Annotated in this window: 52 protein-coding genes (1 of these 52 only partly in view); 39 read left to right on the forward strand and 13 right to left on the reverse strand. The window is 45.1% G+C overall.

From position 1 onward, the window contains the following. The 3 genes from A8708_RS21330 to A8708_RS21340 all read left to right on the forward strand — a co-directional run. Window positions 1-445: the 3' portion of an alpha/beta hydrolase family protein gene (locus A8708_RS21330; RefSeq protein ID WP_068667156.1), read on the forward strand. 386 nt of this gene lie to the left of the window's left edge; only the last 445 of its 831 coding nucleotides appear in the window; the start codon falls outside the window, past its left edge; the stop codon is at window positions 443-445. A 19-nt stretch (window positions 446-464) separates the two neighbouring features. Then, entirely contained in the window at window positions 465-683 is a 219-nt protein-coding gene (locus tag A8708_RS21335; RefSeq protein ID WP_068667158.1) for a YezD family protein, read from the forward strand. 142 nt (window positions 684-825) lie between these two features. Then, complete coding sequence (locus A8708_RS21340; RefSeq protein WP_068667160.1) at window positions 826-1,776, forward strand: alpha/beta fold hydrolase; 951 nt, start codon at window positions 826-828, stop codon at window positions 1,774-1,776. Between the two features lie 92 nt (window positions 1,777-1,868). Here the strand turns inward: A8708_RS21340 and A8708_RS21345 are convergent, their stop codons facing one another. Then, complete coding sequence (locus tag A8708_RS21345) at window positions 1,869-2,294, reverse strand: ester cyclase (protein ID WP_068667162.1); 426 nt, start codon at window positions 2,292-2,294, stop codon at window positions 1,869-1,871. A 156-nt stretch (window positions 2,295-2,450) separates the two neighbouring features. Here A8708_RS21345 and A8708_RS21350 point away from each other — a divergent pair, with 156 nt between their 5' ends. The 4 genes from A8708_RS21350 to A8708_RS21365 all read left to right on the forward strand — a co-directional run bounded on the left by A8708_RS21350 (window position 2,451) and on the right by A8708_RS21365 (window position 6,339). Continuing rightward, window positions 2,451-3,470, forward strand: a complete 1,020-nt coding sequence (locus A8708_RS21350) for a helix-turn-helix transcriptional regulator (RefSeq protein ID WP_068667164.1) — start codon at window positions 2,451-2,453, stop codon at window positions 3,468-3,470. Window positions 3,471-3,600: 130 nt separating this feature from the next. Next, window positions 3,601-4,395: an SDR family NAD(P)-dependent oxidoreductase gene (locus A8708_RS21355; RefSeq protein ID WP_068667166.1), complete on the forward strand. Its 795-nt coding sequence runs from the start codon at window positions 3,601-3,603 to the stop codon at window positions 4,393-4,395. A gap of 62 nt (window positions 4,396-4,457) precedes the next feature. Next, on the forward strand, window positions 4,458-5,603 hold the full coding sequence (locus A8708_RS21360) for a winged helix DNA-binding domain-containing protein (protein WP_239696787.1): 1,146 nt from the start codon (window positions 4,458-4,460) through the stop codon (window positions 5,601-5,603). 166 nt (window positions 5,604-5,769) lie between these two features. Next, complete coding sequence (locus A8708_RS21365) at window positions 5,770-6,339, forward strand: hypothetical protein (RefSeq protein WP_239696788.1); 570 nt, start codon at window positions 5,770-5,772, stop codon at window positions 6,337-6,339. A 53-nt stretch (window positions 6,340-6,392) separates the two neighbouring features. On the opposite strand, the gene A8708_RS21370 is transcribed toward A8708_RS21365, so the two are convergent. From A8708_RS21370 to A8708_RS21380, 3 genes are all read right to left on the reverse strand, one after another. Continuing rightward, window positions 6,393-7,376, reverse strand: coding sequence for an electron transfer flavoprotein subunit alpha/FixB family protein (locus A8708_RS21370; RefSeq protein ID WP_068667170.1), 984 nt, complete (start codon window positions 7,374-7,376; stop codon window positions 6,393-6,395). A 30-nt stretch (window positions 7,377-7,406) separates the two neighbouring features. Next, on the reverse strand, window positions 7,407-8,171 hold the full coding sequence (locus A8708_RS21375) for an electron transfer flavoprotein subunit beta/FixA family protein (RefSeq protein WP_068667171.1): 765 nt from the start codon (window positions 8,169-8,171) through the stop codon (window positions 7,407-7,409). A 61-nt stretch (window positions 8,172-8,232) separates the two neighbouring features. Then, window positions 8,233-8,820 (reverse strand): TetR/AcrR family transcriptional regulator, encoded by a 588-nt coding sequence (locus tag A8708_RS21380; RefSeq protein WP_275667925.1) that lies wholly within the window; start codon window positions 8,818-8,820, stop codon window positions 8,233-8,235. A 262-nt stretch (window positions 8,821-9,082) separates the two neighbouring features. Here A8708_RS21380 and A8708_RS21385 point away from each other — a divergent pair, with 262 nt between their 5' ends. From A8708_RS21385 to A8708_RS21415, 7 genes are all read left to right on the forward strand, one after another. After that, window positions 9,083-11,125 carry a (Fe-S)-binding protein gene (locus A8708_RS21385; RefSeq protein ID WP_068667175.1) on the forward strand — a complete coding sequence of 681 codons (2,043 nt, stop codon included), beginning with the start codon at window positions 9,083-9,085 and terminating at the stop codon, window positions 11,123-11,125. A gap of 47 nt (window positions 11,126-11,172) precedes the next feature. Next, entirely contained in the window at window positions 11,173-13,566 is a 2,394-nt protein-coding gene (locus A8708_RS21390; RefSeq protein WP_068667177.1) for a 3-hydroxyacyl-CoA dehydrogenase/enoyl-CoA hydratase family protein, read from the forward strand. A 107-nt stretch (window positions 13,567-13,673) separates the two neighbouring features. Beyond that, the gene (locus A8708_RS21395; RefSeq protein WP_068667179.1) at window positions 13,674-14,861 is read left to right on the forward strand and encodes an acetyl-CoA C-acyltransferase; all 1,188 of its coding nucleotides are present in this window, start codon (window positions 13,674-13,676) and stop codon (window positions 14,859-14,861) included. Between the two features lie 66 nt (window positions 14,862-14,927). After that, window positions 14,928-16,700, forward strand: coding sequence for an acyl-CoA dehydrogenase family protein (locus A8708_RS21400; RefSeq protein WP_068667181.1), 1,773 nt, complete (start codon window positions 14,928-14,930; stop codon window positions 16,698-16,700). Window positions 16,701-16,737: 37 nt separating this feature from the next. Next, window positions 16,738-18,408, forward strand: a complete 1,671-nt coding sequence (locus A8708_RS21405) for a long-chain-fatty-acid--CoA ligase (RefSeq protein ID WP_068667183.1) — start codon at window positions 16,738-16,740, stop codon at window positions 18,406-18,408. 52 nt (window positions 18,409-18,460) lie between these two features. Then, window positions 18,461-18,877: a PaaI family thioesterase gene (locus tag A8708_RS21410; RefSeq protein ID WP_068667185.1), complete on the forward strand. Its 417-nt coding sequence runs from the start codon at window positions 18,461-18,463 to the stop codon at window positions 18,875-18,877. Window positions 18,878-19,115: 238 nt separating this feature from the next. Then, entirely contained in the window at window positions 19,116-20,717 is a 1,602-nt protein-coding gene (locus tag A8708_RS21415; RefSeq protein ID WP_068667187.1) for a PucR family transcriptional regulator, read from the forward strand. A 210-nt stretch (window positions 20,718-20,927) separates the two neighbouring features. On the opposite strand, the gene A8708_RS36210 is transcribed toward A8708_RS21415, so the two are convergent. Beyond that, window positions 20,928-21,137 carry a hypothetical protein gene (locus tag A8708_RS36210; protein ID WP_068667189.1) on the reverse strand — a complete coding sequence of 70 codons (210 nt, stop codon included), beginning with the start codon at window positions 21,135-21,137 and terminating at the stop codon, window positions 20,928-20,930. A 253-nt stretch (window positions 21,138-21,390) separates the two neighbouring features. Here A8708_RS36210 and ytxJ point away from each other — a divergent pair, with 253 nt between their 5' ends. Both ytxJ and A8708_RS21430 read left to right on the forward strand, forming a co-directional pair. After that, window positions 21,391-21,732 (forward strand): bacillithiol system redox-active protein YtxJ, encoded by a 342-nt coding sequence (gene ytxJ, locus A8708_RS21425; RefSeq protein WP_068667191.1) that lies wholly within the window; start codon window positions 21,391-21,393, stop codon window positions 21,730-21,732. 175 nt (window positions 21,733-21,907) lie between these two features. Then, window positions 21,908-22,789, forward strand: coding sequence for a DMT family transporter (locus tag A8708_RS21430; RefSeq protein ID WP_068667193.1), 882 nt, complete (start codon window positions 21,908-21,910; stop codon window positions 22,787-22,789). A 227-nt stretch (window positions 22,790-23,016) separates the two neighbouring features. Here A8708_RS21430 and A8708_RS21435 read toward each other — a convergent pair whose 3' ends face one another. Beyond that, window positions 23,017-24,180: a M20 family metallopeptidase gene (locus A8708_RS21435; RefSeq protein WP_068667195.1), complete on the reverse strand. Its 1,164-nt coding sequence runs from the start codon at window positions 24,178-24,180 to the stop codon at window positions 23,017-23,019. A 132-nt stretch (window positions 24,181-24,312) separates the two neighbouring features. On the opposite strand from A8708_RS21435, the gene A8708_RS21440 reads away from it, so the two are divergent. The 4 genes from A8708_RS21440 (at window position 24,313) to A8708_RS21455 (ending at window position 27,298) form a co-directional block, all read left to right on the forward strand. Next, window positions 24,313-24,621, forward strand: a complete 309-nt coding sequence (locus A8708_RS21440) for a hypothetical protein (RefSeq protein WP_068667197.1) — start codon at window positions 24,313-24,315, stop codon at window positions 24,619-24,621. A gap of 69 nt (window positions 24,622-24,690) precedes the next feature. Beyond that, window positions 24,691-25,344 (forward strand): GDSL-type esterase/lipase family protein, encoded by a 654-nt coding sequence (locus A8708_RS21445; protein WP_068667199.1) that lies wholly within the window; start codon window positions 24,691-24,693, stop codon window positions 25,342-25,344. A 134-nt stretch (window positions 25,345-25,478) separates the two neighbouring features. Next, window positions 25,479-26,249: an SDR family NAD(P)-dependent oxidoreductase gene (locus tag A8708_RS21450; RefSeq protein WP_068667201.1), complete on the forward strand. Its 771-nt coding sequence runs from the start codon at window positions 25,479-25,481 to the stop codon at window positions 26,247-26,249. 206 nt (window positions 26,250-26,455) lie between these two features. Further along, complete coding sequence (locus A8708_RS21455) at window positions 26,456-27,298, forward strand: DegV family protein (RefSeq protein WP_068667203.1); 843 nt, start codon at window positions 26,456-26,458, stop codon at window positions 27,296-27,298. Between the two features lie 65 nt (window positions 27,299-27,363). Here the strand turns inward: A8708_RS21455 and A8708_RS21460 are convergent, their stop codons facing one another. Further along, the gene (locus tag A8708_RS21460) at window positions 27,364-29,526 is read right to left on the reverse strand and encodes a HelD family protein (RefSeq protein WP_068667205.1); all 2,163 of its coding nucleotides are present in this window, start codon (window positions 29,524-29,526) and stop codon (window positions 27,364-27,366) included. 185 nt (window positions 29,527-29,711) lie between these two features. Between A8708_RS21460 and A8708_RS21465 the strand changes: the two genes are divergently transcribed. From A8708_RS21465 to A8708_RS21490, 6 genes are all read left to right on the forward strand, one after another. Then, window positions 29,712-30,191 carry a glutathione peroxidase gene (locus A8708_RS21465; RefSeq protein WP_068667207.1) on the forward strand — a complete coding sequence of 160 codons (480 nt, stop codon included), beginning with the start codon at window positions 29,712-29,714 and terminating at the stop codon, window positions 30,189-30,191. 23 nt (window positions 30,192-30,214) lie between these two features. Beyond that, window positions 30,215-30,883, forward strand: a complete 669-nt coding sequence (locus A8708_RS21470; protein ID WP_068667209.1) for a PIG-L deacetylase family protein — start codon at window positions 30,215-30,217, stop codon at window positions 30,881-30,883. 326 nt (window positions 30,884-31,209) lie between these two features. Beyond that, on the forward strand, window positions 31,210-31,536 hold the full coding sequence (locus A8708_RS21475) for a DUF1904 family protein (RefSeq protein ID WP_068667211.1): 327 nt from the start codon (window positions 31,210-31,212) through the stop codon (window positions 31,534-31,536). A gap of 209 nt (window positions 31,537-31,745) precedes the next feature. After that, window positions 31,746-32,831: a tetratricopeptide repeat-containing glycosyltransferase family 2 protein gene (locus A8708_RS21480; protein ID WP_068667213.1), complete on the forward strand. Its 1,086-nt coding sequence runs from the start codon at window positions 31,746-31,748 to the stop codon at window positions 32,829-32,831. 158 nt (window positions 32,832-32,989) lie between these two features. After that, complete coding sequence (locus tag A8708_RS21485) at window positions 32,990-35,245, forward strand: type IA DNA topoisomerase (RefSeq protein WP_068667215.1); 2,256 nt, start codon at window positions 32,990-32,992, stop codon at window positions 35,243-35,245. Further along, complete coding sequence (locus A8708_RS21490; protein ID WP_068667217.1) at window positions 35,214-35,960, forward strand: uracil-DNA glycosylase; 747 nt, start codon at window positions 35,214-35,216, stop codon at window positions 35,958-35,960. Before A8708_RS21485 ends, A8708_RS21490 begins: the two co-directional genes overlap by 32 nt. Window positions 35,961-36,049: 89 nt before the next feature. Here the strand turns inward: A8708_RS21490 and A8708_RS21495 are convergent, their stop codons facing one another. Then, window positions 36,050-36,982, reverse strand: coding sequence for a zinc dependent phospholipase C family protein (locus tag A8708_RS21495; protein ID WP_068667219.1), 933 nt, complete (start codon window positions 36,980-36,982; stop codon window positions 36,050-36,052). 191 nt (window positions 36,983-37,173) lie between these two features. Between A8708_RS21495 and A8708_RS21500 the strand changes: the two genes are divergently transcribed. Continuing rightward, window positions 37,174-39,348, forward strand: coding sequence for a PAS domain S-box protein (locus A8708_RS21500; protein ID WP_068667221.1), 2,175 nt, complete (start codon window positions 37,174-37,176; stop codon window positions 39,346-39,348). A gap of 74 nt (window positions 39,349-39,422) precedes the next feature. Here the strand turns inward: A8708_RS21500 and A8708_RS21505 are convergent, their stop codons facing one another. Next, window positions 39,423-39,653: a hypothetical protein gene (locus A8708_RS21505; protein WP_068667222.1), complete on the reverse strand. Its 231-nt coding sequence runs from the start codon at window positions 39,651-39,653 to the stop codon at window positions 39,423-39,425. Between the two features lie 341 nt (window positions 39,654-39,994). On the opposite strand from A8708_RS21505, the gene A8708_RS21510 reads away from it, so the two are divergent. The 4 genes from A8708_RS21510 (at window position 39,995) to A8708_RS21520 (ending at window position 42,180) form a co-directional block, all read left to right on the forward strand. Continuing rightward, window positions 39,995-40,651, forward strand: coding sequence for a deoxynucleoside kinase (locus A8708_RS21510; protein WP_068667224.1), 657 nt, complete (start codon window positions 39,995-39,997; stop codon window positions 40,649-40,651). Window positions 40,652-40,805: 154 nt separating this feature from the next. Further along, window positions 40,806-40,928: a hypothetical protein gene (locus A8708_RS36885; protein ID WP_275667922.1), complete on the forward strand. Its 123-nt coding sequence runs from the start codon at window positions 40,806-40,808 to the stop codon at window positions 40,926-40,928. A gap of 135 nt (window positions 40,929-41,063) precedes the next feature. Continuing rightward, window positions 41,064-41,756 carry a copper homeostasis protein CutC gene (locus tag A8708_RS21515; RefSeq protein WP_068667226.1) on the forward strand — a complete coding sequence of 231 codons (693 nt, stop codon included), beginning with the start codon at window positions 41,064-41,066 and terminating at the stop codon, window positions 41,754-41,756. Between the two features lie 115 nt (window positions 41,757-41,871). Beyond that, window positions 41,872-42,180 carry a DUF4870 domain-containing protein gene (locus A8708_RS21520; RefSeq protein WP_068667228.1) on the forward strand — a complete coding sequence of 103 codons (309 nt, stop codon included), beginning with the start codon at window positions 41,872-41,874 and terminating at the stop codon, window positions 42,178-42,180. Between the two features lie 165 nt (window positions 42,181-42,345). Here the strand turns inward: A8708_RS21520 and A8708_RS21525 are convergent, their stop codons facing one another. Further along, a complete protein-coding gene (locus A8708_RS21525; RefSeq protein WP_068667230.1) occupies window positions 42,346-43,104 on the reverse strand; it encodes an MBL fold metallo-hydrolase in 759 nt (252 codons plus the stop codon). 256 nt (window positions 43,105-43,360) lie between these two features. Here A8708_RS21525 and A8708_RS21530 point away from each other — a divergent pair, with 256 nt between their 5' ends. The 6 genes from A8708_RS21530 (at window position 43,361) to A8708_RS21555 (ending at window position 49,470) form a co-directional block, all read left to right on the forward strand. Beyond that, window positions 43,361-43,621: a hypothetical protein gene (locus A8708_RS21530; protein WP_068667232.1), complete on the forward strand. Its 261-nt coding sequence runs from the start codon at window positions 43,361-43,363 to the stop codon at window positions 43,619-43,621. Window positions 43,622-43,850: 229 nt separating this feature from the next. Continuing rightward, window positions 43,851-44,831 carry a ubiquinol oxidase subunit II gene (gene cyoA, locus A8708_RS21535; protein ID WP_068667234.1) on the forward strand — a complete coding sequence of 327 codons (981 nt, stop codon included), beginning with the start codon at window positions 43,851-43,853 and terminating at the stop codon, window positions 44,829-44,831. A 40-nt stretch (window positions 44,832-44,871) separates the two neighbouring features. Then, window positions 44,872-46,842, forward strand: coding sequence for a cbb3-type cytochrome c oxidase subunit I (locus A8708_RS21540; protein ID WP_068667236.1), 1,971 nt, complete (start codon window positions 44,872-44,874; stop codon window positions 46,840-46,842). Continuing rightward, the gene (gene cyoC, locus A8708_RS21545; RefSeq protein WP_068667238.1) at window positions 46,842-47,456 is read left to right on the forward strand and encodes a cytochrome o ubiquinol oxidase subunit III; all 615 of its coding nucleotides are present in this window, start codon (window positions 46,842-46,844) and stop codon (window positions 47,454-47,456) included. The genes A8708_RS21540 and cyoC overlap by 1 nt, the downstream gene beginning before the upstream one ends. Next, complete coding sequence (gene cyoD, locus A8708_RS21550) at window positions 47,457-47,786, forward strand: cytochrome o ubiquinol oxidase subunit IV (protein ID WP_068667240.1); 330 nt, start codon at window positions 47,457-47,459, stop codon at window positions 47,784-47,786. 202 nt (window positions 47,787-47,988) lie between these two features. Then, window positions 47,989-49,470 carry a L,D-transpeptidase family protein gene (locus tag A8708_RS21555; protein ID WP_068667242.1) on the forward strand — a complete coding sequence of 494 codons (1,482 nt, stop codon included), beginning with the start codon at window positions 47,989-47,991 and terminating at the stop codon, window positions 49,468-49,470. A gap of 78 nt (window positions 49,471-49,548) precedes the next feature. Here the strand turns inward: A8708_RS21555 and A8708_RS21560 are convergent, their stop codons facing one another. Continuing rightward, the gene (locus tag A8708_RS21560; RefSeq protein ID WP_068667244.1) at window positions 49,549-50,664 is read right to left on the reverse strand and encodes an aminopeptidase; all 1,116 of its coding nucleotides are present in this window, start codon (window positions 50,662-50,664) and stop codon (window positions 49,549-49,551) included. Window positions 50,665-50,833: 169 nt separating this feature from the next. Here A8708_RS21560 and A8708_RS21565 point away from each other — a divergent pair, with 169 nt between their 5' ends. After that, window positions 50,834-51,376, forward strand: a complete 543-nt coding sequence (locus A8708_RS21565) for a hypothetical protein (protein WP_068667246.1) — start codon at window positions 50,834-50,836, stop codon at window positions 51,374-51,376. Further along, complete coding sequence (locus tag A8708_RS21570; RefSeq protein ID WP_068667248.1) at window positions 51,366-52,523, forward strand: MFS transporter; 1,158 nt, start codon at window positions 51,366-51,368, stop codon at window positions 52,521-52,523. The genes A8708_RS21565 and A8708_RS21570 overlap by 11 nt, the downstream gene beginning before the upstream one ends. Before the next feature lie 49 nt (window positions 52,524-52,572). Here the strand turns inward: A8708_RS21570 and udk are convergent, their stop codons facing one another. Then, window positions 52,573-53,208 (reverse strand): uridine kinase, encoded by a 636-nt coding sequence (udk, locus tag A8708_RS21575; protein ID WP_068667250.1) that lies wholly within the window; start codon window positions 53,206-53,208, stop codon window positions 52,573-52,575. A 405-nt stretch (window positions 53,209-53,613) separates the two neighbouring features. Next, a partial coding sequence (locus tag A8708_RS35905) for a hypothetical protein (RefSeq protein WP_204787609.1) occupies window positions 53,614-53,840 on the reverse strand: 227 nt, incomplete at its 5' end.

The raw sequence follows: 53,840 nt of genomic DNA on the forward strand, positions 1-53,840 counted from the left end.
GGCAGCTAAGGATCATCGTGTGAAAACGCTTGTCCTGTGGTCGGCTGTTGCCCATCCCCACAATGATATTATGCGAATCGTCGGCAAAAACGAATATGAGAAACTGCCGCTGGGTGGTACGATTGATCATCATGGCTATAAACTAACAAGTCGATTCTTCGATTCTTTATCACAGCATCAACCGTTTGAACAATTACGTAAATTTACTGGCGATGTATTTGTTCTTCATGGAACAGCAGACGAAACCATTCCTGTCGATTATGCGCCGTTATATCAGAAGATGTTCTGGCTGCGCAAAGAAGGTCAATGTGACCTGGAGCTCGTTTTTCAAGCAAATCATACGTACTCTACAACACCATCAACGACTGAATTGCTTGAGAAAACGGGAGATTGGCTGAACTATACGTATAAACGAAACAAAGAGTGGAATGATTGGACAATTTAATTGACATGGAGGCATGACGATGGCGAAACCACTGGAATTAGACGAAATATGGGTAGAGCGAATTAAGCAAATTTTAGATGGACTTGAATATGGTTCTGTGCAAATTGTGGTTCATGATGGCAAGATTACGCAGATTGATAAAACAGAAAGAAAAAGATTCGAAACAACGGCTGCGCCGCAAGCGCAAGCCACCTTACAAGCTGTGAAATCGACAACCAAACAAAAAAGTAAAGCTTAGTCAAATAGTTACTTGAAAAGTAAATGGTTCACTTATTGCACTCATAAATCGGCTCTCATTCCAATTGGAATGGGGGCTGTTTTCATTCGTCAGAAGACGTATACTAAGGAGGAGTCGATGCGAGATTTGGAAGGAGAATCTTATGCGTAAAGGTCACTTTATTCGGGAAGATGCGCAGGGAATCAAACACTTTGTGTACGAGTGGCTTCCTTCGGAAGATGTGGAATTCAAAGGGATTGTGCAGATCGCGCACGGGATGGCAGAAACAGCCGCCAGATATGAGCGATTAGCGGATGTTTTGACCAAGAACGGGTATGCAGTCTTTGCCAATGATCACTTGGGCCATGGTCAAACTGCGGGTTCATTGGAGGCGATAGGTAAGTTTGGGAAGAATAGCTTCCATGCCATGGCGGATGCAATGGGGCAACTGACGTCACAGATTCGTACGCGTTATGAAGTGTCAAACCTGCCGTTATTTGTATTAGGACATAGCATGGGCTCATTTTTAACGCAGTATTATATGGGAACTTATATGGAACGGTACCCAACACATGTTCAAGGAATTCTGTTATCTGGTTCGAATGGCAAAGAAGGTCCGGCACTTCATGTAGGTATTGGGATTGCGACGTTGGAAGCCGCTATTCGAGGGGATCATTATCGGAGTGTGTTGTTAACAGCACTTTCTTTCGGATCGTTTAATACGAAGTTCAAGCCGAATCGAACACCCTTTGATTGGTTGAGTCGAGATGAACGTGAGGTAGATGCTTATATTAGTGATCCGTATTGCGGCGTGATATTTACATCGGGATATTTTAGGGATTTCTTCAAAGGGTTAATGGAGATACATACACCACATCATCTGGCTCTCATTCACAAAGAGGTTCCCATCTATATTTTCTCAGGTGAGGATGATCCTGTTGGTGGGCAAGGAAAGGGAGTCCGCCGTTTAATTCAGACGTATGAGAAGTTAGGGATACATGATATCAGTTATAAACTATATCCAGGTGGCAGGCACGAGATGTTAAATGAAATTAACCGTGATGAGGTAATGGGAGACATTGTCGCAAGGTTAGATAGTTGGATTGCGAAGTGAAATAAGCCGTTCCTTCATTAGCCTGATGGCTTGTGGGGAATGGCTTTTTTGGCGCGAATGTTGGAAGTGCCGATGTGTAAGTTCGCTAGTTGCTACTTAGCGTTTCGTTCAAGCTGTGCACGAATACCCTCACGATCAATTTGGATCCAATATTCGACGATTTTGCCTTGATGAACCCGATAAACGGCGCTAGCGATTTCAATAACGAGTTTCCCAGTAGGTGGAAAGCCATCAACTTCTCCAACATGTATGCCAGTTTGTTTCCAGCGCACATAAACTCGATCATCCTGAGCGAGGAGTTCCTGAATTTCTATTTGGAAATTGCCGTATGTATCAAGCATTTCTCGCACATGATCAGCGTAATTAATCGGCGTCCGATGGACGGATGTTTCGTTTTCAGCTGTCATTTGATGAGCTAGAACTGTTTCGGCCATATAGTCATGTGCTGCATCTGGCTGTTGGCCAGAACGGACGAGGTTGAAGAATTGATGCACAACTTCTCTTGGTGAAGGTGTCATAGGGGTCGCTCCTTAAATGGATGAATGAGTGATTGGTAGATTAGTATATGGGATTGCGAGTTGAAGTGCAAGCGGCAGATGGGGAGGGTATGGGTCAAGCGATTTCCAAAGGTAGTGTGTTACACTAATATAAATAGATGAAGGAGGCTCCCATGGATGAAGGATCTTACTTCAGACCGAATTAAATTCCCATTAGGATTCTGGTCAGGATTACATCTCTTGGGGATTTCGTCCCACGAATTAGTCCGCCAAGCGCGGTTGCCGCTCACTATCATTACGGAACAAGGAGTGACAACTAGCCAATATTTTGCAATCTGGCAGGCATACGCCGAACTCATTGGTGACATTGCCCATGGCATTATTAAGTTGGTGACGGTCTTTGAAACAGCCAAATACCCACCGTCTGTCTTAGCAACCTACCACGCCCGTGACTATCGTGACGCATTGAACCGAATGGTTCGTTATAAGCAAATGTGTCCGCCTGAGAGCTTACACATCACTGAGGAGGGCGAGAACTGTATAATTGAACTGAATTGGCTGACGACTGAGCAACCTGGTCCGGCCATGTTGGTTGGGATCACACTGGCATACCTGCTCGAACTCGGACGACGGGGCACCGGAAAGCCTTTACAGGCAAAATACGTCGAATTTTCAGAGCCCATGGGTGATGTAAAGTTACTTGAAGCCTACTTTGGCTGCAACGTAGCGGTTGGTGCGGGAAGTAACCGTTTGACCCTGTATCGAAGAGATTTGGAGCGCCCCTTTGTGTCGTACAACGAAGAATTGCTGGAGATGTTGACGCCTGTGCTGGACCGCTCTTTGGATGAACAGCAGCGGAGACGATCGCTAAGTGAGATGGTCAAATGGATATTGAAACGCAGCCTTACAGGGGGACGCCCCGATATGCATACTGTTGCGAAAGAATTAGGCATGAGCGACCGCACTTTGCAGCGCCAGCTGAGCGATGAAAGTACGAGCTTTCAGCAGTTGTTGACGCAAGTTAGACATGAACAGGCCAGGGAGTACTTAGCAGATCCTTCATTCGATATAAAAGAAGTGGCTTTCATGATCGGATATGAAGACCAGAATTCATTCTACCGCGCTTTCCGCAATTGGGAAGATGATACGCCTTCGAATTGGCGCGCTGCTAACGTGACGTGTGCAACTGAGGATTAATTATATTGTTTTAATAATTGGCATGTTAGGCAAGAACTTTGGCGTAATAGGCTAGTTACGGAACCATCCAGACCAAGTATTATTATCACTATCCGCTCTCAAGATTACTTTATTAAAGGAGACAAACACAATGGATATGGGATTATACAACAAAACAGCTTTAGTTACAGGATCTACGAAGGGAATAGGTAAAGCGATTGCGATAGAACTTGCCAAGGAAGGTGTTCATGTCCTCATCAATGGACGGAACTTCGAAGAAGTAGAGCGTATTGTTCAAGAAATCAAGTCGGATTTCCCAGCTACCTCACCTCAAAATGCAACTGCTGATATTGTGAATTCGAGGCAAAGAGAGGCTCTATTTGCGAAATTCCCCGACATTGATATTCTAGTGAACAATATGGGGATTTATGAAATGATGCAATATGAGGACATCGACGATGAAATATGGGAAAAGTATTTCCGAACCAATGTTCTAGCTGCAAATGGCTTATCTAAATTTTACTTGCCTAAAATGTTGAAGAATAATTATGGGCGCATTATCTTTATCGCGAGTGAAGAAGCCTTGATGCCTTCTGGGCAAATGCCACAATATTGTATGACCAAGTCAATGCTATTATCACTGTCCAAAAGCTTATCTAAAGTAACAAGAGGCACAGAAGTTACTGTCAATTCGATCATGCCAGGACCAACACTCTCCGAAAATGTACAAGAGATAATCGAAGGCATGTACCCTGATGAAGAGATAACATTTTCAGAGAAAGAGAAGAGAATGATGTCTACCATGTTGCCTCAATCTGAAATTCAACGATTTATTAAACCAATTGAAATTGGTAGATTAGCTACATTCCTATGCAGCCCTTACGCTTCAGCTTTTAAAGGTTCTCCGATCCGTATGGATGGTGGGATGGTGCCTACAATTTTCTAAGGAATCGAATCAAGAAAACGGATTTTACTTGGGATGATCCATCATCAAGGGGAGGTGTATGCGTGAATATAAATAAGAAGAAGGCAGTTGGGAGCGAAGCAAACCGAGAATCGGTATCAGTTCTTGGAAGGCGTGCTTTGAACAGAGCCTTACTCGAGAGACAATTGCTGCTGAGACGAGTTCATTTGCCAGCGCTAGCGGTGATTGAGCATTTGGTTGGCATGCAGGCCCAAGCTCCGAATCCTCCCTATTATGGTTTATGGGCGCGACTTGAAGGTTTTCAACAGGAAGAACTGAGCCTGCTCATTTCAGAGAGGAAGGCGGTGCGTATTGCGATGATGCGCTCGACGATTCACTTGGTATCAGCTCGGGATTGCTTGGAATTGCGACCGCTAGTACAATCTGTTCTTGAGCGGGGGTATACCGGTACTTACAGCAAGAGTCTAGCTGGTTTAGATGAGAATAGGATTGCTTCTGTAGGCCGTGCGCTAGTAGAAGAGGAGCCGTTAACATTTAGCGAACTCGGCAAACGGCTAAGTGAAGAGTGGCCAGATCGGGATCCGGATGCCCTCTCAGCTGCAATTCGGACATGGGTCCCCCTTGTCCAAGTGCCTCCACGCGGTCTATGGGGACAGAGTGGCCAAGCTTTGCATACATCGGCTGAGCGCTGGCTGAGCTCGCCTCTCGCATCCGAACCGAATCTTGAACGTATGATTCACCGCTATTTGTCAGCATTCGGGCCAGCTTCAATTAAGGATATGCAGGCATGGTCAGGTTTAACTAGGTTGCGTGAGGTCATGGAGAAGCTGCGCCCTCATCTAATTTGTTTCCGAGACGAGCAGGGGATTGAATTGTTCGATTTCCCAGATGCTCCGCGGCCAGATCCTGCAATGGCGTCATCTCCGCGATTTTTGGGTGAGTTTGATAATATCCTATTGTCACATGCGGATCGCTCACGGATTATTGATGATGCTTATCGCAATCGGGTCTTTACGAAGAACGGTATTATTCGATCCGTGATCCTCGTAGACGGTTTCGTTTGCGGCATATGGCAAATCAAACGTGGGAGCGGAACAGCAATACTTAGTATCGAACCTTTCAGGCAACTATCTTCTGAGGAACGAGACGAGCTAGCACTGGAAGGGGCTAAACTACTGACATTTGCAGCGGTAGACGAGCACACCCATGAGATCCAGTTCTTAAGCTAGGCGCCATATCCAATGAGTTCAACAACTAGCTCAAACTACTAAAACACCCCATTGAATCCTTTTCTGTCGGAAATATTTTACATTATTCTTGAAACATTTGAGGGCTCGGGGTCGTTTAAGAGTTGTTGATATAGATATGTTGTTGAGGTTATAAGGGGGCGTTATGGTGAGAAGAGTCCTGAGTTTGATTCTAATGGTTGTGTTAGGTTGTAGTTTCATAACGATTTTCCATGCTGCCAATGCCTATGCTTGCTCTTGTGCTATGCCTCAAACTGTGGAAGCTCAGTTTAATCGTTCGGAAGCCGTTTTCGCTGGCCGAGTCCTCGATGTGAATGAGCAAAGAAATGTAAATGGGAGTATGACGAAAGCTGCACGATTCGAAGTAAGCCGTATATGGAAAGGCGCCTCCCAATCTCAGTTTATTATTCACACGGGAAGTGGTGGTGGGGATTGTGGCTTTAATTTTGAAAAGGGTAAAGAATACTTGGTTTATGCTGGCCGTTCTTCCATGTATGGAGACAAAGAGTTACTAGTCACAATTATTTGTGATCGAACAGCTGCATTGGATCAAGCGCATGAGGACCTGGCTGTATTAGGTGAGGGGAATGTGCCAACCAAGAAAGTTCAACTGGAAGGTGAACTGTCACGAATGCAGCCTGTTGCCTTGGTTGCGATAGTTGGTTTCGTTCTGGTAGGGACGTCCATTGTTTTTATTCGGCGAAAATGGAGGAAATGATAAAGCGCAGCCCCCTTCGCGCGAAGGGGGCTGTTTGCCGTGTAAGACTGCAGTTATGCCAGCAGTTTCTTAAATTCCGCGGTCAGCAGCGGCACGACTTCGAACAGATCGCCGACAATACCGTAATCGGCGACTTTGAAGATCGGCGCCTCCGCATCCTTGTTGATGGCGATGATGACGCGCGAGGAGCTCATCCCCGCCAGATGTTGAATGGCGCCGCTAATGCCGCACGCGATGTAAATTTCCGGCGTCACGACCTTGCCGGTCTGGCCGATCTGCATCGCGTACTCGCAGTACCCCGCGTCGCAGGCTCCGCGGGATGCTCCAACAGCGCCGCCTAAGACGGCAGCCAGCTCTTCGAGCGGCTGGAACCCGTCGGCGCTGCGCACGCCCCGTCCGCCGGAGACGACGATCTTGGCTTCTGCCAAGTCGATGGCGCCGGACGTTTTCTTCACGACCTCCCGGATGATGCTGCGCAGGGAGGGAGTGGGATAGGCAACATCGATGAGCTGGGCTTGACGCGAAGCGTCAGGCTCTGCGGCTGCGATGTTGTTCGGTCTTATCGTGACGACCCATGGCGAAGCCGGGTCGGTAAACGCTTTCTTCTCGACCGCTTTGCCCGCGTATAGCGGTCGGGTGAACAAGACGTTATCGCCACTGTGTTCAATGGCGGTAACGTCAGAGATTTGGCCGGCTGCGAGCGAAGCGGCAGCCAGAGGAGCAAGATCTCGGCCTACTGCGGTGTGGCCGAAATACAGAGCATGTGGCCCAGCGACTGAGGTCACGGCCAACAAGGCACTTAGATACGCTTCTGAACTGTAGCTCTCTAACTGAGGATCCTCCACCACATAGATGGTGTCTGCACCATAAGCAGCGAGTTCGGCAGCTAACGCTTTCGTACCAGCACCACCGAGCAGAACAGCGGCAAGTGTATCGCCATCTCCAGCGGATAGCTGCGCCGAACGTAAAGCTTCAAAAGAAACTTGGCGAAGCTTGCCACTGCGAGCTTCTGCAACTACAAGAAATTGTTTAGCCATCGATATAGCCTCCCTAGTCACTTTGTGGTGTTAGATCACTTTGGATTCGTTGCGCAGTGCTTGAACGAGTTCAGTAACTTGGTGCGTGAGCTCGCCTTTGAGAATGCGGCCAGCTTGACGCTCGGGCGGAAGGGATAAAGCGAGTCGTGTTGTTTTAGCAAGAATGGCATCTGCACCAGAAATATCATCCAAGGTTAAGTGTTGAAAAGGTTTTTTCTTAGCTTTCATAATCCCAGGAAGTGAGGGATATCTAGGTTCATTTAAGCCTTGTTGTGCTGTAAACAAAGCAGGGAGCGGTACCTCGATGATTTCAATATCGCCTTCGGCATCACGATGGACAAGTGCTTGCTCTCCTGTTATTTCGAGCAGAGTAATCGAAGCGACATGGGGCAATCCAAGTAGGTTTGCTAGCCGAATGGCTACTTGACCTGCACCATTGTCAACGGAAAAGTTGCCGCCTAGCAGAAGGTCCACAGATTGGCTGCGCAAGTAAGCGGCTAAGATTTCAGCAATTTCAAATTCGTCCCCGAGGATTCGGTCATCCGTAATCAAAACAGCTTCGTCAGCACCCATCGCAAGTGCAGTTCGAAGCGCTTCTGCCGTGCGATCCCGTCCAATCGAGAGCAGCGTCACTTTACCGCCATGCGCATCTCGCAGTTGAATAGCTTGTTCTACCGCATACTCGTCGTACGGATTGATGACGAACTTCGCACCATCCTCTTGAACGACACCATCCTGCAAGACGATTTTCTCCTCCGTATCGAACGTTTGCTTCAATAATACAAAAATGTCCATAGTGGGGCTCCCTCCTGAATATACATGAAATAGAGACCTTACTTGCCTACTTCTAGAATAATTACGACCCCATGCCTTTAATGAAAAAATCAAGCGTAGGACCAACTTGTGCCGTTAATGAATACTTTTGACCAGAAATCAGCCATGAGGTGACGACTTCATCCATGCCTCCAAAAATAAGGAGTCTCACCAGTTTCACATCCAGGTCGGCACGGAAGCTGCCGTCATTCTTTCCTTTTTCTAATATATTTTCAATGAGGATAATATATCTCTTTAAGGCAAGACCAATCTCTTTGCGCAGTTCCAAATCACTTTGACGAAGCTCGATTTGCGTGAGATAAGCCATATGAATGTTATTTTCCAACTCGCTAAAATGGATCTCGCAGATTTTGCGCAACGCATCCTTCGGGCTAGTGCTTTCACGTACAGCTGCATTAAATTTCTCGACAAGCTCGCCTAATTTCTCCTGGAACAGACTAGTTAAGATATCCTCCTTCTTCTTGAAGTAAAGATAAATCGTGCCATCCGCGACGCCTGCTTCCTTAGCAATGCGTGAAACTTGGGACTTATGAAATCCGTTTTCGGCAAATACCTTCATTGCTCCTTCGAGAATTGCATAATACTTGTCTGGTTTTTTGCTACTTGTCAGGGAGATCACCTCGGTGTTAGAATACAAATATCGGTGAATGAATGCTCATTCATTATTGTAAATTCATCATAAAATACGCAGTACGCCTTGTCAACGACTTATTCCGCTTAACTAAGCAGTAGGGAGGTTTGTCGGCTTACTCATCACATGAAAGCAGGTTTCTACTCTTATTCGAAAAGGGATGAATGAAATGTGCTTTTTTGTGATCAGTGAATGTAAGCGTTAACAAAATGATATTCAATACAATAAAAGGAGGTCTTCCATGACTGGTATGCTGATTCAGTTTCTCCTTTTTCTGGCGGTTACGGGTTTGGCGTTCTACGGGTTCGGCCGGGTTGTGTATCACCGATATTTATATATTCAGTTGGGAAAATCGGTGGATTTGAAGAAGGAAGCTAGTTTAAGGCTCAAGGGGTTTATGGTTCAGGTGTTTGGCCAGACGAAGTTATTGAAGGATAAAAAAAGCGGCATTATGCATATCGTGATTTTTTATGGCTTCATAATTCTACAGCTAGGTGCTTTGGACCTTATTTTAAAAGGATTAATTGACCAAGGGTTACCTGTCCCTGGCTATGACTATTTCACCCTTATTCAGGAAGTGACAGTAGGTTTGATCGTGTTAGCCATGGGGTATGCGACCTATCGACGCTATATCGAGAAGCTTAAACGACTTAAGCGAGGCTGGAAGCCAAGTATAGTTGTGTTTTTTATTATGTTTTTGATGTTGTCGGTCGTTATTAGTGGTGGTTTTGAACGTATTCGTGAGGGGTTGCCAGTTTCAGGATTTGCTCCGCTAACATCAGGTTGGGCGGCTATGTTTGAAGGGATGTCGACTTCGACGGCTACGATTGGATTTTATGCTGGCTGGTGGATGCATCTATTGATCCTGCTCTCTTTCCTAATTTATGTGCCGCAGTCCAAGCATTTTCACATTATTACCGCTCCTATCAACATCTTGTTGCGACGTACGGAGCCGACAGGTAAGCTGGCATCCTTGAATTTGGAGGATGAAGATGCAGAGACATTCGGTGTTGGCAAGATCGAGGATTTTACGCAAAAGCAGATGCTGGATTTCTACTCCTGTGTGGAATGCGGTCGATGTACGAGTGTGTGCCCCGCAAATACGACCGGCAAGCTGCTGTCGCCGATGCATCTCATTACGAAGCTGCGCGATCATTTGACAGAGAAGGGTGCTGCGATTACATCGAAGTCGCCTTGGGTACCTGCCATGGTATTCGCCCCGGAATCACACGGGAACGCACTCCAAGTGGAACTCATCGGAGGCGTCATTACGGAAGAAGAGTTGTGGGCTTGTACAACCTGTCGAAACTGTGAAGATCAATGTCCAGTAGCGAATGAGCATGTGGACAAAATCATTGATATGCGCAGGCACTTAGTGCTAACGCAAGGCAGTATGCCGCATGACGGGCAGCGTGCGCTTCAGAACATTGAAAGACAAGGGAATCCTTGGGGGATTTCCCGCAATGATCGGGTGAAATGGGTCAAGGAGGTTGACCCGGAAGACGAACTTCAAGTGCGAACTGTAAAGGAAAATCCAACCTTTGAGTACTTGTTTTTCTTAGGCTCGATGGGTGCTTACGACAATCGCAGCCGCAAAATCACACAGGCATTCGTGAAATTAATGAAGGAGGCTGGTATCTCTTTTGCCATATTAGGTAATGAGGAGAAAAATTCAGGTGACACGCCACGAAGGATGGGGAATGAATTCTTGTTCCAACAGCTGTGTGCGGACAATATTGCTACTTTTCATAAGTACAAAGTCACCAAGATCGTCACGACATGCCCGCATACGTACCACACATTTAAGAATGAGTATCCGGAATTTGGCTTAACCGCTGAGGTCTTTCATCATACGGAACTTCTGGATCTATGGGTAAAAGAAGGACGTCTTACTCCGCAATATGAAGTCAATGAGCGCATCACGTACCATGATTCTTGTTACTTAGGTCGTTACAACGACGTGTATGAAGAGCCTCGAAACGTGTTGCGGGCGATTCCTGGCGTGGAACTTGTGGAACAGGCGCGTTCTCGTGAGAACAGCATGTGCTGTGGAGCGGGCGGAGGCATGATGTGGATGGAGGAAACGGCGGGTACTCGTGTGAATGTAGCGCGTACGGAGCAGCTGTTAAGTGTCAAGCCAACGGTAATCTCCTCGGCGTGTCCGTATTGTTTGACGATGGTGGAGGATGGTACGAAGTTGAAAGAGGTAGAGGAGCAGGTTAAAGCGAGAGATATTGCAGAAATACTGGCACAATCGGTGTTTGGTCTAACGAAACTTAAGTAGTGCTTTCGAAGCCAGTTTTCTAACGAAAACTTTAAGGAGATGATCTCATGACAACTATTCGTACGGCAGCGGTAATCGGTTCGGGTGTAATGGGTTCCGGTATTGCTGCGCATTTGGCCAATGTAGGTATTCCTGTCTTGTTGCTTGATCGTGTGCCTGAACAGTTAACGCCACAAGAGGAAGGAGCAGGCTTAACGCTCGATCATCCCAAAGTAAGGAATCGATTTGCGGTAAGTGCCTTGGAGAAGCTCGGAAAGACCAACCCGGCTCCCTTGTATAGCGAAACTTTTGCCTCTCGCATCACGCCAGGGAATATCGAAGATGATTTGGCGAAGCTGAGCGGGGTGGATTGGATCGTCGAAGTCATTATCGAAAATTTGCAGGCGAAACAAGAGCTAATTGCTCGGATTGAAGGCGTGTGGAAACCAGGAACGATTGTCTCATCGAATACGTCAGGGATTTCCATAAATGCCATGGTTGAGAACGCTGGTGCGGAATTCAAGAAACACTTCTTAGGGACTCATTTCTTTAATCCACCGCGTTATATGAAATTATTGGAAATTATTCCGAATGCGGAGACGGATTCGGCCATTATCGCGAGTATGCGTGTTTTTTGTGAGAAAAAGCTAGGTAAAGGCGTAGTTCAAGCGAAAGATACACCTAATTTTATTAGTAATCGAATTGGTACTTATGGATTGCTAGTAACTTTAAGAGAGATGTTGGCGAAAGGCTATACGGTTGAAGAAGTAGATGCGGTAACAGGTCCTGCGATGGGGCGGCCGAAAAGTGCGACATTCCGTACGTTAGATCTTGTTGGGCTCGATACTTTCGTACATGTGGCGAACAATGTGTTTGATCTTGTGACGGATTCGATTGAGAAGGATATCTTTGATACACCCCAGCTTTTAAAAGAAATGGTAGCCAAAGGCTGGATTGGTGAGAAGCAGGGTCAAGGCTTCTATAAGAAAGTGAAAACAGCGGAGGGCAAGGAAATTCAAGCATTGAACTTGGAAACCATGACATACTCGGCGGCCCGGAAAGTGAGCTCAGCTTCCTTAGAAGCGGCCAAACAGGCCAAGGGGACAGTCCAGAAGTTGAAGGCATTACTTGGAGCGAAGGATCGGTATTCGGAATTGGCGTGGAACATTTTGAAGCCTGTTCTGCTATATGCAGCAGAGAAGCGGGATGAAATTGCGGAATCAATCGTGGACATTGATAATGCGCTTAAGTGGGGTTTTAACTGGGAGTTGGGACCTTTTGAGACGTGGGATGCGATTGGGTTGAAACGTTCGGTGGAACGTATGGAGGCGGAAGGCAGTGCCGTACCTGAATGGGTAAAAGACTGGATGGATGCGGGACATGACAGTTTCTACGAGCGGAAAGACGGTCGTACTTTCGCAATCTTGAACAGGGAGCTTCGTGAGGTGGCGTCGCGGCCGGAAATTATTTCCTTAGCAGCACTCAAAGGGCAGAACAAGGTCATTCGTTCAAATAGCGGAGCAAATTTAATCGATATCGGCGATGATGTTGCTTGCCTGGAGTTCCAGTCTCCCAACAATGCGATTGGTGCCGATATTCTCAGGATGATTGGGCAGAGTGTGGATGAAGTGCGAGCCAACTATCGCGGACTTGTGGTCGCCAATGAGGGTAAAAACTTCTGTGTTGGCGCTAATCTTATGCTCCTGTTGATGGAAGCACAGGACGGCGAATGGGATGAAGTGGATGGCATCATTCGGTTATTCCAGAACGCGATGTTGAAGCTGAAAAGACTGGATAAACCGGTCGTCGCTGCTCCTCATAAAATGACGCTCGGTGGTGGCGTAGAGGCTTGTATGCCTGCGGATCAAACGATTTTCTCGGCGGAGACGTATTACGGCCTTGTCGAAACGGGGGTAGGACTAATTCCTGCCGGTGGCGGATGCAAAGAGTTAGCCTTGCTGGCGAGTCAGCAAGTGAGAGACCCCGAGGTTGATATGCAGCCGTGGATGAATGCGGCCTTCGAGACGGTGGCTATGGCGAAGGTGTCAACGAGCGGGTATGATACGAAACGTCTCGGTTATATGAGAGCGGGAGATTCCGTCGTGGTGAATCCAGATCATCGGATTTACGAAGCGAAGCAAGCTGTGCTTCGGATGGATGCAGCAGGCTATACACCGCCTGCGATTGAGAAAATCCGTGTCGTAGGCGAGAACGGGAAGGCCGTTATGCAGGTTGGGGCTTACTCGATGCTGAAAGGTGGTTACATTAGTGCGCATGACCAACTAATTGCGAATAAACTTGCGCATGTGTTAGCAGGGGGGAATGTACCTGCCGGAACGATGGTGACGGAGCAGTATATGCTGGATCTGGAGCGCGAGGCGTTCTTGAGTCTATGTGGTGAGATGAAGACGCAGCAGCGGATGCAGTTTATGCTCTCGAAGGGCAAAGCTTTGAGGAACTAGGGGTTCGTGCGCGCGATGTGCAACGTAGAATCCTTCTTGTAGCAGAAAGAGAACGAGAATGCAAATTGTGGGTAGGGTACCCAACTAAACCTAATGAGGTGAGTTCGATGAAGGAAGCCGTCATTGTATCCATTACGCGCACCGCCGTAGGGCGAGCGAAAAAAGGAAGTTTCGCGCAAACGCGCGCGGAAGATCTAGGTAAAGCTGTACTCGAAGAAGCTGTACGGCGAGTGCCAGGGCTCGACAAAGGTGATGTCGAGGACATTATCATCGGCTGCGCCATGCCCGAAGGCGAGCAAGGGCTGAACTTCGCCCGCACCATGTCCCTGTATGCGGGCTTTCCCGTGACGGTGCCAGCCATCACGGTCAATCGCTTCTGTTCCTCCGGCTTGCAAGCCATCGCATATGCGGCGGAGCGCATCATGCTCGGCCACGCCGAGGTGGTCATCGCCGGAGGCGTTGAGAGCATGAGCCACGTCCCGATGACGGGCTTCAAGCTCTCGCCGCATCCGCGGCTGGTAGAGACGATGCCCGAGGTGTACATGGGCATGGGGCATACAGCCGAAGCCGTCGCTGCGCGCTTCGGCATCTCGCGCGAAGCGCAGGATGGCTTCGCGACGCGCAGCCATCAGAAGGCGGCGGCGGCCATCGCAGCCGGCCGCTTCACGGATGAGATCGTGCCGGTGAGCACGAGCGTGAAGGGCGTTGACGAACGAGGCAAAGCCTTCGTTCGCTCGTATGTTGTCGCCACGGATGAGGGCGTACGCCCCGATACATCCGTGGAAGGGCTGAGCAAGCTGAAGCCTGCGTTCAGCTTGGGGGGCTCTGTGACGGCGGGCAACGCGTCACAGACGTCGGACGGCGCATCGGCGGCCGTGCTGATGAGCCGCGAGCGCGCCGAAGCGCTCGGGCTGAAGCCGATGGCGACGTTCCTGTCTTTCGCACTTTCCGGCGTGGAGCCGGAAATCATGGGCGTAGGCCCTGTCAAAGCGATCCCGAAAGCGCTGAAGATGGCTGGTATTTCCCAAGATCAAGTCGATCTCTTTGAGATTAATGAGGCATTCGCTTCACAGTGTGTGCATATTGTTCGGGAATTGGGCATTGACGAGGAGAAAGTCAATGTTAATGGGGGAGCGATTGCCCTGGGGCATCCACTTGGCTGCACAGGCGCAAAGCTTTCAACCAGTTTGATATATGAGTTGCAGCGCCGAGGTGGCGGATACGGAGTCGTGTCCATGTGCATTGGCGGCGGAATGGGAGCGGCTGGCGTGTTTCAAGTGCATCCAGCCAATTAATCCTCACATTATCATCGTTCTTTCATGTTCCTATTCATCATTCCAAATCATAAGGAGAGTTGACTCATGACGAACAAAATCGTTGGCGGAAGCTTCGTTATATCGGATCTGGATTATCATTCTATTGTAACGCCTGAGGATTTCACTGAAGAGCATCGCATGATTGCGGAAACAACTCGTGACTACGTGAATGGGGAAGTTATGCCAAATGATGAGCATTTGGAGAAGCTGGACTATGACTTGACGGTGAAACTCATGAGAAGCGCTGGTGATCTTGGTTTATTAGGCGCTGATGTGCCCGAGATCTATGGCGGTCTCGGTTTAGATAAGGTGAGTTCTACGATTATCAGCGAAAATTTAGCGCGCGCTTCCTCTTTTGCCCTATCCATAGGGGCGCACGTCGGGATCGGAACGCTGCCCATTGTGTTCTTCGGAACGCCGGAACAGAAGAGGAAATATTTGCCAGACCTTGCTACTGGTGCCAAGATAGCTGCCTACTGTCTAACGGAACCAACTTCGGGTTCTGATGCCCTTGGTGCCAAAACAACGGCGCGCCTAACTGAAGACGGGAAGCACTACCTTTTAAACGGCTCCAAGCTATATATCACTAACGCTGGATTTGCAGATATTTTCATCGTGTATGCGAAGATTAACGGTACAGACTTCACTGCATTTATCGTGGAAAAAGGCGATCCTGGCTTTACGATGGGACCCGAAGAAAAGAAGATGGGGATCAAAGGCTCATCAACGCGTCCGCTATTTTTTGAAGACGTCAAAGTGCCTGTAGAAAACCTGCTCGGGGAAATTGGAAAAGGTCACCTCATCGCCTTTAATATTTTGAACATTGGACGCTATAAATTAGCTGTTGGTTGTTTAGGAGCATCCAAGGAAACGATTGAACTGGCAGTGAAATATGCGAATACGCGTCAACAATTCCAAACGCCGATTTCAAGGTTCCCGCTAATTGGTAAGAAGCTAGCTGAAATGAACATTCAGACGTATATTCTAGAGAGCATGGTATACCGGACGACAGGCTTATTCGATACGATTCTTAAGGATATTGACCATTCCAGTCCTGATGCAGGCAAAATATCGGCAAAAGGCATATCGGAATACGCGCTCGAATGCTCCATTAATAAGGTATTTGCATCAGAAGTTCTTGATTTTGTTGCGGATGAGGGGCTGCAAATTCACGGTGGTTATGGCTTTATTCAAGAATATAAAGTAGAGCGGATCTATCGCGACTCGCGGATTAATCGTATTTTCGAAGGGACGAATGAAATTAACCGCTTGCTCATTCCAGGTACATTAGTGAAGAAAGCGATGAAAGGTGAACTTCCTTTGCTCCAAAAGGCACAAGAGTTGCAAGGTGAATTGCTCTCCTACATGCCAGGTCAAACGTTCGATGGTACGTTAGAGGAAGAAGCGCATCTTGTGCGCATGGCGAAGAAAGTGTTCCTTATGGTTGGCGGGCTTGCCGTGCAGAAATATGGGATGGCGCTAGAGAAGAATCAAGAGGTGTTGAGTCTTCTTGCGGATATCATGATTCAGATTTTTGCTGGAGAAAGCGGGTTGTTGCGGACGCAAAAACTTATTGATAAACAGGGCGAAATCAAGGCCCAAAACGCCATTCAGCTCACGACGGTATTTATTCATGAAGCTTTTGACAAAATTGAGGCATATGCGAAAGAAGCGCTCAGTACGATGGAAGAAGGAGATGTGCTTCGGACTCAGCTTTCCATACTCAAGAAATTGTCCAGACGCAGCAGTATTAATACAGTGGGGTTGAAGCGCGACATCGCCGCACGTGTCATTCAGGATGAGAAATTCATCGGATGAGTCTTGGGAGACAAGAACCTGAAGGGGATGGTTTTGTATGAGGGAGTCAAAGCCTTGGCTGCGTCATTATCCATCGGAAGTGGCGCCGACTTACGAGTACCCGAAACATAATCTAGCACGTCTGTTGGTTGATTCAGCACATCAATTTCCCGAACGGCCTGCCTTGTATTTCTTGGGTAAAAAGCTATCGTATCGCGAATTGCTTCATGCGTCATATCAGTTTGCTCACGTGTTATTGGATCTTGGCGTACGTCCAGGGGAACGAGTATCGATTATGCTGCCTAATTGTCCTTCGGCTATCATTGCGTATTTCGGCACATTGATGATGGGCGGTATAGTCGTCATGACGAATCCGCTGTATGTGGAACGAGAGCTGATTCATCAGCTAACGGATTCAGAAGCGGGTGTCATCATTACGCTGGATCTATTATTTGATCGGGTACAGAAAGCGAAGTCACGGACAGATTTGCGTCATGTCATTGTGACCTCAATTAAGGATTATTTACCATTTCCTAAGAATCTGTTATATCCGATTAAAATGAAAAAGGATGGTGCCAAGCTCGATGTTACCTACGGGGATGGCGTATATCCTTTCAAGAAATTACTGCGTGCAGCTTCGGCTGCACCGATCTGTGTGGATGTTAACGCAGATGACGATATTGCCTTGCTTCAATACACGGGTGGAACGACGGGTTTATCCAAAGGTGTGATGTTAACGCATACGAATCTAATTGCAAATACGTATCAAACGAGTCATTGGTGTTATCAGGTTCAGCCAGGTGGAGATCGTTTCTTAGGCGCCATTCCATGTTTCCATGTGTTCGGTCTGACGGTACTTTTGAATCAAGCCATGTATCGAGCAGGGATGCTAATCCTGATTCCAAAGTTCGATATTGATATGATTCTCGATACGATTCATAAGCTAAAGCCTACCATTTTTCCAGGTGCACCTACGATGTATGTAGCGTTAATTAATCATAAACGGGTGAAGGAAGTCGACATTTCTTCGATCAATGTTTGTGTAAGCGGTTCAGCGCCGCTGCCTTTGGAGGTGCAAGAACGATTTGAAGAATTGACCGGAGGCAGATTAATAGAAGGGTACGGGTTGACGGAAGCTTCTCCTGTTACACATGCGAATCCGATTTGGGGTTTTCGTAAAATTATGTCCATCGGTGTTCCTTTCCCGGATACAGTAACGAAAGTCGTCGATTCTGACTCTGGCGAAGAAATGCCAATTGGTGAAATCGGTGAAATTATTATTAAAGGCCCTCAAATCATGAAGGGTTACTGGAAGCGAGAAGAAGAAACGGCGAAGACGATCAAAGATGGTTGGTTGTATACCGGTGATATGGGACGTATGGATGAGGATGGTTTCTTTTCTATTGTTGACCGGAAAAAGGATCTCATTATTGCAGGTGGTTTTAATATTTATCCCCGCGATATTGAGGAAGTTCTCTATGAGCATCCAGCCATACTTGAAGCAGCCGTAGCTGGTGTCCCAGATGAGTATCGTGGGGAAACGGTGAAAGCCTTTATCGTGCTAAGAGAAGGGATGAAGCTCTCGGAAAAGGATTTAGATGTCTGGTGCAGGGAACGACTTGCGGCCTATAAAGTTCCGCGCAAAGTTGAATTTAGGCAGTCATTACCGAAAACCATGATTGGAAAAGTTCTGAGGCGGCAATTACTAGAGGAAGAATTAAAACAGTAATGGGTTTCTCATCATGCGTAAGGGCAACCCTTACATAGAAGGAGGGAGTCCAATGGATGATGGAAATGATCGTATGATTCGTAAATTGCAACAACTCGCAGCAGCAGCGGAGCCCACCTTCTGGGGCTTTCTGGGTTGTGAATTTGTTGCGTTGAAGGATGGTGTTATCACCATTGCTTTAGAGGCAAAGTCCCACCATTTGAACCCTATCGGTATGGTTCATGGCGGAGTCACATCGTCATTGTTAGATACGGCCATGGGCATCATTGCGATGATCGCTAGACCGGAAGAGAAAGTGGTTACGACGAATTTAAATGTGCATTTTGTTTCTCCCCTGTATGCAGGGAGGCTGCTAGTGACTGCGGAACTTGTTCATCAATCACGTAAAATGATTACAGCGCAAGGCCGAGTTGAGGATCGTGAAGGGAACTTAGGAACGATGGGTACGGGAACGTTTCGTGTGATTTAGACGAAAGATTGGCAAGAAAGGACTTTCATAACCAGAAAGGACCTTCATAACCACAATAGGTGTGGTCGTGAAGGTCCTTTTGATTAATTATATGTTATATAATATAACATATAATTAACATTGTTCAATAAATATTCATTTTATTAATATACATGTTATGTTTACTTACATAAATCCATTGACTGATGGCATTCGCTCATCCTATAATCGATAAAAAGGCATACAGGGGGGAAGCACGATGCATCTTACCATTCGTGAAGCGTTGGCGATTTATCCATTGACGGAAGCAAAGCTGGTAGCTGGCAAGCAAGGAGAATCCCGCATTGTTAAATCTGTTAATGTTATGGACGCACCAGATATTGCTGATTGGACCAAATCAGGTGAAATGCTGTTCACTACTGCTTTTGCGATGAAAGACAGCCCGCAAGAAACTGTGAACCTCCTGCGCAAATTAAATGACCGTGGTGCCGCGGGATTAGGGATTAAGCTTGGGAGATTTTGGACGGAGTTGCCGCAAATTGTGATGGATGAAGCGGATCGCTTACATTTTCCAATTATTGAAATGCCGTTTCAGTTTACGTTTTCGGATGGCATGAATGCGTTATTTAACGCGGAATACCGTCGAAATACAGAACTGTTGCAAACGGTACTAGAGAAGCAAAAGAAGTTAATGCAGTTTGGTCTACAGCCAAACAATATGCTTGCTATGTTTCAACTCGTCAGTGAGATTCTGGGGTACCCGATGGCGGTCGTTGGAGCAAGAGGTCAAGTTTTATATCATACAAGTAACTGGTCGTTAGATCAGCTTGCACAGAATTGGCCGAGTAAACGGAAAGCTGGATGGGCGTACGCAGGGAAAGATCGAGCGTATCGCGTAGGTTTACAACAACAAGATGATGAACCGATAGGGCATTTGTTCCTTAAACCGGATGTTATGCTGCTAACAACGATAGAAGAAGGGTTATTCCAACAAGCTGCTGATATTTTGACCTTTCATATGAGTTATACGTTTAGGTCTCATGTCGAAGCTTCGGCTGAACGAGATCTACAGAATAATCTAATTCGCTATTTGGATAAAGGTACGTCTCTTGAAGCGTTTTTGGAACAAGCAGAATCCAGGGGATTGTTCTTCTTTACTGGTGCTTACCAATGTGTTGTTGGGAAATACAAGAAGGAGTCATTGGTTCCAGAAGCTACGCAGGGGAAGCTCAAAGACTTAAAGCAATACATGGAGTCTCATTCAAAAACCAGTAACTTACAAGGCCATCATTTTGTGCTAAAGGATCACATGTTCTCCATTTACTCCACGACGCAGGCGGATGGCTTCCCTGAAGAAGAATTGTCCCAATGGTTAAGTAAATATGAGGAAGATGCGGGTCATTCTGCTGAACGAGATGGTATGGTGTTCTACACTTCATCGCTGAAGGTGAAACCGACTGCGCTTCGCGAAGCATACTTGGAATGTGGTGAAACGGCGAGAATGGCTGAGAAACTTTGTTTGCCTGATCGCGTTCTACATTATGAAACGATTGAATTCGCCCATCTCTTTCAGCATTTATCGTCATCGATTATGGAGGATTACTGTGCCAAGATCCTCCGCCCTCTCTTAGAGAAGGATCCAGAGTATTCTCAGGAGATGATCCGCACACTTGAAGTTTTCATTCGCAACGATGGTCAAGTCAGCGAGGCTGCTAAGCAATTATTCATTCATCGGAATACGGTTACGTACCGTTTAGAGAAAATTAGTGATCTTCTGCAAGTTGATTTCAAAAAAGTAAATGATCTCTTGAAACTGAAGGCGGTATTCTTGTTCCGTCAATTTCTACAAGTAAGATCGTAAGGAACATAACCCAAGGCTGCCTGTTGGCGCTGAGGGTTATTTGTTTTTTCTAAGCCGTGTTAATACGAGTTGTGGGTTGCAATAGTGAAAATTCCAAGAGAGTGTTTGGTTCGTTCAGCACTTGTCGTCGTGAAATAACTGTATTTTCTGTTGTTAAATTTGCTATATTTCCTGTTGAAATCAAAATAACTGTGTTTTATGTAGTTAATTTCATAGATTTATGTCAAAATGGACGATTCTGATGCGATTAACTACATTTTTTCCATCTAATATGATTATAGTGAGGTTTTTCTTGTAAATAGATGTATATTTTCCAGTTATTACTTCTGATGCGAGCCCACCACTGCCACATATGCAACCAACTTCATCAACACCATAGCACCATAGCACCAATAACCCATCAACTTCATCATTCTCCATCCACCAGCCCGATCGACTACATTAACTCCATTACCCCCACGAATCCCACGAACCCGATCACACCCCGTTCATCACCAAAATAAATTTCTCCACTAAAGGTCTATTAGTTATTCATCTAGATTCCGCTAGTAGCTGGCTGTAATATTTGTCGACATAGATGTTTAAGGGGGAGTTCAAGGTTGCTCATTAGTTGCATAAGCGTATTGGTTACCTTATAATTTTGAAGAGAACGTAGAGAAAGGAGATGTGAAACATGTCTGCATGGAAAGAGTTAACGACGTTAACTGAATGGCAGGAAGTGCTTGATCGTTCTAGCGAAAAGCCTGCTGTCGTTCTCAAACACAGTACAACTTGTCCAGTAAGTGCTAGCGCACTTGATGAATACGAACAATACTTGGCTGGTACACACAACGAGGCTGTTGATTATTTCTTGGTGAAAGTGATTGAATCTCGTCCTGTGTCCAATCAAATTGCAGAGGATCTGGGTATCAAACATGCGTCCCCGCAAATTCTTTATTTCAAAAATAAAGAGTCCATCTGGAATACTTCGCACTGGTCAGTGACGAACAAACATATGTCCGCAGTATTGGACTAATTCTTTTACACATTAAGCCCTCCTTTTTATCTACGTGATGTAGGTGATACGGAGGGCTTTTCATGCTGTGCATTAAATGAACGATGGTCAAAAAAAGATTGGCAAGCCAAACATCCTCCTATATACTTATGGACGACAACATGACTGAAACGTTCAAGTAAGGAGTTACAAATTCATGAATGCAATGAATAAAACCAAAATCCCTATCCCGATCTATCTAGTAATTGGCATTATTGCGATATCTTTCTCTTCGATATTTGTCAAATGGTCCGATGCATCTCCCTCCATCATTGCGATGTACCGCTTATTTATGACGAATGTATTAATGCTGCCATTTCTTTGGAGCTATCGCAACGAATTTAAAAGGATTAAGGTGAAGGATTGGCTGCGCACCGCAATATCGGGTATTGCGCTCGGTCTGCACTTTTTATTCTGGATGGATTCACTGCGATATACGACGGTTGCTAGTTCAACTGCGATATTGACGCTGGAGCCGATTTTTGTGCTCGTTGGCGCGTTCCTACTCTACGGTGTTCGGACAAGTCGGACCGCATTGATTGCGATGTGTATCGCGATTGTCGGAGCTATTTGCATCGGATGGGGCGATTTTCAATTTTCCGGAGTGGCGCTTAAGGGGGATGTCTTGTCATTCGTGGGGACGATCGCGGTAGCGTTTCATATGTTATTAGGCAAAAGTTTGCGGGAGCGCATTTCCGCTTATGTATACAGCTTTCTCGTTTTCTTATTCGCAGGGTTGACCCTTGCAGTAACGAATGTCTATTCTGGCGAATCGTTTGTTGGTTATCCCTTGAAAGAGTGGGGTATCTTTTTCCTGCTAGCCTTTGTTTCCACAATTTTCGGTCATTACGTATTTAACTGGCTGCTAAAATATATGAAAGCATCATCCGTATCGATGACCGTGCTTGGAGAACCGCTGGGTGCGTCAATATTGGCGTATTTCTTGCTTGGCGAAACGATTACGACGATGCAACTTTTAGCAGGAGGTCTTCTATTGATTGGCGTAGCCTTATTCTTACGCAGTAATGAGAAACCTTAGTGCTGAGGCATGTTCGCAATAATAGTGGTATGAAAACAGCCTGTTTGCTACTATGGCAGCGAATTCTGGAGAATAACGTTAAGGCATTTAAGGCATAGCGCTATTTCGAACTAAATGGCCGTTATTTGCTCATTTTGATCGAAATAGCGCTATTTCATCATGCTATTTTTTCGTGGAACCTACATGCGGAGCTTATTTGCATAGTCGTTTGAATAACGGAAGAACGATCATTTGGCAGCGGCAAATTCCTCTTTGATGGCAGCTAATAGTTCTGGTTTGGATAGTACTTCATAAGCGGTATAGGCTAGCGCCTTGGCTGTGAAAAGCATGCTGTCTAGGGCAGGTTCTGTCATGGCAAGATCACGGAATTCCTTGGTATGGAGCAAATACCGCTCACTGACGACTTTCACGAAAGGGTGGATGGTGGGACAATGTATCGAAACATTGCCAAGATCCAGGGAACCATGATCTTTGCCGATTTCGATTTCCTTCGGCTGGATGCCCAGCTCGAACAATTGATCAGTGAACACGTTAGACAAAACTTCATTCGTACGAAGCTCGTCGTAGGAGTACTCATAGTTTGATGTCTTGAGCGTACAGCCGGTTTGGCGTGCAGCGCCTTCTGCGCAGTGAAGAACTTTCTGAACAAGCTCATTCGTGTACGTGCGAGTAGCGGAACGAACATAAAATCTAGCAACCGCATAATCCGGAATAATATTCGGAGCTTTCCCGCCTTCGCTGATGATACCGTGAATACGGGCATCCGACTTGAGTTGTTGGCGTAATGCATTAATGCTGTTAAATAGCTGCAAGACTGCATCTAGCGCATTGATGCCTTCATATGGTTGAGCCGCGGCATGTGCAGAACGACCGAAGAACTCGTATTCGATTGCATCCATTGCGAGCGATTCGCCTGATTTTTCAAACGTATAATAAGGGTGGGCCATGAGTGCGATATCGACATCGTGAAAAAGCCCTGCAGCGGCCATCGGTACCTTGGCACCTTTCGTTTCCTCGGCTGGCGTACCATAGACGCGTATGCTGCCGCCAGTTTCGGCTAAGACAGATTTGAGGCCGATTGCAGCCCCAATACTCATCATGCAGATGAGATGATGGCCGCAGGCATGACCGAGCTCGGGGAGTGCATCGTATTCAGCCATATAAGCAACGACAGGACCTGGTCGACCTGAGTCATACGTTGCGATGAATGCCGTAGGAATATCCAGAACACCGCGTTCGATTGTGAAGCCATGGTAGGCTAATTCTTCTGTTAAACGAGCAAACGCAAGGAATTCTTCATGACCAAGCTCAGGGTTAGCCCCGATAAAGCGAGATATGTCTTTAAATCTTGCGGCATTGCTTTCTATGGTTTGAGCGATTGTAGGTTTCATGGGTAAGGTTAGCTCCTTTGTTGAATGGTTCTTAACTCCATTGTAGTATATAGAAGCAAGAACTACCAAATGCAAAGACCTAGGATGACAAGTTGGAACAAACTTGAAGGGGATAAATTGGAGGGATCGACAATGATGAAATATGGGGCGGAACATGAAGAACACCGATTTGGGTTGTGCTTTCTTGAAGCGGAAAGCCGAGGACAATGGCAGGATGTATATTTGGGCATACAGCTAGAAGATGGGGATGTGCTTCCAGAAGGATTATTAGATCCATCTATTCTCGTGATTTGCAACGGGGAAGGTGAAATTGTACAGATTGTCCTGCACGATGAAGGCTGCGATAGTGAGTTCCAATTCACCTATGCGGAGAAGGAACAGATTGAGAAGTATGTGAATCAACATGTAAGCGCAAAAAAAACGACGAATGAACCCCTATAGGTATCCCTTCCCAAACTGGGCGGTGGCGCATATAGTAATATACGTCACGCTTTAGGGGAGAGGATAGCGATGGAAAAAAGAATTCAATATTTGGCATTTGGTGATTCTTTAACCGTTGGTTATGGTGCTGAGGAAGGTCAAGGCTTCGTTTCGCTGTATCGACAAAGGTTGGAATGTTTGCTGAACGTGCCTGTTTCCTTACGTCAGGCAGGTACCAATGGTGCCACGACTGCGCAATTACTGGAGACTATCGAATCTGACCCGCAGCTTCAGAAAGATGTTCAAGAAGCAACTCTCATCACCATTACAGCTGGCGGAAACGATCTCATTCAAGCGGCGATTCCTTTCTTTTATGATGGCGATAATACGGTGCTCAAGACGGCCTTACAAACGTATGAATCTAACTATCGTAAACTTATCGCTCAAATTGAAAGGCTGCGGCAAGGTATACAAACGCCATATTTACTGGCTTTAATTGGTTTATATAACCCATTACCTCAGATTCCAGATGCTGCTTACTGGGTTCAGCGCTTCAATTTATTTCTGCGAAAATTAGAGCAGCCGCATATTCGAATCGTGCAAGTGTACGACGCATTCGTTGGTCAAGCGCCGCTATTTTTGTCTGAGGATGCCATTCATCCCAATGATCGAGGTTATGAGCGGGTGGCTAACCAACTAGAGGTAGCTGTCTCTTTGCAGCAGTTGCAACAGCTATTCATGTGACAATGAAACTATCGCATATGACCAAAAGTGGAAATGAAATGACAGGCGCTGCCAGCCAGCACGAATAAGTGCCAGATGGCATGATTTTTCGGAATGCGCCTCCATACATAACATAGAGATTGGACGATGAAACGATGTACTTACCTTCATTTCAACTAAATAATAAAGTGGCCCTAGTGACTGGGGCCGGAAGAGGTATTGGACGAGCGCTCGCAATTGGCTTAGCTGAAGCGGGAGCAGATGTCGCGATTTTTGCTCGAACAGCTTCAGATTTGGAAGTTGTTGCGGGTGAAATTCGAGCATTGGGTAGACAAGCCTATCCGTTTACGGTCGATGTAACGAATCGTGAGCAAATTGAGGCCGCGGTATCGTCTATCATCAATGTAACAGGGCGCATAGATATTCTCATTAATAATGCTGGCATGAACATCCGTAGTCAGGCTTTGGCCGTCACAGATGAGGAATGGGACACCATCATGCAGACGAACTTGAAATCTGCTTTCTTGTGCTCGCAAATCGTTGGTCGTCACATGCAGCAAAGGGAGTATGGACGAATCATCAATATTGCTTCAGTGGCTGGACAAGTAGCGCTTCGCACGGGTGTTGTATATGCTGCAACTAAAGCCGCGATGATCCAAATGACGAAGGTGCTTGCCCTTGAATGGGGGAAATATGGCATTTTGGTAAATGGCATCGGTCCCTGGTATTTCAAAACGCCATTGACTGAAGGGATCCTAAGTCAACCAGATTATTTGGCTGAAATCCTAGCCCGCACACCACTTCGTCGTGTAGGTGAGCTAGAGGAACTCGTTGGGCCAGCTGTATTCCTAGCATCGGATGCAGCGAACTATATTACAGGTCAAACGCTGTTTGTAGATGGGGGAATGACAATTTACGGATTCTAGTAAATAATGACAATTCTTAGATATGTGGGGATTTCTCGAAACCAATCAACTGGTTTTCACGTACTAGAAGGGAAGTTGGCGAAAGAAGTATTAAAATGTCGAAACACGTCATGGAATCAAACGAGTTCTAGGTTGATTCGAGCCGTTTCGGACCACATAAGCTAAATATTGTTTTCGCCCAATAAATAAGAAATGAGTGGACAGCCATGACGACAATCAAGATTATCACGGACAGCAGCTGCGACCTTCCAAGAAGCACTGTAGAGGCAATAGGAGTAGGGATTGTTCCCTTATCTGTTCAATTTGGCGAGGAATGCATGCCAGTAGACATGGAGCTTGCTGACTTCTATGCTAGGATGAAGCGGGAGAGTGCGTTGCCGAAAACCTCTAGCCCGTCACCTGGACACTTCTTGCGTGCGTATCAGAAGGGTGGGCCGGATCAAGATATTCTTGTATTGTGTTTATCATCGGCATTAAGCTCAACGTATCATCATGCTGTCATGGCAAAAGAAATGCTGCTGGAGAATGGTTTTACTGGCCGTATTGAAGTCATTGATTCCAAGACAACTTCACTTGGTTTAGGCGTACTTGTATATCGAGCAGCACAGCTGGCGGAGAGCGGCATGTCTTATGAAACGTTAACAGCCACGCTCCAACAAGCAGTTACGAGCTCGGGAACTTTCTTTTTCTTAGATACTTTGGATAATGTCATTAAAGGCGGAAGACTCGATCGCGTTCGCGGTGCAGTGGCATCTGTCCTGAATATAAAACTTCTCATGAAAGCAAGTGAAGAAGGTGCCATTGAGGTTGTTGAGAAAATTCGCGGCTCACAGCAGGCTTTGAAGCGATTATTATCCTTTCTTGGTGACAAGGAACATGATTACGAGAAGGATGTGATTGCCATCGCGCATAGCAATTGTGAAGCAAGGGCGCGCGCATTCATGGCGGAATTACTGGAAAAGCATCCTTTCCGCAATGTTCTATTCGCTAATATGGGCACCGTGATTGGCACCTATGCGGGTGAAGGCGGCGTATTAGTCGCTTACTAAGCTGAAAAAAGACACCTGTCTCCCGATCCTTGCAAGTGATCGGTGGGCAGGTGTCTTTTACATATTTATTGCGGAAACTCCGTCGTCGTGATCTCAGATTGATCCACAGCTACAAGTGGTGATATGTCTCCCGTCACGAGCAACCATAGCTCATGCAAAGCACGTGTACAACCAACATAGAGGAGCTTCGCATCCATAAGGGTTGTTTCGTAATGCTCCGCTGTCACGTCCATCAGAATAACGGCATCGAATTCTAAGCCCTTGGTCAAATAAACAGGCAGCACGGATATGCCGCCGCGATATACACGTTGCTTGGAAGTGATCAGATTCGTTTCGATGCCAGCAAGAGTCAAGGCTTCATGCAGTTCTAGAGCTTGCTTCTCGGTTCTAGCGACCACGGCAATTGTGCTGGAGGTGCCTGCTAGTAAGCTCGCAATAGCCTTCTGCACCAATGGAAGCCGCTCTTTAAGCGAAGACTGCAGCACACGAACTTTATTTCCGCTCCGGAAAACCGGTACAGCAAGCAAAGGATGACTGACACCACGCTGGAGTACCGAATTGGCAAACTGGATGATTTCCATGGTGGAACGATAGCTTCGTTCCAACTCGAAATACCCTGTTTCCTCTTCTTGGAATAGACTGGAAAATTCCTTCCAGTCATGAATTCCTTGATACGCATGAATTCCTTGCGATAAATCACCCAAAATTGTAAAGGAGCTATTGCGTGTGTAGGTATCCAAAACCGCCACTTGGAATGGCGAGAAATCCTGCGCCTCATCAATGACGACATGATCGAATAGGTGATCTGATGAAATGCCATGAAGTCGTGTATGAATGTAGAGGAGAGGAGCTAAATCCTCAAGCCCAACTTCTTTCTTTTTGAAAAGCTTAGCTGATGCTGTCACGATGGACTCTGGTAGGTATTGGAGCAGGTCTATAGGTATGCTGTCCGGACGACCTTTGTCGGTGAAGAGCATCTTGTAGAAGGTAAACGCCGTATATTCAGGCCAACTCGTCAAGTAAGTCCGCAATTTCTGAGCAGTTTTCTTCTTCAACTCTTTCTTCAAGCTCTGTTCCCAGACCTTATCAAGCTGAATTTCCATCCATCGCTTGATTCTCGCAACAACACGATGGCGACGTTTAATCAGTGGATAATGCTTATTCTCAACGAAGAACCATTCGCGAATGGTGGCAATGGGGAGCTTGACGCCGTCCCAAGGTGAGAAGTCCGCTGTAGGAACGTAAGTGGCTTCTAAACGATTCAGACAGTCATCAAGGTAACTTTGGAAAGCGATAGCTCCTTTGAAGCGTCCTGGCGCATAGTCATCGATGGGAGGTCGCTTGCTGCCGAGGGCAAACCATCGTTGAAGCGTGACTTCTTGATCTGCGATTTGCACTTCATGATCTAACATATCTAGTACCCAGTCCGTGAATGTACTCTGCTGAATATTACCGACACCGAGCTCAGGCAACACACCAGAGATATAGTCCAAGAACATTGAGTTGGGTGCAAAAATAATCATGCGTTCCGCGCGAACTTGTTCGCGGTATTGATAGAGAAGGAATGCGAGGCGGTGCAGAGCTACGGTTGTTTTACCGCTTCCTGCAACCCCTTGAATAATAAGTGCGGTATTCTTCGCTGCACGGATAATCCGATCTTGCTCCGCTTGAATCGTGGAGACGATATCGCGCAGCTTATTATCTTTATTTTCGCCTAAACGGTATAGCAAGAACTCATCGCCGACAGAGAGAGAGTCTTCATTCCGGTCATAAGTGTCGACAACACGCTGAAGAATTTGTTTGCGCACTACGAGGTTTCGCTTCAAATAGACTAAGCCGTCAATTACACCATCGGGTGACTCATAGGATGCTGCGTCCAAGCCGCCTGTAAATGAATAGAATAGACTTGCTACGGGGGCGCGCCAATCTATGACGAGAAGTCGTCCTGTTCGCTCGTCTTCAACGCCAGCTTTACCAATGTAAAGAGGTGATGGCGAACCGGTGCCAGTTTCTTCGAAATCCAGTCGGCCGAAATAGGGCTCATCACTGGCTTTGGCTAAATTGTGTCTGCCGTTCTCGCGCAAAACTTCAAGTGCTTGTTCCGTTAAATCAGGACCGTAATAAACAGGAGTTGCTCGTAAGCGTTCCAGTTGTTTATCAATTTCCGTATTTGTCCGTTGGAGCCTTTGAAGTTCTTCTTGATAGGCACTTTGAGTCTTTGTGTCCAAGATCAGTTACCTCCTAAGATCAGTTGTTGTCTATACGAATTGTAATAAACAGGTAAACACTATAACACACCTTACGGGAGATAGAAAGCAATTCTGGAAAATCATCAGCGATCATTTGGGCTTCTGTGGAAAGGAATGGTATACTCAGGAAGTATGCAAATTAATTAATGGAGGCGAAGGGATTCATGTCTATTTATGATATCGCAGTAACAACGATTTCAGGCGAAACACAAACACTTTCAGCATATAAAGGGAAGGTGCTCCTTATTGTGAATGTGGCAAGTGCTTGTGGCCTTACGCCGCATTATAAGGGGCTTCAAGCGCTTTATGATCAATACCAAGATCGAGGTTTGGTCGTACTTGGTTTTCCTTGTAATCAATTCGCTGGTCAAGAACCGGGTACGAATGAAGAGATCCAAGCATTTTGCGAGCTTAACTACCAAGTGACCTTCCCGTTATTTGACAAGATTGATGTGAAAGGCGAACATGCGCATCCGTTGTACACTTATTTGTTAAGTCATACACCTGAGCCGTATGCGACTAACGACATTGAATGGAATTTCGTGAAATTCTTAGTTGACGCAAGCGGTAATGTGGTTAAACAATATAGTGCACGTACGGAACCAGCGGACATTAGTGCCGATATTGAGGCTATATTAGCATAAATGAAAGATGAGGTGGACGCGCAATGGGGTCCCACAACGGGTTTATTTATGCCCATCCCGATGATGAAACATTCTTAAGCGGATGCCTCATTCGCCGTCTAGCTGACCAAGGAGAAGACAACGTCTTACTTCTTGCTACTCGTGGCGATGCTGGGAGACAAGGGTTAGAGCGAGCGAAGAATCGGCAAGAATTAGCGGAACTTCGCGAACAAGAGATGCTTGCAGCAGCAGATATCCTAGGGATTTCAGCGATTGAGCACTTGGGTTGGCCTGACGGTCAGTTGGATGAAGTTGATTTTGAGACACTCGTGCAACAGATAATTACGTTTATTCAACGTCACGAAGTGGAGAATGTCTACACCTTTGCAGAGGATGGCGGTAATGGACATCGTGATCATATCGCAATCTCCAAGGCGACTACTGCGGCTGTGCACAGCGGAGCATGTCTAAGCGTAAAGAAACTGTATTATGCCTTTTCTCCGCTGCTGCGTGCTCAAGGACTTCAACCCTCAATACTAGTGGACACCGAGAAATTATGGCCGGTTAAAGCTGCTGCACTTAAAGCTCATCACACCCAGCATGTCACGATTGGGAGACACTTTGGCAACTTGGTGGATTTCCCAGAGGAGAGACGTTGGGAAGCTTTTGTCCTCGGTTGGCAGGATCGAAATGATGAATTGGCAACATGGTGAATAAATATGTGAGAAGGACCCCCATAAACAGGATATTCATTACGAATGACATGAAAGAGCAGGTCATTCAACGTTTCTAGGGGAGTGTAAGGATGTCACTTTGCAATTGTGATAAATGTGGGCGCGTTTTCCTTACGAGATGGGAAACAAGATGTACAAGCTGTTCGCAGCTTGTTTTGAAAGATTCGAATAAAGTAAAGGATTTTGTTCGGAGTCATCCGCGCGCGACGCTGATTGAAGTTTACCATCAAACAGGGGTCTCCTTGCAAACGATAAAAGAACTAATGAGGGCGTAACCGCACCAGCAAGTAAAGGAGCTTTCGAGTATGCCTCATATGATAATAAGGGGAATTAGCGTTCCTCAAATTCAATCTATTAGTACAGTAATGATATCTGAATTAGCTGATGTTTGCTCTTGTGGAACCGACAATTTCATGTTGGAGTGTCTGCCAACTGTTTCCATAAGCCAAGGTGAAATATGTGACACCTATCCATTTATTGAGGTAGGCTGGTTTGAGCGAGGACAGGAAATTCGTGATGCCTATGCAGATGTCGTGACGAGACATATTTTATCACTCGGGGTTCCTGAGGTAGAAATTGCTTTCAAGGTATATCGGGAAGATAGTTACTATTGGAATGGGAAGTTGATTTAATAACCAATTGATAATCCCCTATGCATTCCATAATTCATGTAAACCTCTTATTCCACTTCAACGGTGGGGTAAGAGGTTTTTTTGTGTCGTAGATATCCGCTGGGCATAGGCTGGTTTACTGAACATTTTAGAGACTGAGGACATAAAATTGAATAAGGATGAAAGAGCCAGGTAATGCGAGATCACTATCATGAAGGGGAGGCTATAAGATGATTTCTATCAGTCTCTGTATGATTGTTAAAAATGAAGAGCAGTCACTTGGACGATGTCTTCACTCGGTTCGAGAAGTAGCAGATGAAATCGTTATCGTGGATACGGGTTCAACCGATCGCACGAAGGAAATTGCGGCTTCGTTTGGCGCGAAAATTTATGATTTTACATGGATCGATAATTTTGGTGCAGCACGTAATTTTTCTTTCTCGAAAGCCACGCAAAGCTACATCTTGTGGTTGGATGCGGACGATGTATTTGAAGAAGTGGATCGCTTGAAGTTGATTCAATTAAAAGCAACACTAGACCCCACTGTTGACAGTGTCACAATGAACTATCATTTGAGTTTTAATGAAGCTGGGCAAGTGACGGCAAGCCTGAGACGAAATCGTTTGGTTCGCAGAGACAGAGGTTTTCAATGGGAAGGTCCTGTGCATGAGGTATTGATTGTTGGCGGCCATATTTTCGCTGCAGATATAGCAGTCACGCATAAGAAGGATAAAGAATATACCGATCGCAACCTGCGCATCTACCGTAAACGGGAAGCTGACAACGAAGATTTCTCTCCGCGCGATCTTTACTATTTTGCCAATGAGTTAAGGGATCATGGACTTCACTACGAAGCGATTGTCTATTATGAGCGATTCCTGAATACGAAGAAGGGTTGGATTGAGGATGTGTATTCCACCTGTCTGAAACTGGGAGATTGTTATGGGGCATTGAAAGATAAAGAAATGCAAATTCGCTCCTATTTCAGGGCGTTAAATTATGATAAGCCTCGCGCGGAAATGTGTTGCCGGGTAGGTGCTTATTTTTTGGATAACAATGCGATACCTATCGCTATTTATTGGTATGAAACAGCGACTAATTTGGGGATGCCGCAAGGTTTGATGGGGAATGTAGATCACGCGGCATGGACATGGCTGCCACATCTGCAATTATGCCTGTGTTACGATCGATTAGGCGATAAAGTGAAGGCTAACCTGCATAATGAAAAAGCATTTGAATATCATCCGACCCATCCGAGTATGATCTATAATCGTTCCTATTTTGCAAAAGTACTGCCGAAGGAAAGCGAAAAATAAAATGCAATGTTAGATAGCCCGCTTTGGGCTTTTTTTGTGCCAAAAGACATAATTCACGCAATCGATATTGCAGGCGATTATAAAGTGGGATACACTAAATCGACAGAATCTGATTTCCAGTATGACTTCGGGAATCTTATGATAGGAGCGATTTGCGGTTGAAGACATTAATTATTGCGGAAAAACCCGATATGGGGCGAAACATAGCTGCCGCAATAGAACCTAAAGCCAAAAATATGCGGTCTCATCTTGAAGGTGAGCAGTATATCATCACATGGGCTATCGGACATTTGATAGAGCTGGCCGAACCGGATCAGTATGACGAAAAATATAAAAAGTGGAATATTAATCATCTTCCGATTATTCCTTCCGAATTTAAGTTAATTCCTAACCCGCGTACGTATGATCAACTCAAGGTGATTGCGGAGTTAGCTAAGAAATGCAATCAACTGGTTAATGCTTGCGATGCGGGGCGAGAAGGCCAGCATATTTTCTCCCTTATTCAAAGGCATCTGGGGCTCAATCAGCCTGTTAAACGGCTTTGGATATCTGACTTAACGTCGGAAACGATTCGCAATGGGTTCGCAACGTTAAAGGATGGCGCTGAATACGAGAACTTGACGCGCGCCGCACGCTCCCGGAGTGAAGCGGATTGGCTGATCGGCATGAACGGTTCACGTGCGTTTACAACCAAGCATAATGTGTTGCTGTCTGTCGGCCGCGTTCAAACGCCGGTGCTTGCTCTGATTTATGATCGCCAAAAGCAGATTGAGGCGTTTTCCTCACTGAAATTCTATGAGCTGGAAGGCCACTTCGCACAAGGCGAAACATCTTACCGAGGCATGTGGCAGGGAGAGCGTTTCACCGATGGCGAGAAGGCTTCTGCGCTTGCTGCTAAGGTGAAAGGGAAGCCGGCACGAATTCAGTCATATGAGGTGAAAGAAACCAAAGAATTCCCATTTAAATTATATGATTTGACACTGCTGCAACGTGAAGCGAATGGGAAGTATGCATTCTCCGCTAAGAAAACCTTAGATACAGCCCAAGCTTTGTATGAGAAGCACAAGGTTATTTCGTACCCTAGAACGAATTCCAATTATGTGACGGAGCAAAATATTCCGGACATGCATAAGGCGCTAAATGCTTTGCAAGGCACGGCGTATCATGACCTTGTACAAGGCGCGAATCGCAATCTTGTTCATATTAATAACAAATGGATTTGTAATCCAACCAAGGTTGAGGATCACCATGCCATTTTGCCTACGAATAAGAAGGCTTCAGGATTAAGTCCGGATGAGCAGAAATTGTATGATCTCATTGTCAGACGTTTTCTTTCCCAATTCTACCCGCCTGCTGCCTACAAGGTACATACGGTCATGACGGAAGTGGAACAAGAGCTATTCAAAACAACCGTCAAGGAATTGTTGTCGCTAGGCTGGAAGGTTATTTACGCTGATCAGAAGAAAGAAAAAGCGAAGGCGACCAAAGGGAAAGAGAAGGAAGATACTGATGAAGACGAAGAGGTCGAAGTCAACGAGCCGTTCTCCGTCGATTCGAATGGGAATGTGGTGTGTACGGATGCGATCGTGAAGGAGAAAGACACCCAGCCGCCCAAGCATTTCAATGAAGGTACCTTACTGAAGGCCATGGAGAGTGCAGGAAAGCAGATTGAGGATGAAGAACTCCGCGATGCGATGAAAGACTCCGGTCTTGGTACACCTGCGACACGAGCAGCAACGATTGAGCGTTTGAAGAAAGTCGGCTATATCGACATGCAAGGTAAGAAAATTTTGTTGACTCAGAAGGGCAGAATGGTTGTTGAATTAATTCGCGGAGCGGGTATCGAGCTGTTGACGTCACCCGAGATGACAGGGCAATGGGAGCGTAGATTGAACGAAATTTCTCGCGGTACGGCATCGGATGACCAATTTATGCACAATGTCAAACGGTTTGCGACGCTGATTGTCGATAAAGTACGTAAGCAAGCTAGAGCTTCGAAAACGGATTTCGAAGGGGAGAATGCACCAGAACCAAGCGGTAAACGCGGCGCATCTGCAGCCAAGTCATCGTCACGTGGAGACAGTGCACCGAAAGCTCCTGCCAAAAAGCGGACACCTGCTGTGAAGCCATCGGGGGATGGAGCCAGCTCATTCATCGCGATGTGTCCAAGACCCGGTTGCGGCGGCTCGCTTTTTATGGGGCGTAAAGGATACGGCTGCTCGCATTATAAGGAAGGCTGCGCCTTCGTTATTTGGAAGGAAAGCTTCGGTCGAAGTTTAACGGATACACAAGTCCAAGCGCTTGTTCAAAAAGGGAAAACGTCGAAGCTGAAGCTAGTTTTACCGGATGGCACAGAAACTGACGGGAAGATTGTGTTGAAAGATGTTGCTACAGGAGCGCTCGGAACGGAATGAACATTTGGGGGAACGAGAATTGAAACCTTTGACGAATGATTGGTTGACGGTTTTGGCTGAGCAGTTCCAAGCGCCTTACTATAAGGAGCTTGAAGAGTTTTTGCAGGCGGAGTATTCCAAGTATACGATCTATCCACCAGAGGATGACGTATTCTGCGCATTGGAATGGACATCCTTTGAGGATACGCAAGTTGTTATACTTGGACAAGATCCATATCATGGAGAGGGACAAGCCCATGGACTTAGTTTCTCTGTGAAACCTGGGGTTGCTATTCCTCCTTCGCTTAGGAACATGTACAAAGAATTAGCGTCGGATCTGGGCTGTGATATGCCTAATCATGGTTATTTGAAAGTTTGGGCAGAACAAGGTGTTCTGTTGTTAAACACGGTATTAACCGTTCGTGATGCAGAGCCTAACTCGCATAAGGGGATGGGCTGGGAAAGATTCACGGATGGGATTATCCAAGCGCTAAGCGCTAGAGAAAAGCCTGTTATTTTCTTACTGTGGGGAAGCCATGCACAAGCCAAGCGATCACTGATTAACGCATCACGACATGTAATCATCACATCGGCTCATCCAAGTCCGTTGTCGGCGTATCGAGGATTCTTTGGCAGTAAGCCTTTTTCTACTGTCAACGCTCAATTAAATCGACTTGGAATGACAGAAATCGACTGGATGATCCCTAATATGAGAGAAAACGAAAACCATGAATGACAACATTCATGGTTTTTTTCATTTTATAGACCGAAACTTGTGTTAGGAACCGAATAGTATATAAAATATGTAAAGATTTTCTGACCGTTCTACAAAATAGGTTGCACATAGGTAATTGGTAAGTTAAGCTCGCAATTCTTACCCGTTTCGTAGGAGCGATTGCCGAGAACTTCGCGCAGAATCTCATAGTCCCCATCGGTACCTCTCTGTAGGACTTGAATAGCAGCTTTGAGTACATGCAGGGAATCTTCCATCGCAGTCTCCAACAACTCCCATGCACTGTAGGTGTAAATGTCATTGAGATCTGTTGGACAATTCCATGCTGTTTTGTTTTCATTCAAATAATCGCGTGGAGTGGGATGCTTCGTGTACACGAACGGCGATATTTGACCAATTGTCAATATTCGTTTGATGCCTTGCGGATCATGGAATAAGCGTTGAGCACGGATCATGTCATTGTAGGCGTCATCCCAATCGGAGTCCTTCATTTGCGATGCGATGCTAGGGTAATGGATTGCGGTTGCAGCCGTGAGTGCAGAAACTATGCCCATGGGAAACTTGTCGCCTACATAAATTTCTTTCCATACCGGTGTACGCCACGTTTGGATATCTCGCGCATGCCTAGCGTAAAGGGTATCCATAATAATTTCGAATCGTTGATGGTCCCATTTCTTGAAACCGGATTTATAAAATACATAGGGATGTAAATTTCGATCTAAGACATGGTGTGTTAGAAATCCTAGAACATAGAGAACGGCAGGATTATAGAGACCGCGGCCTTGTACCTGTCGAACTAGATCAAGTAAAAAGGGTCCGCAGGCTTCTTTGTGCATGAGACTTCCAAGTTCATTTAACTTTTTTTCTTTTTTCCAAGGAAGAAAGTTATGGTAAAAAAGAAAATCGGGTCCTTGGCAACCAAGTGAAAATATGTGTCGCTGCTGTTTATCGTTAAGAACCGAATTGTGGCCCAGTTGATTCATTACTTTTTGTCCGAAAATTAAATGTGTCCAAATATTTGGCAAGGGAGCATCCTCCTACAGCTTGTGATGAAAAATAATGAACGTTTCCATTCTAACATATAGACGGAAGGCTAGGGCATATTTCGTGAACAATTTCAATCCGAAAGGCTTTATATGCAGGATTGATAGTGAGGTTGTCGAATCTAACCAACGGTGAGAATCACCGTCAAAAGCATGTACAGTGGGGGAAAAATATGAATAATCAATCGGAAATGGAGCCGTCGTTCGATGCGATGTTGGACTTCACAACAATGGGAATGGCTCTGATTTCGCTTGAGGGTCATTGGTTAAAGGTGAATCGCAGCTTGTGCGATATACTTGGCTATTCAGAGCGAGAACTTCTTACAACGCATGTAGAGATGTTCGTAGAACCTACTCAAGTGAGATACATCAATCGTAGCATGAAGGATTTACTTCATAGTGAGATACCTACTTATCAAGAACAAATCAGTATCCTACATAAAGATTTATCTTTACGATCTGTTGACTGGCGAATGTCAGTCATTCGAGATGCAGACAACTTACCTGTGACATTCCTTGTTCAAATCAATGTTGTCTCTCAACAGTCAGATATAGAACGGAAATTGGCGGAAAGCGAGCAGCGCTATAAGTCTTTGATTGAACATAATCCCGCCGGAATTCTGACTTGCGATATTCATGGACGCATTCAAGGCGTCAATCCAGCAATGGCAAGGATTCTTGGTTACTCGGAAGATGAATTAATTTCTCAATATATCCATCATATCTTTCTGCAAAATAACGTGAAATTTGATAGGGCTGCTGGTATTTTGATGCAAAATGATAATTATATGTTGGAATTCCAGCAAGAGAATGGTGAACGCATTGATTTAGGTGTCAAAAATGTACCAATCATTGTTAATGATACATTGGATGGCGTGTATTTAATTGCAAAGGATATTACACAATTTAATCGTGACCGGGAATCATTGCGAATCGCACAACAAGATCTTCATGACACCGTACGTAGACAACAAGGAATGACGTTGAAGTTTAGAAAAATAAATGCGAATTTCATTCATACGTTGTGTGATGGTGAGCTGCTTTATCGTTTGGGTTTTAAACCGACACATATTATTGGAAATACACTTCATGATATTTGGCCCACTATCTTGGCCAATTCTATTGAAGCGCATTATCATCGTGCATGGCTTGGCGAAGAAAATGTGATGTTTGAAACGACTTTCCGGGGGATTACTTATCTTACTTCTTTACGGCCAATTAAGGAAAACGAACGGATGGTGGAAGTTATCGGTTCGTGTGTCGATATTACGGAACGTAAGAGGATGGAGACTGAACTCAGAGAAACGAAGGAGCTTCTGGAATCTATCATAAATAACACGACGGATGCCATCTGTGTGTGCGATTTAAATGCGAGGGTAATCTCTATTAATGCTGCTCATGAACATATTTTTGGCTGGAGTCAGGAGGAATTGATTGGGCATCAATTGCCGATTTATCCGGATAACTTGGAATATGAGCGCAAAGAGTTGTATGACAAGTTAAAATCCGGGAAGCAGATATCGGGGATGGAGTCGGTTCGTCTGCGGAAAGATGGTCAACTCATCCATGTGAGCATAACGAAAACGCCAATTCGAAGTGAAAAAGGGGACATTTTTGGATTTGCAGAAATCACAAGGGATATTACGGAACGTAAGCAAACGGAGGAGCTTCTCCGAAAATCAGACAAATTGTCTGTTGCTGGACAGCTCGCGGCTGGACTTGCACATGAAATCAGGAACCCGCTTACGTCGCTTCGGGGTTTCTTACAACTACTTCAACACGATTTGAGGGATAAGAGGCATTATTTTGACATCATGTTATCGGAGCTGGATCGCATCAATTTCATTGTAAGTGAATTCCTTGTGATTGCGAAACCGGAAGCCATCGTGTATAAAAAAAGCGATCTCGTGATGATCCTGCAATCGGTTATTGCTCTTCTGGATACACAAGCGGTACTCTGTAATGTGGAGCTTATATTGGAATTCCAATCGGATATTCCTGAAATTACGTGTTCGGAAATGCACTTAAAGCAACTATTCATTAATTTGATCAAAAACGCGATGGAGGCGATACCGAAGGACGGTCAAATCAAATTGCTTGTTTCCTTACATGGCGAAGATCAGATTAGGGTTCGGACACAAGATAACGGATGTGGAATACCGGAGGAACGATTGAAACAGCTGGGGGAACCCTTTTATACAACGAAGGAGAAGGGAACAGGCTTAGGTTTAATGATGTGTTTCAAGATTGTAGAAGCGCACAAAGGAACGATGTACATTCAGAGTCAAGTGGGTTATGGGACGACAATTGATGTGTTCTTGCCAAGGTACACAGAAGAGCCTAATTGATTGTTTGCTATGTTCACATGAGAACATGAAAAACCGCCGTCGGATTGAACCGAATAACGGCGGTTTTCTTATGTCTAGAATGCAATACTAAATTCCGAAGTTTCTCTTGAGTACCAAGTGGCCTTTGTGGTGTTATTCTCGTTGTAAACTTGTACATAATCTGGCGTGTATTTGACGATAATCCCTGTAGTTTCTTGGTAATAAACACCTAGTTGATCAAGTGACCATACGTAGACAGGCGTTTTCGTTAGGGCAGCAGTAAATAGTTCTGAATCTGTATCTAGTAGCTTAGTTCCGTAAATCATCGATACACCTCTGTCATATGGATAGTAGTTGTAAGGCACTTATTAATAGGGACAGTACGGCAAACGAAATCATCACACAGTATTTATAATTTTTTTGTAGAGATTTTATTTACTGAAAAGGCTTGTTACTTTGAGGATTTCCTAAAATATGTAGAATATAAGCTGTTGATGCCATTAATTTCACAATTGTAATGAATAAGGGGATTATTTAGGAAGAAGATGATGGACGAAAAAGGTAAAAAAAAGAGGGTTCCCTAGCGTTTGAATTCCTTGTATAATAGGTAAGCTTTGCTGAATTGACAGTAGGTAAATTATGATTGGGTAGAAGGAGAAAGGGGTCAATGGCAGTGATTGTGGTTGGGGGAATGATCGGTCTTGGTAAGACATCTGTATCCACTTTACTTGGACAAGAACTAAATTCGAATGTTTTCTATGAAAGTGTCGATGATAATCCGATATTGCCGTTATTTTACACAGCATCACCGGAAGAAATTGAAAAGCATCGGTATCCGTTTTTACTGCAATTACACTTTTTGAATACGCGTTTTAAGGCCATTAAACAGGCATTAGTACATAATCGAAATGTACTGGACAGAAGCATTTATGAGGATTGGTATTTTGCTAAGGTGAACCGCGAGTTAGGGCGTATTTCACAATTGGAATTTGATGTTTATGAAGGCTTGGCGGATAATATGATGTCAGAGTTGGCAGAGTTGCCTAAGAAGGCGCCTGATCTCATGGTCTATTTGAAGGCTTCCTTCGAAACTGTGATGCACCGCATCGGGCTGCGTGGCCGCAGCTTTGAACAAGACCAATCGTTGGTCGATTATTATCGCAAGCTATGGTCTGGATACGATGACTGGGTGATGAATCATTATCATGCGTCTGAAGTTCTCATTGTTGATATGGATCAGATAGATGTCGTTAATCGCGCTGCAGATGCCGAACAATTGGTTCAAGAAGTTCGTGCCAAGTTATCTGAATTGGCCATCATATAAAAGAACTAAGCGAAATTTGTCGAAATGTCGAAAAGACCCCCTCAAACATGAGGGGGTCTTTCGAATGATATAGAACAAAATGAATTCAACGTTGTAATCCTAGAAAGCGAAGGTGATGATATTGTTGTTTATCGTATGTTACAAAGGCAAGCCTATGAGTGTACCTCTGCCGAAATTAGCAGCAACCGAGAAAATGTTGAAGCTTAGTCGTTCATTTGCCAATCTTGAGCTCGTCGAAGTGCATCAACAACAATGGCAGACGGCTTCGAATATTTAGGATTCACACAGCGTTATCACAACTCCTTCATCGAAAAGATGAAGGAGTTTTTGTGTTGTCCACTTTGTGTTAGAGTGGGAATGGGAATGGGAATGGGAATGGGTATCATTTATGAAAGTGGAGGTAGTTCGAGATATGATATTAGAGGTTATCGCAACTACGCTGCAAGACGCTATACGAGCTGAAGCGGGTGGTGCAGACCGGATTGAACTTGTTGCAGATTTGCAACAAGGGGGGTTAACACCGGATGTGGAGCTTCTTAAACGAATCAGAGCTTCCGTCCAAATACCAGTGCATGTGATGATTCGTCCACATGCACGATCATTTCACATGTCTGAAGCTGACATCGCCACAATGTTGGGATCGATCCAAAGCATGGAGCGAGCAGGTGCAAGTGCACTTGTATTGGGCGTGTTGACACCTGACCAGCGGATTGAGCGCCATCATCTTAATATGCTGTTGGCGGCTACATCTTTGCCTGTGACTTTTCATCGGGCCTTCGATGAAATACAGGAACAAGAGCAAGCATTATCCATGCTGCTGTCATATAAACAAATTCACTCAGTGCTCACTTCTGGTGGAGCTTCAAGTGCACTTCATGCAGTAGAGCAGATACGGCGGCTAACGAACTTTACCCGCGGCACTCACGTAAACATCTTGCCAGGTGGTGGTCTTACACTGGACAGTTTAGTTTCATTTGTCCAAGCTACGGAGGTGCAAAGTGTCCACCTGGGTACTGCTGTTAGAGAACATGGGAATGTGAGCGGAGCTGTGGAGGAAGCAAAGGTAAGACAAGCGAGAAGCTCCTTAGATGACTGGAAGGTATAGCAGGAACGAGAGGTTGATCAAAAATAATTTAAGATTTGTCCAAAAGACTGATGAATAGCTGATGGAAATTGAATATAATGGAAGAGTAAAACTCTGAGAAGATGAGGTGCTATCTATGTATGATTCCACAGATATTCAAAGTAACAAGGGAATGGCCATTCTCGGGTATATTCTGTTTTTCATCCCGTTAATTGCGGCGAAGGAATCCAAATATGCCTGGTACCATGCCAATCAAGGACTTACTTTGTTCTTGGCATGGGTCATTGTGAATGTCGTCCTCGGCATTATTCCATTCATTGGTTGGATTCTTCAGCCGATTGCGAACTTGGCTTTGGTGGTTTTGGCTGTGCTAGGCATTGTTGCAGCAGCGCAAGGTCAAGTGAAGCCTCTTCCGATTATCGGCGGCTATACGCTTCTGAAGTAGTAAGTACATAAGCAAAAAACAAGGCTGACTCCCTATAGATCATCTACGGGGAGTCAGCCTTGTTTCAAAATATCAGAATTTATAAGTTTTACTTACTAATTATGCTGAATTTCTAGATAAACGCTCTTGTCCTACCAAGGACGGCGTAGCCGTTTGTTTTGTTTCCTAAGGTTCTATCGTTTGGATGATTTCAGCGATTCGTTGGTTGACATTATCTGTGAGTAAGCCACCGTGGTAACAAAGAACTCTCTCGATATCATACTGTAAGAATTTACGCAATGATTGCAAGGCCAAGGGATAATCAGCACAATAAGCAGGTATAGGTCCTTGAAGCTGTCCTTCAGAGACAACCATAGAATCCGCGGCGATTAATGTTTTACTTGATGTATGATAAAGACTCATATGCCCAGGGGTATGTCCAGGTGTAAGGATGACAACGATTCCACCACATCTGTCGATGACCTGACCATCTTCTAATATTGTGTTAACCGGTGCTTTCGGCGGGTTCTCTAGGTTGCGTCGAAACGCGTCTCGCCACTCAGGTGTCGTGTCTGCAGGTAAATTGGCAACTGCGCGTTCAATAGAAGCAGGAGTTACTTTTATTAACATTTTATCGCCTTGAATATATGGCTTTTCGAGTTCAGATGCGAATACTTCTAGGGGACGTGAAGAGTCTTGAAGTAATGAAGGAAGTCCTCCGATATGGTCGATGTCCTGATGTGTAAGGATAACGGAATCCAATGTTGTTGCATCGATGCCTAAGGTATCAATTGATTTATGTAAGAGTGGAAGTGTTCCAGGGTAGCCAGTATCAATAAGTAGAGCTCCTTGCTCATCAACGAATAGTGCGGGATAAATGACATTGGTTCGACCCATAAGCTGAACGGATAATTCAACACCGTAAAGTCCTTCTGAAATTTGCATGCGAAACCCTCCAATTTGGAATGATAAGTGTGAAAAGACATAGAATGATCATAACTATTGGCTTGTATTAAGTCAATAAAATATTTAATCATATCACACTTTCGTATAAAAGTCAATATATGTGCTTATTCTGGTTGTGCCTTATATATTTTTGTCCAATTTTTGATCATCGTGTGAATAAAATATGAACAAAATCTGATTTTTGTGTTATACTAGTTTTAAAGCACTTACATTTAAGTCAGGAGTTGTGATGATAATGTCAAACAGAGCCGTGTCCGTAAATACCGTTGAGCGTGTTGAACGAGATGTGATGCCGTTAGTGAAATTGATGACTTTTGCTGCGTGGGCGTTACTTGCTATAGGTTTGGTTCTTAGCTTAGTTAGTTTAGAAAGCTTCAGTGACCGCAATACAACTTTAATGGTGGGTATTGGGTTTATGGTAGGTAGTGTCCACATTTATGTGATTCGTACAGCTATTCATTTGGTTCATTCTCGCAATGTTTCCAAAGGTGAATGAGAACGAGAGTTCGAAGGAATACTATGCAGGCCTTTCAAGTTAATACTTGGAAGGCTTTTTCCTGTTCATATTTTTCCAGTAGAGTCAACAAACGTTCTGTGACATTTGTTTTACATTACTTCGTCAAACCGTTGACGTATTTGTTAAGTTGACTTTGCGATGGTGAACTTTCATGAACAAGATGATATGGTGATAACAGGTAGGATTTGTTGATTGGGAGGTTAAATGGATGAAGAAGAGAAAGCTTGTACAAGCAGGAATGCTCTTCATGATGGTCGCCATCATCTTAGTACTTTCTGGCTGCAGCCAAGCTATGGTGTTGGATCCTAAAGGGCCCGTGGGTGCTGAGCAGAGAGATTTAATTGTGATTGCAACAATCTTGTGCGGGGTAATCCTCGTTCCGGTACTTGTTCTCACAGGTTGGATTGTATGGCGATATCGCGATAGCAAGACCAATAAGGCATCGTATAAACCAAATTGGTCTCACAGTACCTCACTAGAAGTTATATGGTGGGCTGTACCGATCATCATTATTGTTACATTGGCTGTGATTACGTTGAAGTACACGTATGCTTTGGAGCCGTCAAAACCATTGAAGTCGGATAAAGAACCGATAACCATTCAAGTAACATCACTTGATTGGAAATGGCTGTTTACCTATCCTGAGCAAGGAATTGCGACTGTAAATTACTTGCAAATTCCAGAAGATACACCTATTAAGTTTGAGCTCACTTCCGATGCGCCAATGAACTCATTTTGGATACCGCAATTAGGTGGGCAAATTTATACAATGTCAGGCATGGCAATGACGCTTTATTTGCAAGCTGACGAGATTGGGCATTACTTTGGTACAGGAGCGAATTTCAGTGGTGAACATTTCGCTGACATGACGTTTGACGTGAATGCAACTTCACGGGAAGATTTTGATTCTTTTATTGCGAAGACGAAGAAAGTTCCTACGAAATTGACCAAAGAAGGCTACGAAGAATTAGCGATGCCAGGTAAATCTGGTGTGAAATATTTCTCGGAAGTTCCCGAAGGACTATTTGAACAAGTGGTAAACAAATATACGAATGGTCAATCCGTTCATAATGGCCACGGTGCTGGTCATGAGAGCAAGGAAACCAAGGAAACGAAGGAAACAACAAAGAAAGAAAGCTCTATGAATGGTACACAAATGGATCATAGTCAGATGAATATGTCGAAATAAATGGATATCGATTAAAGTTTTATGAAAGGGAGATCTGCTCATGTTGGATAAAATAAAAGATTTTGCATCTGAGTTTTTCGTAACGGGCGATCCCATGATTCTGGGAGCTCAAGTTAGTATTGGGCTCTCATTAGTAGCCATGGTATTCGTGCTAACCTTCTTCAGAAAATGGGGGTGGCTCTGGCGGGAATGGTTGACAAGCGTTGATCATAAACGAATTGGTATTATGTATATCATCTGTTCGATTCTGATGTTATTCCGCGGTGGTGTGGATGCGCTTCTCATGCGCGTACAGCTCGCCATTCCGGATAGTCAGTTCTTGCAGCCTGATCACTATAATCAAATCTTTACAACACATGGCGTTATCATGATTTTATTCATGGCGATGCCGCTTATGTTTGGTTTATTCAACATTATTGTTCCCCTACAAATTGGAGCACGCGATGTTGCGTATCCATTCTTGAATTCACTCAGCTTCTGGATGTTCTTCTGGGGCGCTATGTTATTCAACGTTTCTTTCGTGATCGGCGGTTCACCTGATGCAGGTTGGTTAAGCTATCCACCGCTATCGGAATTGTCGCATAGCCCAGGTGTTGGACAGAACTTCTATATTTGGGGTATTCAAATTTCCGGTATCGGAAGCTTGGCAACAGGGATTAACTTCATTGTAACTATTTTGAAAATGCGTACACCAGGCATGAAGTTAATGAATATGCCGATGTTTACTTGGTCCGTCTTTTCTAGCTGTGTAATTATTATTTTCGCGTTTCCGATTTTAACCGTTACACTTGCACTGCTTTTCCTAGATCGCTTCTTAGGTGCCCACTTCTTCACATTAGACGGCGGCGGAAATCCGATGATGTATATCAACTTAATATGGATGTGGGGACATCCTGAAGTTTACATTGTGGTCCTGCCCGCATTCGGTATTTTCTCGGAAATTGTATCAACCTTCTCGAAGAAGAAACTATTCGGCTATAAATCAATGGTCTTCGCCATGCTGATTATCAGCTTATTGTCCTTCTTCACATGGGCACATCACTTCTTCACGATGGGTTCTGGCGCAGATGTGAATGCCTTCTTCGCCATTAGTACCATGCTTATTGCCATACCTACCGGGGCAAAAGTCTTTAACTGGCTGTTCACCATGTTCAGGGGTAAAATTCAGTTCACGACACCGATGCTATGGACGATTGCCTTTATTCCATGTTTCGTTGTGGGGGGAATGACAGGGGTCTTGCTATCTGTAGCGCCTGCTGATTTTCAGTTCCACAATAGTTACTTCTTGATCGCGCACTTCCATCAAGTCTTAATCGGCGGAGTTGCCTTCGGATATTTCGCAGGTCTCTATTACTGGTGGCCGAAGATGTTCGGCTTTAAGCTCAATGAACACTTGGGCAAATGGGCATTCTGGTTGTGGAACATTGGTTTCTATGTGTGTTTCATGCCGCAATATTTCCTTGGTTTAGACGGTATGACTCGTCGTACCTACACGTATAGCTGGGATATGGGTTGGGGACCGCTAAATGTGGTTTCTACAGTCGGCGGATTCTTAATGGGGATAGCTTTCCTATTCCAAGTGTGGCAAATCGCGCACTCCATTAAATTCATTAAACAACACAAAGTGTCTGGGGATCCTTGGGATGGTCGTACATTGGAATGGTCGATTGCTTCACCAGCTCCAATCTACAACTTTGCAGTGCTTCCTAAAGCAGATGTTGCTGATTCATGGTGGGAAGAGAAACAGGGTACAGTTAAAAAGCAACCTGTTCCAACCACCTATGAACCGATTCATATGCCTAAGAATTCGTCGATTCCATTCATTATTTCGACGCTGTGGTTCTTCGCGGGCTTCGGATTCGTCTGGGATTGGATGTGGCTCACGATTCCTGCACTAATCGGTGTTGCCATCTGTATGATAGCTCGTTCGTTCAGTTATGATACAGATTACTATATTCCAGCGGACGAAGTGAAAGCCACGGAAGACGCATGGAAAGGAGTGAAGGTGTAATGGCACACACAGCTGCACACGGTAGTCACGGCCACGAGCATGATCATGAACATGAGCACGAATCGCTCAAAACGTTCGGATTTTGGATATTTCTGATCACAGACGTTATCTTATTCGGTTCTTTATTCGCAACCTATATTGTCCTTCACCAGAATACGAATGGGGGACCGACACCGGAAGAGTTATTCAAAATGCCGGGCATCATCGCTGAAACCTTCATCTTGCTTACAAGCAGCTTTACGAGCGGATTAGCTTTGCTAGGCATGCATAAAGGAAACATGAAACAATTGATCGGCTGGTTGATTGTAACCGTGCTGTTGGGAGCTTCTTTCATTGGGTTGGAACTTGCAGAATTCATTACCATGGTTAATCATGAAGGAGCAACAATCTCCACTAGTGCCTTTCTATCTGCTTTCTTCACTTTGGTAGGTACGCATGGATTACACGTTTCCGTTGGTCTTATTTGGATGATTGGATTGATCTTTCAATTGAAACGACGTGGTATCACGACGGTAACGAAACGTAAAGTTACGATCATTTCCTTGTACTGGCATTTCTTGGACGTCGTGTGGATCTTCGTATTTACGGTCGTCTACCTCATGGGGGTGATGTAAGTGAGCAAACCACATGCAGACACGCATAATAATCATGAGTCTCATGGATCATTGAAATCGTATATCATCGGTTTTGCATTATCGATCCTGCTGACCATTATTCCTCTAGTAGTTGTAATGAATGATATGCTTGGAAGGACAGGCACATTGTTTCTAATCTTACTGATGGCGGTACTCCAATTTGCTGTTCAGTTATTCTTCTTCATGCACGTCAAAGAAGGCGAGAACGCAAAGTGGAATATCATGGCGCTTTTATTTGGATTAGTTATCTTAGTAACGATCGTAGGCGGTTCTATCTGGATCATGACCTACAACACAGTAGCTCATTAAGTTGTTAAATGCATTGGAAAATGACGTTTTTGGCCTTGTGAAAAGGGGCTGAAGACGTCTTTTTTTATTATTGACCTACGTCGATCATTTGTGGAAAAAGGGTTGTCTTTCCATTTGCGACATGATACATTATGTATCAGAGATACTTTTTGTATCACGCTACAGGTAGGACTATCTAAATAAATGAACGGAGAGGAGTCCAATGATCCGACGAAACCAACGATTTCGTAATCAACTCGATGATCACCTCGTCCATTTGCACAAGAATTTGTTCATTAGTCATGGAGACCCCAATTACCACGAGAAGGTTATTCGTTATTTGGATGCCAATTCGCCAGAGGCTCATTTCAATTTAGGGCAGAAATTTCGTGAAAAAGGGAATTGGAAGCGAGCCAGATTTCATTACAAAGAAGTACTCAAAACGTATCCCTCACCGTTCTATTCTGCTGCCAATCGTGCGATTCACCTTCTTGATCAGCAGCAAGCTGCTCACACAGCGAATCTAGAACAGACACTGCCCGGGAAGTCAAAGCCATTATTACCGCCATTTATGAAAATGTTGTTGCTCGTCTTACTGATTCTCAATGTCATCTTAGTCATATTTTTTGCTGGGAATCAGGCAATCCCACGTACGATAAGTTCGTTGAAACTGTGGAGTGCAGGCACGCAAGTTTCCTACGAATCAGTAGACAAGCCATTTATACTGTATCTTTCCCCAGAGATGTCACATGCCGATATTGAGAAGAAGCTCCATGCTCAAGCCTTGGTTTTGGCTAAGGAAGTTCCGAAGGTCACGATTCTCCTTTATGGGATTGTTACCGAGGACAACAGGGATATGGGGAAAACGATGTTGTTGACCAATGAAGAGGATATCGGACGGGCGATGGTTATCGCAACGTATCAGCCAGAAGCTGATCCCTTGGTTCACATCCGATTCCTGAACGCTGAATTTAAAGAGCACCAACCGCTTAGTGCGATTGGTGCTAATTTAGTTCGAACCGCTTTGGCATCTTATCGGGAAGATGTGGGACAAGCTCCTGCCCATATTAATGAGCTCCTGCAAGATTATCCCCTTAATTATTTGAGCTATATTCCGATAGAAGCGGTGTCGGGTTCAAATGAGATCAAATCCGTATACCAAGGTGATGGTGGTTGGGTTTTTAACCCCAATGCGACCGATATTGCACATATGTTCTATGCGAATGTTGCCGGAGGCGAGGGGGTTCCTTATGAACCCGTTCATCTTGAAGTGAATAAGCGTGATTATCAGCTCCAATTGGTTAGCGGCTCATACTTGTTATGGAACAAACCAATTGGACTAGGTGCTAATGGGAGCACGCCTGATGGTCTTTATCGGGTCACAGAGCGGGTGCAACAGCCTAAAGGCAAGACAAGTCAAAGCTATGGAGATGCAGGCTTAGGACTAGGATCTATCGCTTTACATGGCACATACGATGAAAGTTCAATTGGAGAGGCGAAGTCACTAGGCTGTATTCGATTAACCAATGAGGATATACAGCAATTATTTCCTTTCGTACCGAAAGGAGCAGAGGTTCGGATTCTTTCCAGCGAACTTCAACCAAATCTACAAGATGAAATGAATCACATGTCAAAGCTTACTCCATCGAGCTTGTCACTGCACTCTGAATCTGCGGGCGATGCTATTTTTCACTGGTTAGGCTAAAAAGCAGTTGGAGCTTACCGAGTGCATAAACTCGGAAGTCTCAACTGCTTTTAATGTATCGACAATTACTTATATTAACTACATTAAGTTCTCTGGATTAAGCTTCTCCAGCTCAGGGATAACGAAACGGCCGTCTTTGCGAATTAGCACGTCATCGAAATAGATCTCGCCGCCGCCATACTCAGGACGTTGAATCAGAACCATGTCCCAATGAACAGAAGAACGATTGGTGTTGTCAGCAGTTTCATAAGCTTGTCCAGGTGTGAAATGGATGCTGCCATCAATTTTCTCATCAAATAAAATATCTTTCATGGGATGTTGAATGTAAGGATTCACGCCAATCGCGAATTCACCAATGTAGCGTGCGCCATCATCCGTATCGAGAATCTCATTCAACTTCTTAGAATCGTTACTTGTCGCGTTAATAATTCGGCCATTCTCGAAAGTCAGTACGATGTTCTCGAAAGAAGTTCCGGAGTAAATCGTCGGTGTATTGTAACTGATCGTACCATTGACGGAATCTTTTACTGGAGCCGTATAAACTTCGCCATCCGGGATATTTCTCAGCCCTGAACAAGGCACAGCGCCGATCCCTTTAATCGAGAAGCTGAGATCCGTGCCTTTTGCGACCAAGCGGACACGATCGGTGCGCTTCATCAAATCAACGAGCGATTCCATCGCTTTGGCCATTTTACTGTAATCCAGGTTACAGACGTTAAAGTAGAAATCCTCGAAAGCTTCTGTACTTTTCCCAGCCAACTGAGCCATCGACGGATTCGGGTATCGCATAACGACCCATTTGGTATTGTTAATTCGCTCATCAAAGATGGGACGTTGGAAGTACTTCAAGAACAGCTTCATTTGCTCGTCAGGCACATCAGAAGATTCCGTAATGTTATCTCCGCTTCGAACGGCAACATAGGCATCCATTTGTTTCATTCGAGCAAGCTCAATGGCTGACCATGCGCTGAATTGTTCTTGCGTACCTTTCATTTGCAAGCTTCGCGTAATGGCTGGATCACGCAATTCAATGAAAGGGTTACCTCCGGCTGCATAAACTTCTTCGATTAAACATTTTGCAAGTTCAGGATCTTTAACGCCAATCATTTCAATCAATATGTTCTCACCGGGTTGCAGGCTCACGGAATATCGAATAATGTTTCGGGCAAAAGTTTGTAATCTTGGATCTCTCATTCTGTAGGTCTCCCTTAATCGAAAATACGTACCCCCAAATTATAACGTAACGTGATCCTGTAAGCCAATCTAGGCAATGGTTTCATGGAGATGGAAGGGGTATACTACATATATGTGCACGTAATTCCATCAAATTAACGACATGCAAAATCAACTAGAGGAGGAAGCCATGGCACGAGAACAAATCAAAGTACCCTACGGGTATGAACCACCGGCACATTCGGATAAGGGAACCGTTCTAGTATTCGAGACATTCGAAGATTGGACAGCGCACGAAATGAGTGCTTGTATCGCTTGGGCAGAAGAACGGAAATTCGTTCGCGTGATCTTCTACCCACAGCATGAAGAAACGCTCCGAAGAATGGACATTCGATCAGAAATGCCCTATTATGCCCGTCTGAAGCATCTTGAACAACTAATGGAGGATGTCGATACGCAGCTTCAGGTGGAAGTTGACAAATGGGAGGGCAAGCGGAAGAAATACACGCCGCTAGATACTTCACTAAACTTTTTAACGGAGAAATCGCCAGGACCGCACTTTATTTGTATGAGCGATCGGTATGCAAACCTGTTCGTTACCTACCCGTCATTCAAAGAATGGATAAAAAAAGCTAGACTCGTCATCTTTACGCAGTTCCGTGTTCCCCTTCATGGCAAGCTACATGATTGTGCCGAGAGATGGGAAACGGTGGATTTCGGGAATGGCGTTTAAATTCGTTCGATCCAATTATCAATTAACGACATTAATAATGGTTATCATTGTGGCGGGAATGAGTCAAGGGATGCTCTTGCCGCTGCTTACAATTCTACTCGATCGTTCTGGTGTTTCGACTGATGCAAACGGTGTAAACGCCGCGGCCCTATATATTGGGATTTTCGCGACGATGTTCTTCATCGAGAAGCCTGTTCGACGGTATGGGTATAAACCCATCATTATGATCGGAATGTCCTTCATTATTATTGCGAATTGTCTATTTCCGGTCTGGCAACAGGTCGGCTTCTGGTTTGTATTGCGGCTTATAGTAGGGATTGGCGATAGTGCTTTGCATTTCGCGACACAACTCTGGATCGTTGCTTCTAGTCCGAAGGAGAAGAGAGGACGCAATATCTCCCTATATGGGATGGCGTATGGGGTAGGTTTTAGTCTGGGTCCATTAGGCATAACCTTGCTTAAAGCGGGGATTTGGGTGCCTTTTATGGTGACAAGTACATTTTTTCTACTAATTTTATTGCTTCTCACGAGGCTCAAAAATGAGAGGCCAGAGCGAGCCGAACGACCAGAAGCCGCGCATAAACGTGCGTCAACCGTCATTTCGTTAGCTTGGTTCCCGCTGATTACTTCTTTGCTCTTTGGCTATATGGAAGCTGCCATGAATAGCAATTTTCCGCTTTATGGCCTGAGGATAGGCATTTCGGAGTCTACGATTGGTCTACTACTTCCCGTAACTGGCATCGGTGGGCTTATCATGCAATTGCCGCTCGGGGTATGGAGTGACCGCATTGGTCGTAAACCGATTCTCATGGGTACAGCCATAGTGGGGGCGTTGGCTTTCAGTTGTGTGCCGTTCGTTGGGACGAACTTATGGGGACTTGGGTTTTGTTTAGGGGTAGCAGGAGGTATGGTAGGATCATTCTTCTCGCTAGGGCTGGCTTATGCAGCTGATATTTTACCCCGTCATTTGCTGCCAACCGCTAATATTATTGCGTCTATTCAATATAGCATAGGGAGTATCATCGGACCTTTAGTTGGCGGGATGGCTCTTCATTATTTAAGTGTGTTTAGTATTTTCTACTTTCTTGGCCTCGTCTATTTGTTGTTTGGCCTTGCAGGGTTTATTTTCAAAGCGCGTCCGGCATGAAAGAAGCCACTTTCCTAGTTGAAGGAAAGTGGCTCTTGCGGTTGGGCTGCTAGCCGATTTCATAATTAGCAGCACGATCTGTCATATAGCGTTCTGTCAAAATCGTTAGCAAGGAGATCCCGATTTGATTCTCGCCGCCTTCAGGAATGATAATGTCAGCGTACTTCTTGGACGGTTCAATAAAGGCATCATGCATAGGCTTAACAGTCGTTAAGTATTGATCGAAAACGGATTGCAAAGAACGACCACGTTCATTAATATCTCGGGTTAGACGGCGAAGTATGCGGACATCGGGGTCTGTGTCTACAAAAACCTTAATATTCAACGCTCCGCGGAGGTCCTCATCCGTTAGGACGTGAATGCCTTCAAGCAGCACAATCGGTTTAACTTCGATGCGAATCGTTTCTTGCGAGCGAGCATGCGTAGAAAAATCGTAGACAGGAATGTCGACGGGCTGCCCGCTTTTCAACATATTCAAATGCTGAAGGAGCAATGTATTCTCAAAAGCACGAGGATGATCATAATTGATGCGTTCCCGCTCTTCAAATGTCAGACCGCTATGATGAAGATAATAATTATCTTGTGATATCAAAGTCACATTCGTGGATCCTAGTTTTGTAATAATCGATTTTGCTACTGTAGTTTTACCTGAACCGGTACCTCCGGCTATTCCAATCACGAGCATGTAAGTAGTGCCTCCCCAAATAACTTGAAAACCTTCCTACCTAGTTTAACATAATGTTCACCTAAAAAGAAAAAATGGCGTGAAGATGGTTATCAAAAGTAGGGATGCAGGTTTCATACAGAAGATAAATACGTAATTGGGCTATTATGGAAGGTGGCATTTACTGGGGAATATTTCCGGGTTATTCCGTGAGACGGTGAAAATTTACATTTAGCGTGTTTCCAGTCTGGGTAGCTAATGGAGATTAACTGGATTTTCTACATCTATTTCCGGGTAAAACTAGCCTTTGAGCGTTTTAACTGGATTTTTTACATCTAATTGTGCTCGAAATGCTCCCTTGGACGAAAATGGTCTGAAATAACGGGAGGAAATCCAGTTAGTTTGGGAAATATCGGGTAGCGTGAATTAGCTGGATAAAATACAGTTATTCGTCTGGTTGACGGCCTCCTGGTTATAGTCGATGCATGTGCCTAGATGAGCATGTAGAGCAACCTCAAACGGCAACTGCAAACCCAGCCCACGGACTAAGAATCGGAAACCTAGAACCCCGTCGCAGAACCAGAACCAGAACCAGAACCAGAACCAGAACCAGAACCAGAACCAGAACCAGAACCAGAACCAGAACCAGAACC

The organism is Paenibacillus oryzisoli, from assembly GCF_001653565.1.
Lineage (GTDB): Bacteria > Bacillota > Bacilli > Paenibacillales > NBRC-103111 > Paenibacillus_E > Paenibacillus_E oryzisoli.

Excerpts from the sequence above, each read along its gene's own strand:
- A8708_RS21335 (WP_068667158.1), top strand. The coding sequence starts at position 465 with ATGGCGAAACCACTGGAATTAGACGAAATATGGGTAGAGCGAATTAAG.
- A8708_RS21340 (WP_068667160.1), top strand. The coding sequence starts at position 826 with ATGCGTAAAGGTCACTTTATTCGGGAAGATGCGCAGGGAATCAAACAC.
- A8708_RS21345 (WP_068667162.1), bottom strand. The coding sequence starts at position 2,294 with ATGACACCTTCACCAAGAGAAGTTGTGCATCAATTCTTCAACCTCGTC.
- A8708_RS21350 (WP_068667164.1), top strand. The coding sequence starts at position 2,451 with ATGAAGGATCTTACTTCAGACCGAATTAAATTCCCATTAGGATTCTGG.
- A8708_RS21355 (WP_068667166.1), top strand. The coding sequence starts at position 3,601 with ATGGATATGGGATTATACAACAAAACAGCTTTAGTTACAGGATCTACG.
- A8708_RS21370 (WP_068667170.1), bottom strand. The coding sequence starts at position 7,376 with ATGGCTAAACAATTTCTTGTAGTTGCAGAAGCTCGCAGTGGCAAGCTT.
- A8708_RS21375 (WP_068667171.1), bottom strand. The coding sequence starts at position 8,171 with ATGGACATTTTTGTATTATTGAAGCAAACGTTCGATACGGAGGAGAAA.
- A8708_RS21385 (WP_068667175.1), top strand. The coding sequence starts at position 9,083 with ATGACTGGTATGCTGATTCAGTTTCTCCTTTTTCTGGCGGTTACGGGT.
- A8708_RS21390 (WP_068667177.1), top strand. The coding sequence starts at position 11,173 with ATGACAACTATTCGTACGGCAGCGGTAATCGGTTCGGGTGTAATGGGT.
- A8708_RS21395 (WP_068667179.1), top strand. The coding sequence starts at position 13,674 with ATGAAGGAAGCCGTCATTGTATCCATTACGCGCACCGCCGTAGGGCGA.
- A8708_RS21400 (WP_068667181.1), top strand. The coding sequence starts at position 14,928 with ATGACGAACAAAATCGTTGGCGGAAGCTTCGTTATATCGGATCTGGAT.
- A8708_RS21405 (WP_068667183.1), top strand. The coding sequence starts at position 16,738 with ATGAGGGAGTCAAAGCCTTGGCTGCGTCATTATCCATCGGAAGTGGCG.
- A8708_RS21410 (WP_068667185.1), top strand. The coding sequence starts at position 18,461 with ATGGATGATGGAAATGATCGTATGATTCGTAAATTGCAACAACTCGCA.
- A8708_RS21415 (WP_068667187.1), top strand. The coding sequence starts at position 19,116 with ATGCATCTTACCATTCGTGAAGCGTTGGCGATTTATCCATTGACGGAA.
- A8708_RS36210 (WP_068667189.1), bottom strand. The coding sequence starts at position 21,137 with ATGGAGAATGATGAAGTTGATGGGTTATTGGTGCTATGGTGCTATGGT.
- ytxJ (WP_068667191.1), top strand. The coding sequence starts at position 21,391 with ATGTCTGCATGGAAAGAGTTAACGACGTTAACTGAATGGCAGGAAGTG.
- A8708_RS21430 (WP_068667193.1), top strand. The coding sequence starts at position 21,908 with ATGAATGCAATGAATAAAACCAAAATCCCTATCCCGATCTATCTAGTA.
- A8708_RS21435 (WP_068667195.1), bottom strand. The coding sequence starts at position 24,180 with ATGAAACCTACAATCGCTCAAACCATAGAAAGCAATGCCGCAAGATTT.
- A8708_RS21440 (WP_068667197.1), top strand. The coding sequence starts at position 24,313 with ATGATGAAATATGGGGCGGAACATGAAGAACACCGATTTGGGTTGTGC.
- A8708_RS21445 (WP_068667199.1), top strand. The coding sequence starts at position 24,691 with ATGGAAAAAAGAATTCAATATTTGGCATTTGGTGATTCTTTAACCGTT.
- A8708_RS21450 (WP_068667201.1), top strand. The coding sequence starts at position 25,479 with ATGTACTTACCTTCATTTCAACTAAATAATAAAGTGGCCCTAGTGACT.
- A8708_RS21455 (WP_068667203.1), top strand. The coding sequence starts at position 26,456 with ATGACGACAATCAAGATTATCACGGACAGCAGCTGCGACCTTCCAAGA.
- A8708_RS21465 (WP_068667207.1), top strand. The coding sequence starts at position 29,712 with ATGTCTATTTATGATATCGCAGTAACAACGATTTCAGGCGAAACACAA.
- A8708_RS21470 (WP_068667209.1), top strand. The coding sequence starts at position 30,215 with ATGGGGTCCCACAACGGGTTTATTTATGCCCATCCCGATGATGAAACA.
- A8708_RS21475 (WP_068667211.1), top strand. The coding sequence starts at position 31,210 with ATGCCTCATATGATAATAAGGGGAATTAGCGTTCCTCAAATTCAATCT.
- A8708_RS21480 (WP_068667213.1), top strand. The coding sequence starts at position 31,746 with ATGATTTCTATCAGTCTCTGTATGATTGTTAAAAATGAAGAGCAGTCA.
- A8708_RS21490 (WP_068667217.1), top strand. The coding sequence starts at position 35,214 with ATGTTGCTACAGGAGCGCTCGGAACGGAATGAACATTTGGGGGAACGA.
- A8708_RS21500 (WP_068667221.1), top strand. The coding sequence starts at position 37,174 with ATGAATAATCAATCGGAAATGGAGCCGTCGTTCGATGCGATGTTGGAC.
- A8708_RS21505 (WP_068667222.1), bottom strand. The coding sequence starts at position 39,653 with ATGATTTACGGAACTAAGCTACTAGATACAGATTCAGAACTATTTACT.
- A8708_RS21510 (WP_068667224.1), top strand. The coding sequence starts at position 39,995 with ATGGCAGTGATTGTGGTTGGGGGAATGATCGGTCTTGGTAAGACATCT.
- A8708_RS36885 (WP_275667922.1), top strand. The coding sequence starts at position 40,806 with ATGAGTGTACCTCTGCCGAAATTAGCAGCAACCGAGAAAATGTTGAAG.
- A8708_RS21515 (WP_068667226.1), top strand. The coding sequence starts at position 41,064 with ATGATATTAGAGGTTATCGCAACTACGCTGCAAGACGCTATACGAGCT.
- A8708_RS21520 (WP_068667228.1), top strand. The coding sequence starts at position 41,872 with ATGTATGATTCCACAGATATTCAAAGTAACAAGGGAATGGCCATTCTC.
- A8708_RS21525 (WP_068667230.1), bottom strand. The coding sequence starts at position 43,104 with ATGCAAATTTCAGAAGGACTTTACGGTGTTGAATTATCCGTTCAGCTT.
- A8708_RS21530 (WP_068667232.1), top strand. The coding sequence starts at position 43,361 with ATGTCAAACAGAGCCGTGTCCGTAAATACCGTTGAGCGTGTTGAACGA.
- cyoA (WP_068667234.1), top strand. The coding sequence starts at position 43,851 with ATGAAGAAGAGAAAGCTTGTACAAGCAGGAATGCTCTTCATGATGGTC.
- A8708_RS21540 (WP_068667236.1), top strand. The coding sequence starts at position 44,872 with ATGTTGGATAAAATAAAAGATTTTGCATCTGAGTTTTTCGTAACGGGC.
- cyoC (WP_068667238.1), top strand. The coding sequence starts at position 46,842 with ATGGCACACACAGCTGCACACGGTAGTCACGGCCACGAGCATGATCAT.
- A8708_RS21555 (WP_068667242.1), top strand. The coding sequence starts at position 47,989 with ATGATCCGACGAAACCAACGATTTCGTAATCAACTCGATGATCACCTC.
- A8708_RS21560 (WP_068667244.1), bottom strand. The coding sequence starts at position 50,664 with ATGAGAGATCCAAGATTACAAACTTTTGCCCGAAACATTATTCGATAT.
- A8708_RS21565 (WP_068667246.1), top strand. The coding sequence starts at position 50,834 with ATGGCACGAGAACAAATCAAAGTACCCTACGGGTATGAACCACCGGCA.
- A8708_RS21570 (WP_068667248.1), top strand. The coding sequence starts at position 51,366 with ATGGCGTTTAAATTCGTTCGATCCAATTATCAATTAACGACATTAATA.
- udk (WP_068667250.1), bottom strand. The coding sequence starts at position 53,208 with ATGCTCGTGATTGGAATAGCCGGAGGTACCGGTTCAGGTAAAACTACA.